General features: G+C 71.9%; 41 protein-coding genes and 2 pseudogenes (2 of these 43 cut by a window edge). 28 read left to right on the plus strand and 15 right to left on the minus strand.

Annotated features, from left to right (window positions below; genetic code table 11):
- The 5 genes in view from ACH495_RS27240 to ACH495_RS27260 are tightly spaced (each overlapping or abutting the next) and all read left to right on the plus strand, a layout consistent with a single transcriptional unit that may run on beyond the window.
- Positions 1-717, plus strand: partial view of a beta-ketoacyl synthase N-terminal-like domain-containing protein gene (locus tag ACH495_RS27240; protein WP_396860552.1) — the final stretch only. The gene continues 933 nt to the left of window position 1, outside the view; 717 of the gene's 1,650 nt are visible here — the last part of the coding sequence; the start codon falls outside the window, past its left edge; it ends in the stop codon at positions 715-717.
- Positions 714-4,208: an amino acid adenylation domain-containing protein gene (locus ACH495_RS27245; RefSeq protein ID WP_396860553.1), complete on the plus strand. Its 3,495-nt coding sequence runs from the start codon at positions 714-716 to the stop codon at positions 4,206-4,208. Before ACH495_RS27240 ends, ACH495_RS27245 begins: the two co-directional genes overlap by 4 nt.
- On the plus strand, positions 4,205-6,508 hold the full coding sequence (locus ACH495_RS27250; protein WP_396860554.1) for a lantibiotic dehydratase: 2,304 nt from the start codon (positions 4,205-4,207) through the stop codon (positions 6,506-6,508). The genes ACH495_RS27245 and ACH495_RS27250 overlap by 4 nt, the downstream gene beginning before the upstream one ends.
- On the plus strand, positions 6,505-10,863 hold the full coding sequence (locus ACH495_RS27255; RefSeq protein WP_396860555.1) for an SDR family NAD(P)-dependent oxidoreductase: 4,359 nt from the start codon (positions 6,505-6,507) through the stop codon (positions 10,861-10,863). Before ACH495_RS27250 ends, ACH495_RS27255 begins: the two co-directional genes overlap by 4 nt.
- A complete protein-coding gene (locus tag ACH495_RS27260) occupies positions 10,860-16,223 on the plus strand; it encodes an amino acid adenylation domain-containing protein (RefSeq protein WP_396860556.1) in 5,364 nt (1,787 codons plus the stop codon). The genes ACH495_RS27255 and ACH495_RS27260 overlap by 4 nt, the downstream gene beginning before the upstream one ends.
- Here ACH495_RS27260 and ACH495_RS27265 read toward each other — a convergent pair.
- The gene (locus tag ACH495_RS27265) at positions 16,191-18,506 is read right to left on the minus strand and encodes a lantibiotic dehydratase (protein ID WP_396860557.1); all 2,316 of its coding nucleotides are present in this window, start codon (positions 18,504-18,506) and stop codon (positions 16,191-16,193) included. The two genes, ACH495_RS27260 and ACH495_RS27265, sit on opposite strands and share 33 nt — an antisense overlap.
- 46 nt (positions 18,507-18,552) lie before the next feature.
- Here ACH495_RS27265 and ACH495_RS27270 point away from each other — a divergent pair, with 46 nt between their 5' ends.
- From ACH495_RS27270 to ACH495_RS27285, 4 genes are all read left to right on the plus strand, one after another.
- Positions 18,553-19,563 carry a 3-oxoacyl-[acyl-carrier-protein] synthase III C-terminal domain-containing protein gene (locus ACH495_RS27270; protein WP_396860558.1) on the plus strand — a complete coding sequence of 337 codons (1,011 nt, stop codon included), beginning with the start codon at positions 18,553-18,555 and terminating at the stop codon, positions 19,561-19,563.
- A gap of 73 nt (positions 19,564-19,636) precedes the next feature.
- Positions 19,637-19,870: an acyl carrier protein gene (locus ACH495_RS27275; RefSeq protein WP_396860559.1), complete on the plus strand. Its 234-nt coding sequence runs from the start codon at positions 19,637-19,639 to the stop codon at positions 19,868-19,870.
- Positions 19,867-20,772: a thiamine pyrophosphate-dependent dehydrogenase E1 component subunit alpha gene (locus ACH495_RS27280; protein WP_396860560.1), complete on the plus strand. Its 906-nt coding sequence runs from the start codon at positions 19,867-19,869 to the stop codon at positions 20,770-20,772. Before ACH495_RS27275 ends, ACH495_RS27280 begins: the two co-directional genes overlap by 4 nt.
- Positions 20,769-22,829: a 2-oxo acid dehydrogenase subunit E2 gene (locus tag ACH495_RS27285; protein WP_396860561.1), complete on the plus strand. Its 2,061-nt coding sequence runs from the start codon at positions 20,769-20,771 to the stop codon at positions 22,827-22,829. Before ACH495_RS27280 ends, ACH495_RS27285 begins: the two co-directional genes overlap by 4 nt.
- 234 nt (positions 22,830-23,063) lie before the next feature.
- Here the strand turns inward: ACH495_RS27285 and ACH495_RS27290 are convergent.
- Positions 23,064-23,238, minus strand: a pseudogene (locus ACH495_RS27290) (transposase); the annotation flags it as partial.
- Between the two features lie 249 nt (positions 23,239-23,487).
- Between ACH495_RS27290 and ACH495_RS27295 the strand changes: the two are divergent.
- Positions 23,488-24,018 (plus strand): hypothetical protein, encoded by a 531-nt coding sequence (locus ACH495_RS27295; protein WP_396860562.1) that lies wholly within the window; start codon positions 23,488-23,490, stop codon positions 24,016-24,018.
- A 49-nt stretch (positions 24,019-24,067) separates the two neighbouring features.
- Here ACH495_RS27295 and ACH495_RS27300 read toward each other — a convergent pair.
- Both ACH495_RS27300 and ACH495_RS27305 read right to left on the minus strand, forming a co-directional pair.
- Positions 24,068-24,793: pseudogene (locus ACH495_RS27300) on the minus strand (transposase family protein).
- A 386-nt stretch (positions 24,794-25,179) separates the two neighbouring features.
- Positions 25,180-25,812: an adenylate kinase family protein gene (locus ACH495_RS27305; RefSeq protein ID WP_396860563.1), complete on the minus strand. Its 633-nt coding sequence runs from the start codon at positions 25,810-25,812 to the stop codon at positions 25,180-25,182.
- Between the two features lie 970 nt (positions 25,813-26,782).
- Between ACH495_RS27305 and ACH495_RS27310 the strand changes: the two genes are divergently transcribed.
- The 3 genes from ACH495_RS27310 (at position 26,783) to ACH495_RS27320 (ending at position 31,749) form a co-directional block, all read left to right on the plus strand.
- On the plus strand, positions 26,783-28,573 hold the full coding sequence (locus tag ACH495_RS27310) for an HSP90 family protein (protein WP_396860564.1): 1,791 nt from the start codon (positions 26,783-26,785) through the stop codon (positions 28,571-28,573).
- Positions 28,570-30,621 (plus strand): hypothetical protein, encoded by a 2,052-nt coding sequence (locus ACH495_RS27315; RefSeq protein ID WP_396860565.1) that lies wholly within the window; start codon positions 28,570-28,572, stop codon positions 30,619-30,621. The genes ACH495_RS27310 and ACH495_RS27315 overlap by 4 nt, the downstream gene beginning before the upstream one ends.
- A 330-nt stretch (positions 30,622-30,951) precedes the next feature.
- Complete coding sequence (locus ACH495_RS27320; RefSeq protein WP_396860566.1) at positions 30,952-31,749, plus strand: DUF6928 family protein; 798 nt, start codon at positions 30,952-30,954, stop codon at positions 31,747-31,749.
- 623 nt (positions 31,750-32,372) lie between these two features.
- Here the strand turns inward: ACH495_RS27320 and ACH495_RS27325 are convergent.
- Positions 32,373-33,047 carry an endonuclease/exonuclease/phosphatase family protein gene (locus ACH495_RS27325; protein ID WP_396860567.1) on the minus strand — a complete coding sequence of 225 codons (675 nt, stop codon included), beginning with the start codon at positions 33,045-33,047 and terminating at the stop codon, positions 32,373-32,375.
- 309 nt (positions 33,048-33,356) lie between these two features.
- The gene (locus ACH495_RS27330) at positions 33,357-33,626 is read right to left on the minus strand and encodes a hypothetical protein (RefSeq protein WP_396860568.1); all 270 of its coding nucleotides are present in this window, start codon (positions 33,624-33,626) and stop codon (positions 33,357-33,359) included.
- Positions 33,627-33,759: 133 nt separating this feature from the next.
- On the opposite strand from ACH495_RS27330, the gene ACH495_RS27335 reads away from it, so the two are divergent.
- A complete protein-coding gene (locus ACH495_RS27335) occupies positions 33,760-34,059 on the plus strand; it encodes an aldehyde dehydrogenase family protein (protein WP_396860569.1) in 300 nt (99 codons plus the stop codon).
- On the plus strand, positions 34,046-35,506 hold the full coding sequence (locus ACH495_RS27340) for an NAD-dependent succinate-semialdehyde dehydrogenase (protein ID WP_396860570.1): 1,461 nt from the start codon (positions 34,046-34,048) through the stop codon (positions 35,504-35,506). Before ACH495_RS27335 ends, ACH495_RS27340 begins: the two co-directional genes overlap by 14 nt.
- A 339-nt stretch (positions 35,507-35,845) precedes the next feature.
- Here the strand turns inward: ACH495_RS27340 and ACH495_RS27345 are convergent, their stop codons facing one another.
- Complete coding sequence (locus ACH495_RS27345; RefSeq protein WP_396860571.1) at positions 35,846-36,184, minus strand: hypothetical protein; 339 nt, start codon at positions 36,182-36,184, stop codon at positions 35,846-35,848.
- Positions 36,185-36,670: 486 nt separating this feature from the next.
- Here ACH495_RS27345 and ACH495_RS27350 point away from each other — a divergent pair, with 486 nt between their 5' ends.
- The 8 genes from ACH495_RS27350 (at position 36,671) to ACH495_RS27385 (ending at position 44,994) form a co-directional block, all read left to right on the plus strand.
- Complete coding sequence (locus tag ACH495_RS27350) at positions 36,671-37,150, plus strand: hypothetical protein (protein ID WP_396860572.1); 480 nt, start codon at positions 36,671-36,673, stop codon at positions 37,148-37,150.
- Positions 37,151-37,394: 244 nt separating this feature from the next.
- Positions 37,395-38,351 carry an amino acid ABC transporter permease gene (locus ACH495_RS27355; RefSeq protein ID WP_396860573.1) on the plus strand — a complete coding sequence of 319 codons (957 nt, stop codon included), beginning with the start codon at positions 37,395-37,397 and terminating at the stop codon, positions 38,349-38,351.
- A complete protein-coding gene (locus ACH495_RS27360; protein WP_396860574.1) occupies positions 38,351-39,133 on the plus strand; it encodes an amino acid ABC transporter ATP-binding protein in 783 nt (260 codons plus the stop codon). The genes ACH495_RS27355 and ACH495_RS27360 overlap by 1 nt, the downstream gene beginning before the upstream one ends.
- Before the next feature lie 19 nt (positions 39,134-39,152).
- Entirely contained in the window at positions 39,153-40,385 is a 1,233-nt protein-coding gene (locus ACH495_RS27365) for an amidohydrolase family protein (protein WP_396860575.1), read from the plus strand.
- A gap of 22 nt (positions 40,386-40,407) precedes the next feature.
- On the plus strand, positions 40,408-41,358 hold the full coding sequence (locus ACH495_RS27370; RefSeq protein WP_396860576.1) for an ABC transporter substrate-binding protein: 951 nt from the start codon (positions 40,408-40,410) through the stop codon (positions 41,356-41,358).
- Entirely contained in the window at positions 41,355-42,269 is a 915-nt protein-coding gene (locus tag ACH495_RS27375) for a polysaccharide deacetylase (protein ID WP_396860577.1), read from the plus strand. Before ACH495_RS27370 ends, ACH495_RS27375 begins: the two co-directional genes overlap by 4 nt.
- Positions 42,266-44,332 (plus strand): prolyl oligopeptidase family serine peptidase, encoded by a 2,067-nt coding sequence (locus tag ACH495_RS27380; RefSeq protein WP_396860578.1) that lies wholly within the window; start codon positions 42,266-42,268, stop codon positions 44,330-44,332. Before ACH495_RS27375 ends, ACH495_RS27380 begins: the two co-directional genes overlap by 4 nt.
- Complete coding sequence (locus ACH495_RS27385) at positions 44,329-44,994, plus strand: TetR/AcrR family transcriptional regulator (protein WP_396860579.1); 666 nt, start codon at positions 44,329-44,331, stop codon at positions 44,992-44,994. Before ACH495_RS27380 ends, ACH495_RS27385 begins: the two co-directional genes overlap by 4 nt.
- A gap of 70 nt (positions 44,995-45,064) precedes the next feature.
- Here ACH495_RS27385 and ACH495_RS27390 read toward each other — a convergent pair whose 3' ends face one another.
- Complete coding sequence (locus ACH495_RS27390) at positions 45,065-45,214, minus strand: hypothetical protein (protein WP_396860629.1); 150 nt, start codon at positions 45,212-45,214, stop codon at positions 45,065-45,067.
- Between the two features lie 207 nt (positions 45,215-45,421).
- Between ACH495_RS27390 and ACH495_RS27395 the strand changes: the two genes are divergently transcribed.
- Positions 45,422-45,646 carry a hypothetical protein gene (locus ACH495_RS27395; protein ID WP_396860580.1) on the plus strand — a complete coding sequence of 75 codons (225 nt, stop codon included), beginning with the start codon at positions 45,422-45,424 and terminating at the stop codon, positions 45,644-45,646.
- Between the two features lie 525 nt (positions 45,647-46,171).
- On the opposite strand, the gene ACH495_RS27400 is transcribed toward ACH495_RS27395, so the two are convergent.
- The 3 genes from ACH495_RS27400 to ACH495_RS27410 all read right to left on the minus strand — a co-directional run bounded on the left by ACH495_RS27400 (position 46,172) and on the right by ACH495_RS27410 (position 49,308).
- The gene (locus ACH495_RS27400; RefSeq protein ID WP_396860581.1) at positions 46,172-47,122 is read right to left on the minus strand and encodes a CU044_5270 family protein; all 951 of its coding nucleotides are present in this window, start codon (positions 47,120-47,122) and stop codon (positions 46,172-46,174) included.
- A complete protein-coding gene (locus tag ACH495_RS27405) occupies positions 47,119-47,724 on the minus strand; it encodes an RNA polymerase sigma factor (RefSeq protein ID WP_396860582.1) in 606 nt (201 codons plus the stop codon). The genes ACH495_RS27400 and ACH495_RS27405 overlap by 4 nt, the downstream gene beginning before the upstream one ends.
- Before the next feature lie 729 nt (positions 47,725-48,453).
- Complete coding sequence (locus tag ACH495_RS27410; RefSeq protein WP_396860583.1) at positions 48,454-49,308, minus strand: META domain-containing protein; 855 nt, start codon at positions 49,306-49,308, stop codon at positions 48,454-48,456.
- 244 nt (positions 49,309-49,552) lie between these two features.
- On the opposite strand from ACH495_RS27410, the gene ACH495_RS27415 reads away from it, so the two are divergent.
- Positions 49,553-49,831: a septum formation family protein gene (locus ACH495_RS27415; RefSeq protein WP_396860584.1), complete on the plus strand. Its 279-nt coding sequence runs from the start codon at positions 49,553-49,555 to the stop codon at positions 49,829-49,831.
- A 294-nt stretch (positions 49,832-50,125) separates the two neighbouring features.
- Here the strand turns inward: ACH495_RS27415 and ACH495_RS27420 are convergent, their stop codons facing one another.
- From ACH495_RS27420 to ACH495_RS27430, 3 genes are all read right to left on the minus strand, one after another.
- Entirely contained in the window at positions 50,126-50,944 is an 819-nt protein-coding gene (locus ACH495_RS27420; protein ID WP_396860585.1) for a CPCC family cysteine-rich protein, read from the minus strand.
- A gap of 203 nt (positions 50,945-51,147) precedes the next feature.
- Positions 51,148-51,804: a HEAT repeat domain-containing protein gene (locus ACH495_RS27425; protein WP_396860586.1), complete on the minus strand. Its 657-nt coding sequence runs from the start codon at positions 51,802-51,804 to the stop codon at positions 51,148-51,150.
- 18 nt (positions 51,805-51,822) lie between these two features.
- A complete protein-coding gene (locus ACH495_RS27430) occupies positions 51,823-52,335 on the minus strand; it encodes a HEAT repeat domain-containing protein (protein ID WP_396860587.1) in 513 nt (170 codons plus the stop codon).
- A 375-nt stretch (positions 52,336-52,710) separates the two neighbouring features.
- Between ACH495_RS27430 and ACH495_RS27435 the strand changes: the two genes are divergently transcribed.
- Positions 52,711-55,380: a tetratricopeptide repeat protein gene (locus ACH495_RS27435; RefSeq protein WP_396860588.1), complete on the plus strand. Its 2,670-nt coding sequence runs from the start codon at positions 52,711-52,713 to the stop codon at positions 55,378-55,380.
- Positions 55,381-55,387: 7 nt separating this feature from the next.
- Here ACH495_RS27435 and ACH495_RS27440 read toward each other — a convergent pair whose 3' ends face one another.
- The gene (locus ACH495_RS27440) at positions 55,388-56,050 is read right to left on the minus strand and encodes a DNA-binding response regulator (RefSeq protein ID WP_396860589.1); all 663 of its coding nucleotides are present in this window, start codon (positions 56,048-56,050) and stop codon (positions 55,388-55,390) included.
- Positions 56,051-56,229: 179 nt separating this feature from the next.
- Between ACH495_RS27440 and ACH495_RS27445 the strand changes: the two genes are divergently transcribed.
- Both ACH495_RS27445 and ACH495_RS27450 read left to right on the plus strand, forming a co-directional pair.
- Entirely contained in the window at positions 56,230-56,478 is a 249-nt protein-coding gene (locus tag ACH495_RS27445; protein WP_396860590.1) for a hypothetical protein, read from the plus strand.
- 1,184 nt (positions 56,479-57,662) lie between these two features.
- Positions 57,663-57,671, plus strand: the 5' portion of a protein-coding gene (locus tag ACH495_RS27450; protein ID WP_396860591.1) for a hypothetical protein. 189 nt of this gene lie beyond the right edge of the window; the window shows 9 of its 198 coding nt (coding positions 1-9); its start codon is at positions 57,663-57,665; its stop codon lies off the right edge, out of view.

Raw genomic sequence — 57,671 nt, forward strand, 5'->3', positions numbered from 1 at the left:
ACCGGCACGCCGGTCGGTGACGCGATCGAGGTCGAGGCGCTGGTCCGGGCCCGGCGGGGCAGTCGGGCCCCGCTGCTGCTCGGCTCGGTGAAGGGCAACGTCGGCAACCTGGACGCCGCCGCCGGCGTGATCTCGCTGATCAAGACCGTGTACGCGGTCCGGACCGGGCAGGTGCCGGGCACGGCGCACTTCACCGGCGCGCACCGCGACGTCGACCTGGCCGCCGCGGGCGTCGAGGTCACCGCGCGGACCCGCCCGTGGGACGGGCCGCGGCGGGCCGGGGTCAGCTCGTTCGGCCTCGGCGGCACCAACGCGCACGTGCTGGTGGAGCAGGCCCCCGCCACGGGCGACCGGGACGGGGCCTGCCCCGACCGGGTGGTGCTCGGCCTGTCGGCGGGCAGCCCGACCGCGTTGCGGCAGCTGGCCGGGCGACTGGCCGCGCGGCTGGCCGAGGGCGACCTCGCGGTCGCGGACGTGGCGCACACGCTGGCGGTGGGCCGGCGGCGGCTGGCCCACCGGGGCGCGGTCGGCTGCGCCGACGTGCCGGAGGCGGTCGCGCAGCTCACCGCGTTCGCCCGGGGCGGGCCGGTGACCGACGACGCCGCGACCCGGTCCTGGCGCGACGGTGGCGACCTGCCGGTGGCGCGGGGACGGCGGGTGCCGCTGCCCGGCTATCCGTTCCAGCGGACCCGGCACTGGATCGAGGCGGCGCGATGATCGGTCCCCACCTGCGGTATCCCGAGGTGTGCCTGCCCGACCTGGTCGCCGGACACGCCGCCCGGCGACCCGACGCGCCGGCCGTGACGCAGGGCGGCCGGACGCTGAGCTACGCCGACCTGGTCGGCCGCGCCGCCGCCCTCGCCGCGTCGCTGCGCGCGGACGGCATCGCCCCGGACGACCTGGTGGGCGTCTGCGTGGACCGCCGCCCGGAGCTGGTGGTGGCGCTGCTGGGCGTGCAGGCGGCCGGCGCCGGCTACGTTCCGCTCGACCCGGCGCTGCCGGCGCCGCGACTGCGCGAGCTGGCCGCCGAGGCCCGCCTGCGCGTCGTGGTGGGCACGCCGGCCGTCGCGCCCGGCGTCTTCGCCGACCACGCCGTGCGGGACGTACCCGCCGCGACCGCGCCCTGGCACCCGACGCCCGCCACGCTGGCCACCACCGCGTACGTGATGTTCACGTCGGGATCGACCGGGCGGCCCAAGGGCGCGGTGATCGAGCACCGGGCGCTGACCGAGGCGGTCACCGGCATCGCGGAGTTCTCCGGCTTCGGCCCCTCGACCCGCTGCCTGGCCTTCGCCTCGATCGGGTTCGACGCGTCGGTGGCCGACCTGCTCGCCCCGCTCGCCGCCGGTGGCACCGTCGTGCTGGCCGGTGACGCCGAGCGGGCCGACCCGACCCGGCTCTACCGCGTCTGCGCCGAGCAGGACGTCGACGTGGTGGTGCTGCCGCCGCCGGTCCTGCCGCTGCTGGACCCGGCCCGGCTGCCCGGCGTACGGCTGGTGATGACCGGCGGGGAGGCGACCGGCCCGGAGCAGGTCGGCCGCTGGACCGAGGGCGGCCGGCGGTTCGTCAGCGTCTACGGCCCGACCGAGGCGACAGTGCTGGTGACCTGGTTCGAGGGCAGCGGCGGGTGGACCCGGCCCATCCCGATCGGCCGGCCCGCGGCCAACCACCGCATCCACCTCGTCGACGACCGGTTCCGCGAGGTCGGTCCCGGCGAGATCGGTGAGGTGCTGGCCGGCGGGCCCGGTCTCGGCCGGGGCTACCTGTTCGACGCCGCGCGCACCGCCGAGCGGTTCGTCCCGGACCCGTTCACCGACCGGCCCGGGCAGCGCCTCTATCGCACCGGCGACCTGGCCCGGTGGTTGCCGGACGGGAACCTGGAGTTCCTCGGCCGGGCCGACCGGCAGGTCAAGATCCGCGGGCAGCGCATCGAGTTGGGCGAGGTGGAGGCGGTGCTGCGCCGTCATCCCGACGTCGACCTGGCCAGCGTCCAGGCACGCGGCGGCCCCGGTGGCCAGGAACTCGTCGCGTACGTGGCGACCGGCCTGGACGTGGCCGAGCTGCGCGCCCACTGCGCGCGGCTGCTGCCGGCGGCGGCCGTACCGGCGCTGATGCACACCATGCCCGCGCTGCCGGTCACCATCAACGGCAAGATCGACGTCGACCGGCTGGCCGCGCTCACCGCCGCCGCGCCGGAGCCGGAACCGACCGGCGAGGCGCCGGCGACCGACACCGAACGCCTCGTCGCGCGGGCGTGGTCGGCGCTGCTGGACGCGCCGGCCGTCGACCGCGACGCCGACTTCTTCCACCACGGTGGACACTCGATCGCCGCGATGCGGCTCGTCGCCGACCTGCGGGAGCGGCTGGGCCGGGACGTCGCAGTCGAGGACGTGCTGCTCGGGCGGACGCTGCGCGGCATCGCCGCCCGCGTCGACGCCGCCGCCGGGACCGGCCCGACCGCCGCCGTCCGGGGCCGGCCGCCGGCCCTGTCCCCGGCGCAGCGCCGGCTGTGGTTCCTCGACCGCTACTTCCCGGCCGCCGCGTCCGCCTACAACGTCGCCTTCGCCGAACGGCTCACCGGCGCACTCGACGTCGCGGCCCTCGCCACCGCGCTCACCGCCGTCGCGGACCGCCAGCAGATCCTGCGCTGGCGCATCCCCGACACCGACGGGGTGCCGTACGCCGTGGTCGACCCGCCCGCGCCGGTGCCGCTGCCGGTCCGCGACCTGCCGCCGGGCACGGACCTCGCCACGCACCTCGCGGCCGGCGCGGCGCGGCCGTTCGCGCTGGCCACCGACGCGCTGTGGCGGGCCGAGCTGATCCGGACCGGCGTCGACGAACACGTGCTGGCCGTCTACGCCCACCACGCCGTGTTCGACGGCTGGTCCCAGTCGCTGTTCCACGCCGACCTGGCCACCGCCTACCGCGCCGCGCTCGGGCAGGGGCCGCCGCTGCCGCCGCTGGCCGCCACCTACGGCGACTACGTCGCGTGGCGCGAGGAGCGCTCCCGGCGCCGCGGCGCGTCCGACCTGGACTGGTGGCTGGCGCACCTGAACGGCGTGCCAGTGGTGGTGGAGCTGCCCGGGGGACGGCAGCGGCCGGCCGAGCAGACGTACGCCAGCGCGACGGTCGGCACCCGGCTGGACCGGTCCGCCACCACCGCCCTGACCGACCTCGCCGCCGGGCTCGGCGCGACCCCGGCCGCCACCGTGCTGGCCGCGTTCGCGCTGGTCCTGGCCCGCCGCACCGGCCTGCCCGACCTGCTCGTGGGCACCCCCACGGTGGACCGGCGCGCGGCCGACTTCGCGCCGATGGTCGGGTTCTTCATCGAGATCGCGCCGCTGCGGCTGCGCCCGCTCCCCGGGGCCGGCTTCGCCGCGCACGTCCGCGCCGCCTGGGCCGAGCTGCTCGCCGCGCTCGCGCACCCGGAGGCGCCGGTGGAACGCGTCGTCGGCGGTTTCGGCCTGGGCGGCCTGCTGGACCGCAGCCCGCTGGTGCAGGTGCTGTTCAACATGTACACGTTCGACGAGCCGAAACTGGACCTGGCCGGCCTGACCAGCGAGCCGGTGCCGGTGGCCGCGCCCGGGTCCCCGTTCGACCTCACCCTGTACGGCGTGACCCGGGACGGGCAGCTCCGGGTGGAGATCGTGTTCAACCCCGACGTCTACGGCGGCGACCTGATGGCGGCCGTGCTGGGCGAGGTCGAGCGGGTGCTGCGCGCGGGGGCCGCCGATCCCGAGCGACCGGTGTCCGAGCTGCCCGCCTGGACGGCGATCCCCGCCGGGAGCCCGGGCGAGGTGCCCCGGGCCGCGCCGGTCACCCGCGTCGCGAGCCGGCCGGGGGCGACCGCCGCCCGCCCCGCCACCGCCACCGAACGGCGGATCGCCTCGGTCTGGTGCGACGTGCTCGGCGTGCCCGAGGTGGCCGCGACGGACAGCTTCTTCGACGTCGGCGGCGGCTCGCTGGCCGTCGCCGTGGTGCAGCGGCAGCTCAACCGGCTGCTCGGCACCGACCTGCGGGTGGTGGACCTGTTCCACCACCCGACCGTCCGCGCGCTCGCCGCGCACCTGGACAGCGGGCGCGCGACAGCGGGGGACAGCGCCGAGGACGCGGCGGTGGAACGGGCCGCCCGCCGGGGCGCGGTGCGCCGCCAGCGGGTGCTGCGCCGGGCCGTCGACGAGCCGGCCGGGGCGGGTGACCCGGAATGACGCACCTGGTGCCCCTCGGCGACACCGGCTGGTCGGTCTGGCGGGACGTGCTGCTGCGCAGCGCCGGGTTCCCCGCCGACGGCCTGGACCGCTTCGCCGCGCCGGACTGCGCCGCCGCCGCCGACCGGCACCTCGCCGGCCAGGTGGACGACGCCGCGTTCCCGGCCGCGTACGCCGACGCCACCCGGGCGGCGTCGGCGGCGGTGTGCGGGATCGCCGCCGACCCGCTGTTCCGCGAGGCCGTCACGTGGCAGAACCCGGACGTGCTGGTGGCGCTGGACGGGCTGGTCCGCGACGGCCCGGACGGGCCACGCAACGTCCGCCGCCGGGGCCGGGAGAACGTCGTCGCCGGTTACTGGCAGCGCTACGTCGCCAAGTGCGAGACCATCGGCTTCTTCGGGCCGGTGTGCTGGGGCACCGTGGCGCCGGGTCCGGCTGCCGTCACCGCCCGGCCCGGCCCCGGCCTGCTCCGCCGGCGCGTCGTCCACCTGGAACACTGGGCGCTGTCCGCGTACGCCGACGGGCTGACGGCGGACCCGCTGCTGCGGTCGTGGCTGGCCCCGACGCTGGCGCCGCACGCCCACCTGGACGGGCGGGTCGTGCACCGGCCCGCCCAGCGCCCCACCCCGGTGTCGCTGACCGAGTCGATCGCGTTGGCCCGCTGCGACGGACGCCGACCCGCCCGGGAGATCGTCGACGACCTGGTCCGCGACGAACAGGCCGGCGTGCGCCGGCCCGAGGAGGGCTTCCTGCTCCTCACCCACCTGGCCGAGCGAGGGCTGCTGCGCTGGGACTTCGACCTGCCGCCGGGCTTCGCCGCGGAGACGGTCCTGCGCGAGCGGATCGACGCCGTCGGCGACCCGGCGGCCCGGGAGCCGGCCCGGGCCGGGCTGGACCGGCTCGCCGCCGCCCGCGACCGCGTCGCCGACGCCGCCGGTGACCCCGCCGCGCTGGCCGCCGCGCTGGCCGCCCTGGACACCGAGTTCACCGGACTGACCGGCCGGCCGCCGCGCCGCCGGGCCGGGCAGAACTACGCCGGGCGGGCGCTGTGCCACGAGGAGACCGTCCGCGACGTCGAGTTCACCGTCGGCCGTGACCTGCTCGACGCCCTCGCCCCGGCGTTGGACCTGCCGTTGCGGGCCGCGCGCTGGCTCACCGCCGAGCTGGCCACGGCGTACGGCGACGCGCTGCGCGACCTCCACGACGACCTGAGCGGCGACGGGCCGGTCCGGCTCGGGGACCTGTGGTTCGTCGCCCAGGGCCCGCTGTTCGGTCCCGGTGACCGGCCCGCCGACCGGGTCGCGCGCGAGTTCGCCGCCCGCTGGGAACGGGTGCTCCGGCTCGCCGACCTGCCCGCCGACACCGCGCGGCTGACTGTCGACGCGGCCGAGCTGGCGCCCCGGGTCGCCGCGCAGTTCCCGGCCACCCGACCCGGCTGGAGCGCGGGCCGGATCCACAGCCCGGACCTCCAGCTCGTCGCGGAGTCGCCCGACGCCGAGTTCGTCGCGGTGCTCGGCGAGCTGCACGCCGCGTACGCGACGTTCAACGCCGAGCTGTTCACCCACTGCCATCCCGACCTGGCGCGGCTGCGCCGGGCGTACGCGGCGGACCTGGGCCCGGCGCGGCTGCGTCCGGTCTACCCGGTCGACTTCCCCCGGGTCGGCGGCCGGCTGTCGGCGTCCCTGTCCGGGCCGGACGACCACCGGCTCGCGTTCGCCGACGCCCCCGGCGCGGGCCGGGACCGGCTGGTGCCGGCCAACGCCGCGCTGATCTCCGAGGTGGACGGCGTGCTGGTGGCGACCGGACCCGACGGCACCCGCTGGCCGCTGGTCGAGGTGTTCTCCGACCTGATCGCGGTGCACGCCGGCGACGCGTTCAAACTCATCACCGAACGCCCGCACAGCCCCCGGGTCACCGTGGACCGGCTGGTGCTGGCCCGGGAGACGTGGCGCACCACAGTCGGGGCGACCGACCTGACCGACGCCGTCGACCCGGCGCGCCGTTACCTCGCGGTACGCCGGTGGCGGGCCGCGCTGGGCCTGCCGGAGCGGGTCTTCGTCCGGGTGGCCACCGAGCTGAAACCCGAGTACGTCGACCTGACCAGCCCGCTCTACGCCAACCGGCTCTGCCTGATGCTGCGGGCGGCCCGGCGGGCGGGCGGCGCGGACGTGCCGGTGACGGTGACCGAGTTGCTGCCCACGCCGGCGCAGGCGTGGCTGCCCGACGGCCGGGGCCGCCATTACGTCAGCGAGCTGCGCCTGCACATCCGCGATGCCGCCGAGCCGGAGGTCATGTCGTGACGAACGAGACAGTGGAGCCGATCGCGATCGTCGGCCTCAGCCTGCGCGTGCCGGGCGCGTCCTCGGCGGAGCGGTTCTGGCGCAACCTGGTCGACGGCACCGAGTCGTTCACCCGGTTCAGCCGCGCGGAACTGCTGGCCCGCGGCGTCGCCGCCGACGAAGTCGACGATCCGGCGTACGTGCCGGTGGCCGCCGTGCTCGACCAGGTCGACCAGTTCGACGCCGGCCTGTTCGGGATGAGCCCGCGCGACGCGGAGCTGGCCGACCCGCAGCAGCGGCTGTTCCTGGAACACGCGCACGCCGCGCTGACCGACGCCGGCTGCGACCCGGCCCGCTACGACGGCGAGATCGGCGTGTACGCGGGCGGCAACGCCGACCTCTACCAGTGGCTCAACGTGCGGCGGAACCCGCGCGCGCTGGCCGACGCCGGTGAGCTGCGGGTGTCGTTGGGCAACAAGCCGGACTACCTGGCCAGCACCGTGTCGTTCCGGCTCGGTCTGCGGGGCCCGGCGATGACCGTGCAGACCGCCTGTTCGTCGTCGCTGGTCGCGGTGCACCTGGCCAGCGAGGCGCTGCGCAACGGCGAGTGCGACACGGCGCTCGCGGGCGGCGTGTGCGTGGAGCTGCCGCACGCCGTCGGGTACGTCGCGGACGAGGGCTACACCTCCGCCGACGGGCACTGCCGCCCGTTCGACGCGCGCGCCGACGGCACCGTCTACGGCAGCGGCGTCGGTGTCGTCGTGCTCAAGCGGCTGTCCGACGCGCGGGCCGACGGGGACGACATCCGGGCGCTGATCATCGGCAACGCGGTCAACAACGACGGCGCGACAAAGGCCGGCTTCACCGCGCCCAGCGTCACCGGCCAGGTGGAGGTCGTCGTGCAGGCCCTCGCGGTGGCCGGCGTCGCCCCGCGTTCGGTCAGCTACGTGGAGGCGCACGGCACCGGCACGGTCCTGGGCGACTCGATCGAGATCGCGGCGTTGAGCGCGGCGTACGGGCGGCGCACGGCCGAGCGGGGCTGGTGCGGGGTCGGCTCGACAAAGGCCAACATCGGTCACCTCAGCGCGGCCGGCGGCGTGGTCGGCCTGATCAAGACCGTGTTGTCGATGCGGCACCGGCTGATCCCGCCCAGCATCAACCACGACCGGCCGCACCCGGAGATCGACTTCGAGGCGAGCCCGTTCTACGTGGTGTCGACGCTGACCAAGTGGGAGCCGGCGGAGCAGCGCCCGCTGCGGGCCGGAGTCAGCTCGCTGGGCCTCGGCGGCACCAACGCGCACCTGGTGCTCCAGGAGGCCCCACCGCTCGCCCCCACCGAACCGGACGACGGCGGCGGGGAGCTGCTCCAGGTGTCCGCTGCGACCCCGGCCGCGCTGGCGGCGGCGTGCGCCGGGCTGGCCGCCCACCTCACCGACCGGCCGGAGCTGGAGCTGCGCGACGTGGCGTACACGCTGCGGGAGGGACGGCCGGCCTACCGGCACCGGGCCGCAGTGGTCGCGGTGGACCGGGCCCGGGCGGCGGCTGCCCTGACCGATCCGCGACGCCGGGCGGACGGGGACGCGGCGCACCCGCCCCGGGTGGGTCTGCTCTTCTCCGGCCAGAGCTCGGCGCACCCGGGCATGGGCGCGCAGCTGGCCGCGACCGAGCCGGTCTTCGCCGCCGCCGTCGAGGAGTGCGCCCGGGTCCTCGGCCGGGACCCGCACGAGCTGCTCGTCGGCGCGGGACCCGGGGCCGACGAGCGACTGGCCGAGCCGGAGGTGCTGCAACCCGCGCTGTTCACGGTCGGGTACGCCCTGGCGACGCTGTGGCGGCACTGGGGCGTCACGCCCGCCGCGATGCTCGGCCACTCCATCGGCGAGCTGGTGGCGGCCACCGTCGCCGGGGTCTTCGACCTGCCCGACGCGGTGCGCCTCGCCGCCGCCCGGGGCCGGCTGGTCCGGGCCGCGCCGGAGGGCCGGATGCTCGCCGTGCAGCGCGGCGCCGACGAGATCACGCCGCTGCTGCCGGCCGGGGTCGCGGTGGCGATCAGCAACGGGCCGCAGACCTGCGTGCTGGCCGGTGCGCCGGAGCCGGTCACCGCGTTCGCCGACACGCTGCGCGGGCTCGGCATCGGCTGCACGCCGCTGCGCACGCCGTACGCGATGCACGTGCCGCTGCTGGAGCCGGTGCGCGACGAGTTCGCGGCGCTGGTGGCGGCGGTGCCGCGCCGGGCGCCGACGGCGCCGGTGTGGTCGGCGGCGACCGCCGCGCCGTTCACCGACGCGCAGCTCACCGACCCGGCGTACTGGGCGGAGCAACTGTGCCGGCCGGTGCGCTTCGGGGCCACGGTGGCGGCCCTCGCGGCGACCGGCCCGCCCGACGGGTGGCTGCTGCTGGAGTGCGGCCCCGGCCGCCAGCTCGCCGGGCTGGCCCGGCTCAGCCTGCCGCCGGGGGCCCGCGCGCCGCTGCGCACGCTGCCCGCGCCGGGGGAGCGGCTGACCGACCGGCAGACCGCCCACGAGGCGGCCGGCCGATTGTGGACCGCCGGGGTGCCGGTCCACCTGCCCACGCCCGGCCGGCCGCGTCGGGTGTCCCTGCCCGGCTACCCGTACCAGCGGACCCGGCACTGGATCGACCCGGCGCCGGTGGCCGTGGCGCCCGCCGCGCCGGCCGCCGACCGCCGCCACGACGACGGCGTCGTCGAGGTTCCCCTCTGGCGCGAGCTGCCCGCCGCGACGCCCGCCGAGGCGCCGGCCGCGCTGCTGCTGTTCGCCTCGGGCCGGCGGGGCACGGCACTGGCGGAGCGGCTGCGGGAACGCGGCGTCGACGTCACGGTGGTCCGCCCCGGGCCGGCCTTCGCGGTCCGCCCGGACGGCTACCACGTGCGGCCGACAAGCGTCGCCGACCACCGTCGGCTGCTCGACGAGTGCGCCGACGACGAGCGCGCCGGCCGGATCGTGCACGCCTGGCCGCTCGACGGGGACCCGGCCGGCTCCGACGTGGCGGCCGTGTCGGCGGCCCAGGACCACGGCTACCTCGCGCTGCTGACGCTGCTGGAGGCGCTGCCGGACACCGACGTGGAGCTGGACGTGGTGACCGCCGGGGTGGCCGACGTGACCGGCGCCGACCTGCTGCGCCCGGAACACGCGACGGTCGCCGGGGTGGTGCGTTCGGCGCCGCTGGAACGCCCGCGCCTGCGTGGTCACTGGATCGACGCCGACCCGGGCGAACCCGCCGTCGACCCGCTGGCCGACGAGCTGCTCGGCGTCGACCGGGCCGAGGCGGTCGCGCTGCGGCTCGGTGGGCGTCGCTGGATCCGCGAGTTCGCGGCGGTGCCGGCCGGCGGTCGGGCCGGTTCCGGGCCGGTCGTCCGGGACGGCGGGCGGTATCTGATCACGGGCGGCTCGGGCCAGGTCGGCGGCGCGTTCGCCGCCGAGCTGGCCCGGCCCGGCGCGCGGCTGGTGCTGGTGAGCCGCGCCACCGCGCCGCCGGCCGCCCGGATCGAGGCGCTGGAGCGGGCGGGCGCCCGGGTGCGGCACCTCACCGCCGACGTGGCCGACCCGGACGCGATGCGGGCGGTCCGCGACGAGGTGCTGCGCGACCTCGGCGGTCTCGACGGCATCATCCACGCCGCGCGGCGACCGGACACCGGCCTGGCCGCCGGGTCACGGCTGGCGGAGGCCACCGCGGAACTGCGGCCGAAGCTCACCGGCACGCTGGTGCTGCGCGAGGTCTTCGGTGACCTGCCCTTGGACTTCGTGGCGCTCAGCGCCTCGGTGACCGCGCTCGCCGGTGGCCTGGGCCGGGTCGACGACACGGCGGCCAACGCGTTCCTCGACGCGTACGCCCGCGCCCCGCACGGCTGGCCGACCCGGGTGGTGGCGCTGGCCTGGGGCGCGTGGCGGGAGGACGGCGTGCCCGACCACGACGGGCTGCCGGCCGCGGCGGCGACGGCGGCGGCGTGGCGGGTCCTCGCCGGGGGCCGCGCCGGCTCGGTCGCGATCGGCGCGTACACCGTGGCCGCGGTCGCCGGCCACGAGCGGCGGCTCGCCTCGGCCACCGCCGCGACCACCGTGACCGCCGTCGACGGCGACCTGACCGCCACCGTCGCCGGAATCTTCCGCGACGTCCTGGGCGTCGCCGAGGTCGGCCCCTACGACGACTTCTTCCGGCTCGGCGGCACCTCGTTGGTGGCGGCGCACCTGGTGCTGCGCATCCGCCAGGCCGTCGGCGCCCGGCTGTCCATGCGGGTGCTGTTCGACGCGCCGACGGTCGCCGCGATGGCCGCCCGGATCGAGGCGCTGCGCGCCACCCCGCCGGCCACGGCGGCGGAGACACCGATCCCGCGCCTGCGCCGGCCGGGGCGGCCGGCGTGACCGAGTCGCCGCCGGACCTCACAGCGGTCGACGGCGTCTACCGCGCCGCCGCCTCGTACGCCCAGGAGCGGGTCTGGTTCACCGCCCAGCTCAGCCCGGGGCAGCCGCTGTTCACGATGACCGACGCGGTCACCCTGCCGGCCGGGGCGGGCCCGGAGCAGGCGCTCGCCGCGCTGCGGACGGTCACCGAACGGCACGAGGCGCTGCGCACCACGCTGTGCCTGGTGGACGGCGAACTCCGGCAGGACATCCACCCGACAGCGCCGGTGGAGCTGCCGGTGACCGACCTGTCCGGACTGCCGCCGCCGGAGCGGGAGCGTGCCCGCGTCGGGATCGTCGCCGAGTACGCCCGCCTCGACCTGCCGATGGACGGCCTGCCGCTGTGGCGGGCGCGGCTGCTGCGGCTCGACGCGGACACCTGGTGGCTGCTCTTCGCCGGCCACCACGTGATCCTCGACGGCACGTCGCTGCTCAACCTGCGCGCGGAGCTGACCGAACTGTGCGCCGCCGCGGTGGCGGGCCGGGCGCCGGACCTGCCCGACCTGCCCGTCCAGTACGCCGACTACGCGGCCTGGGAACGCGACCGCCTCGACGGCCCCCGCCGGGGCGAGCTGCGCGACTACTGGCGGGAGACGCTGGCCGGCCTGCCCGCCGTGCACGGGCTGACCACCGACCGCCCGCGCCCGCCGACGCGCGCGTTCCACGGCGCCGACGTGCGCCGCGCCCTGCCCGACGGCGTGCCGGAGGCGTTGCCCGAGCTGTCCCGGCAGACCGCCGCCACCCCGTTCATGGTGCAACTCGCCGCGTTCGTCGCGTTGCTGCACCGGCTGTCCGGCAGCGACGACGTCGTGGTCGGCATGCCGGTGGCCGGCCGGGACCGCGCCGAGCTGGAACCGCTGCTCGGCATGTTCATGAACATGCTGGTGCTGCGCGTCGACGTCTCCGGTGATCCGCCGTTCCGGACGCTGGTCCGCCGGGTCCGCCGGGTGGTGCTCGACGCGTGGGACCACCAGGACATGCCGTTCCAGAAGCTGGTCGAGGACCTGGCGGTGCGCCGCGACCCCGGTCTGCCGCCGCTCTACCAGGTGACGTTCCACCACCTGCCGACCGGGCGCGGCGCGGCGTTCGGCGGCGCGATGGACGACCTGTCGCTGGAGATCGCCGGCGACGAGCTGCGGCTGGAGTACGACACCGCGCTGTTCGAGCCGGCCGCCATGGCCGCGTTCGCGGACCGCTACCTGCTGCTGCTCGCCGCCGCCGTCGCGTCGCCGCAGACCCGGGTGGGCGCGCTGCCGGTCATGTCGGACGCCGAACGGGACCTCGTGGTGACCGGCTGGAACGACACCGCCGCCCCGGTGCGCCGGAGCACCCTGGCCGAGTTGTTCGACGCCCAGGTCCGGCGCACACCGGACGCGGTGGCGCTGGTCGACGGCGACACCCGGCTGACCTACGCCGAGTTGTCCGCCGCCGCCGACCGGGTGGCCCGGCGGCTGACCGCCCACGGGGTGGGGCCCGAGTCGGTCGTCGCCGTCCACGAGCCCCGCTCCAGCCGGCTCGTCGCCGGGCTGCTCGGCGTCCACCGGGCCGGCGCGGCGTACCTGCCGCTGGACCCGGACCATCCGCCGGAGCGGCTGGCGTTCATGCTGACCGACGCCGGCGCCGAGGTGCTGCTCGCCGACGAGGTGCCGACCGGCCTCACCGTTCCGGGCGTGGTGCTGCCGCTGACCGGTCCGGACCGGCCGGGAGCCGTCCCGGGCGCGGTGCTGCCGTTGACCGGTCCGGACCGGCCGGGACCGGTGACCGGCCGGGTCGCCGCCGGGCCGGACAACGCGGCCTACGTGATCTACACCTCCGGATCCACCGGGCGACCGAAGGGCGTGGTCAACGCGCACGCCGGCGTGGTCAACCGGCTCGACTGGATGCAGGACGCCTTCGCGTTGGGGCCGGACGACGCGGTGCTGCACAAGACGCCGATCGGGTTCGACGTGTCGGTGTGGGAGGTGTTCTGGCCGCTCGTGGTGGGCGCGCGGCTGGTGCTGGCCGCGCCGGGCGGGCACCGCGACCCGGCGTACCTGCGGGAGCTGATCGCCCGCGAGCGGATCACCACCGTCCACTTCGTGCCGTCGATGCTGGACGCGTTCCTGGCCACCGCCGACGACGCCGACCTGGCCCGGTGCGGCTCGCTGCGGCGGATCGTGTGCAGCGGCGAGGAACTGCCGCTCGACCTCGCCCGCCGGGCCGTGGCCGCGCTCCCGGCGGCGTCGCTGCACAACCTCTACGGGCCCACCGAGGCGGCGATCGACGTGACCGCCTGGGCGGCCACCCCCGCCGCGCTGGCCGCTGTCACCCGGGTGCCGATCGGCGGGCCGATCCGCAACGTGCGCGCCCACGTGCTCGACCGGGCCATGCGGCCGGTGCCGGTCGGGGTGGCCGGGCAGCTCCACCTCGGCGGGGTGCAGGTGGCCCGGGGCTACCTGCGCCGGCCCGGGCTCACCGCCGACGCGTTCCGCCCCGACCCGTTCGGCGCGGCCGGCGGGCGGCTCTACGCCACCGGCGACCGGGCCCGCTGGCGGGCCGACGGCACCCTGGAGTACCTCGGTCGCCTCGACGACCAGGTGAAGCTGCGGGGGCTGCGGATCGAACCGGGGGAGATCGCCGCCGTGCTGCGCGAGCAGCCGGGCGTCGGCGCCGCCGCCGTCGCGGTCCGCGGCGCCACCCCCGCCGGTCAGCGCCTGGTCGCGTACGTGACGCCGGCGGCGGGCGCCGGGGCGGTGGACCCGGCGGCGCTGCGGGAGGCGCTGCGGCGGCGGCTGCCGGACTACATGGTGCCGTCGGCGTGCGTGCCGCTGGACGCGCTGCCCCTGTCCGCCAACGGGAAACTGGACACCGCCGCGCTGCCCGACCCGGTGCCCGACGGCGGCGGCGCCGCGGCGCACCGCCCACCGGTCACCCCTGTCGAACGGGCCGTCGCCGCCGCCTGGCAGGACGCGCTCGGGGTCGCCGACGTCGGCCTCGACGACGACTTCTTCGCCCTCGGCGGGCACTCGCTGCTGGCGATCCGGATGCTGGCCACGCTGCGCGCGGCGTACGGGCCGGTCGACGTCGGCGTGATGGACCTGTTCCAGCACCCCACCGTGGCGGGGCTGGCCGCGCTGATCGACGGTCCGGCCGAGGACCGCCGGCGTCCGCTGCTCTACGAGCTGACCCGGCCGGTGCCGGCGGCACAACGGGTGCGGTCCTACGTCTGCGTGCCCTACGGCGGCGGGCTGGCCAGCATCTACCAGCCGCTCGCGGACGAGCTGCCGCCCGGGCACACGCTCTACTCCCTGGCCGTCCCCGGGCACGACGTCGGCGTCGACGACACCGAGCTGCCCTTCGACGAGCTGGTCGAGCGGTGCGTGGCCGAGATCGAGGACCGGGTGGACGGCCCGCTGGTCCTCTACGGTCACTGCGTCGGCGGCGCGCTGCTGACCGGCATCGCCCGGCGGCTGCACGAGCGGGGCCGGCCGATCGAGGCGATCTACGCCGGTGGCGTGTTCCCCACCGCCCGGCCGGACAACATGCTCGGCCGGCTGGTCGACTGGGTCGACGCGCGGGGCGCGGACCGGCGCTACGAGACGTTCCTGCGGTCGATCGGCGCCGAGCTGGCCGACCTGGACCCGGCACAGGTCGACCGGTTCGTCCACCACGTGCGGCGCGAGGCGGCCGAGGCGCAGGAGCGGTTCACCGCCTGGCTGGACGCCGAGCCGGTCCGGGTCCCCGCGCCGGTGATCTCCGTCGTGGGCACCCACGACGTGCTCACCGAGTACTACGAGGAGCGCTACCGCGAGTGGGGCTTCCTCGGGCAGTCCACCGCGCTGGTGGTCCTCGACCAGGCCGGGCACTACTTCGTCAAGCAGCGGGCCCGGGCGCTCGCCGAGGTGCTCACCCACCCGGGCCTGTCCGCGCCGGCCACCGCGCCCGCTCCGGTCGCCGGTGACGGCTGGGAACTCGCCGCGACCAGCGCCGACCCGGCCGCCGTCGAGGCCGGGGTGCAACCCGGCGTACGCCGGTTCCTGGCGCTCACCGCGAGCCAGCTCATCTCGGCCACCGGCTCGGCGCTGACCCAGTGGGCGGTGCCGGTCTGGGTCTACCTGAGCACCGGGTCGATGCTGTGGTTCGGCCTGTCCGGGGTGATCGCCTACCTGCCGGCGCTGCTGGCGCTGCCGGTCGCCGGCACCGTCGCGGACCGGTTCGACAGGCGTCGGGTGCTGATCGCCGCCTGCGCGGTCGCGGTGACGGCGGAGGCGCTGCTGGCCACGCTGCTGTGGACCGACAGGCTGGGGCTGGCCGCCGTCTACACGCTGGTCTGCGTGCTCGGCGCGGCGTCGGTGTTCCAACGCATCACCTACCTGGCCGCGATCCCGCAGGTCGTGCCGAAGCGCTACCTGGGCCACGCCAACGGCATCGCCCAGCTCGCCGTGGGGCTCAGCTCGCTGGCGGTGCCGCTGCTGGCGGCGGGCCTGCTCGCGGCCGTCGGCCTGACCGGTGTGCTGCTGATCGACATCGTGAGCTACACGGTCGCCATCGGCGTGCTCGCGGTGGTGCGCTTTCCCCGGCTGCTCGGCCGCCGCCGCAAGGAGCCGTTCCTGGCCGAACTGGTCGGCGGGGCGCGGATGGCGTGGGCGGAGCCGGGCTTCCGGGCCATGCTCGGCTTCTTCTCGCTCTACAACCTCTGCCTGGCCAGCCTGCTGCTGGTGCCGCCGATGGTGCTGGCGTTCGGCACCATGGGCCAGGTCGGCACCGTGGCGTTCGCCGAGGCGCTGGGCGCCGTCCTGGGCGGGCTGGCGGTCGCGGTCTGGGGTGGACCGACCCGACGCCGGATGCCCGCGCTGATCGCCATCGCGTTCGGGGTCGCGATCAGCCTGGTGCTCAGCGGCGTACGCCCGAACCTGCCGCTGATCGCGCTCGGCAGCTTCGGCGTGGGCCTCGGTCTGGGCCTGCACAACGGCATCTACCTGTCGCTCATCCAGGTGAAGGTGCCGCAGCGGTTCCACGGCCGGGTGCTGGCGATCATCCAGACGCTGACCTGGGCGACGTTGCCGCTGGGCTTCGCCGTGCTGGTGCCGCTCAGCGGTGCCGTGCTCGAACCGATGTTCGCCCCGGGCGGCGCCCTGGCCGGCAGCGTCGGTGCGCTGATCGGGACCGGCCCCGGTCGGGGGCTCGGGTTCGCGTTCGTGGTGTCGGGCCTGGCGCTGGCCGTGGTGGCGGCGGGCGCGTACGGCATGCGCCGACTGCGCCACTTCGACACCGAGACCCCGGACGCCCCGGCGGACGCGACGCGGTGGCTACCGCGCGGGCGCCGGGTCGACGATCTGTAGCCGCAGCTCCGAGGCGTACGCCCGGCCGGCCGCGTCGGTCAGCCAGGCGTCGCCGGGGCCGGGCAGCAGCTCGGTGACGGTCAGCCCGACCCGTTCCCCGCCCCGCTCGTGCGCGCCGCGCAGCAGCGTGCACAGCAGCCGGGTGTAGACGCCGCTGGTCAGGTCCACGAAGGTGGGCTTGAGTTCGGTGTCGACCCGGACGAAGACCTGCTCGGGCAGGCCGAGCGCGCGCCGCCAGCGCCGCACCGCGAGGTAGCGCGCCCGCTCGCCCTTCACCGTGTGCAGCCCGGTCGCGCCGACCGTGGTGCGCCACGTCTCCCGCACCAGCACCAGATCGTCGACGGTGACCCGGGGCGTGTGCCCGGCGTTCCCGGCCAGCTTCCACGTGTCGAACACCTGGTGGTCGACGAGCGGCGCGAACACCTCCAGCAGCGGCCACTGCCGCCCGTCCCCGGCGTACGCCCGCAGGCCGCCGTCGGCATCGGGTCGCACCGTGAGGTCGGTGATCGGCACGAGGCGGTCCGGGTCGGCGCCGGGGGCGCCGGTGAAGCCGAGCTGCGCGTCGGCGGGCCCGTGCAGCCACTCCGCGATGCGGGCGGTGTGCCGGGGCCAGTCCACCGGGGCCAGCAGCCGCACCCGGCCCTCGGGCAGGTCGGCGCGCATGGCGTCGCGCAGCCGCTGCGGATCCGGGTGACCGTGGGCGAAGAAGTGCGTGTCGAACGCGGCCAGGGCCACGTGCAGCTCGCCGAGCACGACGGTGACGTCGCCGCGCCGCAGCGCCGCCTCGTCCGGGGCGCACAGGTGCACGTCCGGGCTGTGGATCCGGGCGGCGGCCCAGCCGGGCGCGGTGGCGGGGAACGCGGCGGCGACCCGCGCGGTCAGCTCGGCGGCGTCGAAGCGCAACTCGCGGGCGTCCGGGTCGGCGTCGGCCAGCCCGAGCACGGTCGCCCAGCGGGCCAGGAAGTCGGCGGTGACGGCGGCGCTGGGCGGGTCCGCCCCGAACACCACCGCCTGGGCGTGGAACCACAGGTCGGCCAGGGGCACGTCCGGGCTCGCCGCGTCGGCCGACAGGTCGCGGTGGAGGGCGGCCAGCGCGTCGGCGTACGCGTCGCCGATCGCCGCCGTCAGCCACCGCGCCGACAGCAGCAGCGGCTCCAGCGGGGCGAGCCGGCGCAGCAGCGCGTCGCCGAAGCGGATGTCGAGGTCGCGTACGGTCTCCAGGTGGCACAGGGTGCGCCCGGCGTACACCTCGCCCGGTTGGTGCCGCGCGGGCCGGCCGGTCAGCTCGACGAACCGGCGCTCCAGCGTGGACATCGCCGCGGCCAGGGCGTCGGGGTCGTCGGCGGCGGCCACCGCGTCGCGCAGCGCGCCGACCTCGGCCAGCTCGCCGAGCAGCCGCGCGCGGAGCGCGTCGTCGCCGATCGCGGCGAGCTGGTCGCGCAGCGCGTCCTCGGCGGTGAGGTCGACCGGCAGGTCGAAGCCGATCCGCAGCACGCCGCTCCCGGCGAGCGCGTCGAGTTGCGCGTGCACGTCGGCGGCGCGACGGAAACCGCTGGCCGGGTCCGCGAGCAGCCCGGCGACGAGGTCCCCGACACGCGGTCGCCGCCCGGCCAGCGCCAGCAGCGCGGCCGTCCCCGCCGGCAGCGCCTGCGGCGCGCGGTGCGGGTGCCGCAGCACCCGGTCCCGCAGCGTCAGCTCCGGCGACAGGCGCACCGGCAGCCAGTCGCGGACGCCCGCCGCGCGGGCGAACGCCGCGCCGAGCGCGTCCAGCCCCCACCGTTCCAGGAAGACCCGGCGGTCCCGGGTCAGGGCCGGACCCGGCCGTACGGTGGCGACCGGACCCGGGCCGCCCAGCTCGGTCCAGCAGATCGGGCCGAAGAAGCCGACCGTGTCGTTCTTGAGGCAGTAGCGCTGCCAGTACTTCGCCACCACCTCCTCCCGGTGGCGCCGGCGCAGGTTGCGCGGGGCGTGCGGGCCGTCCCGCCGGATCGCGTCGACGGCCACCAGCACCGCCGGGTTCTGCCAGGTGAGCGCCGTGCGGAACGCGTCGTCCCCGGCGACGTCGTGGACCGCCCGGCCCAGCTCGGCGGCGGCGGCGTCGAACGCGGCGTCGAAGGCGGCCTCGTCGCAGGCCCCGGCGAGGTGGGCGTCGGCGACGGCGGCGAGCGCGGGCGCGGCGAACCGGCGCATCCCGGCGGCCGGGAAGCCGGCCGAGCGCAGCAGCGCGGAACGCCAGACGTGCCACGGGGTTCCGGGCAGGGGCGTGAGATGCTCTCGGGGCACCCGGCAATGGTAGGCATCGACGGGATCCACGGCGGGACGGGCGAACATGAGCTTCGGGCTGGTGTCCTTCGGGGAGGCGCTCGGCGATCCGGCGCCGGTGGCGGACGTGGTGGGGGAGTACACCGACGACGTGCGCCGGGTCCTCGGCTACGGCTACCGGCAGGTGCACCGCGCCGCGCCGGAGGTCGGCGTGACCGACCTCGCCGAACGGGCCGCCCGCCGGGCGCTCGACGCCGCCGCGCTGGCCGCCGCCGAGGTGGACCTGCTGGTGCTGGCCGTCACCGACGTCACCGAACACCTCTACTGGGACGCCGCCGCCGACCTGGCGCACCGCCTCGGCCTGGTGGACGCCGAGGCGGTGCTGCTCACCCAGGCGTGCACCACCGGGGTGCTCAGCCTCGACACCGTCGCGGGCCGGTTCGCCACCCACCCGGGGTACGCCACCGCGCTGGTGGTGGCCGCGAACCGGACCTGTGAGGCGTACTGGAACCGGATGGACACCCAGCCGATGGTGTTCTCCGACGGCGCGGTCGCCACGGTGGCCCGGCGCGGGCACCCGCGGCTGCGCTGGCTGGCCACCGAGGCCGTGACCGACGGTCGCTACGCCGGGTTCCACCGGCTCGACAGCGGCGGCGCGGCGACGCCCTTCGGGACCGGCGGCGAACCGCCCGCCGCCCTCGACGGGTGGCACGTGATGGAGTTCTTCGACTACGACGCCGAGCAGTTCGCGCAGTTCGCCCGCGAACTCGACGAACGGGCCGTACGGGTCACCGAGCGGGCCTGCGCCCGGGCCGGCGTCGCGGTCGCCGACCTGGCGCGGCTGATCCTGGTCGGCGACAACGAGCGGGCCATGACGTCGCTGGCCGAGGCGCACGGCGTGCCGCTGGCCCGGACCAACCGCGAGCTGGCCGCCGAGCACGGGCACCTCGGGGCCGCGGACCAGCTCTTCGGGCTGAGCCGCCTGCTGGCCGCCGGGGAGCTCGACGCGGGTGACCGGGTCGCGTTGATCTCGCTGGGCCGGGGCATGCACTGGGCCTGTACCATCATCGCGGTATAGGCATCGATTATCCGGTCGGTGTGCCAGCGCGCCGCCGCTGCCGCCGGAGGACCCGTTCCGGAAGGGACACGGCATGTCCAGTCGGCTGGTGCGGCTCGTCGCCGACGTGCTGGAGCTGCCGGTCGACGAGGTCGACGCGCAGACCGGGCCGGCCACCACGGCCGCCTGGGTGAGCCTGCGCCACCTCCAGATCGTCGCGGCGGTCGAGGACGCCTACCAGGTCACCATCACCCCGCGGGAGATCCGGGCCGTGCGGTCGGTGGCGGATCTGCGCGCGCTGCTGGCGCGCCGGGGCGTCGAGGAATGACGGCCGCCGCGCCGTCCCCGCTCGGCGACGCCGACCTCGACGCCGGGCTGCTCATCCGCCGCTTCGAGGAGGAACTGCTCCGCCTGTACGCCGACGGCCACCTCGCCGGCACCACCCACACCTGCCTGGGCCAGGAACACATCCCGGTCGCGCTGGCCCCGTTGCTGACCGGGGACTTCGTGTTCAGCAACCACCGGGGGCACGGGCACTACCTCGCCCACCGCGCCGACCCGCACGGCCTGCTGGCGGAACTGCTCGGCCGGGACGGCGGGGTGTGCCACGGGCACGGCGGCAGCCAGCACCTGCGCCGCGACGGGTTCCTGTCCACCGGGGTGCAGGGGGAGAGCCTGCCCGCCGCGGTCGGTGTCGGGCTGCACCTCAACCGCACCGGGCAGGACCGGATCGTGGCGGCCTACGTCGGCGACGGCACCTGGGGCGAGGGCGCGGTCTACGAGGCGCTCAACATGGCGCAGCTCTGGCGGGTGCCGCTGCTGGTGGTGGTGGAGCACAACCGGATCGCCCAGTCCACCCCGACCACCGCGCAGTTGGCCGGCACCATCGCCGGCCGGGTGGCCGGGTTCGGGATCACCGTCAGCGAGTCGGACTCGCTCGACCTCAACGAGGTGCGGGCCGGCGCCGCGCCGCACGTCGCGCGGGTCCGCGCCACCCGGCAACCGCACGTGCTGGTGCAGCACACGGTCCGGCTCGGCCCGCACAGCAAGGGCGACGACTCCCGCCACGCCGACGAGCTGCGCGAGCTGCGGCGGCTCGACTGGCTGGAGCGCTACGCCACCGCGTACCCGGAGCAGTTCTCGGCAGCGGACGCGCGGGCCCGGCGGCGGGTCGCGGACGTCTCGGCCGAGGTGCTGTCCCGGCCATTGGTGAGCGGCGGCGTGGCGTGACCCGCGCCGAGCGGGTGAGCGAGAACCTCAACCGCGCCCTGCACGAGCTGTTCGCCGCCGACGACCGGGTCTGGCTGCTGGGTGAGGACGTCGCCGACCCGTACGGCGGCGCGTTCAAGGTCACCCGGGGACTGTCCACCGCCTATCCGGACCGGGTGCTGTCGACGCCACTGAGCGAGAACGGCATCACCGGCGTCGCGGGTGGTCTGGCGCTCTGCGGTGACACCGTGATCGTCGAGATCATGTTCGGCGACTTCGCCGGTCTCGCGTTCGACCCGATCCTCAACCTCCTCACCAAGTCCGTCAGCATGTACGGCGAGCGCACCCCGATGCGGGTGGTGATCCGCTGCCCGGTGGGCGGCGGGCGGGGCTACGGCGCGACGCACAGCCAGAGCGTGCAGAAGCACTTCATCGGCATCCCGCACCTCGCGCTCTTCGAACTGTCGCCCCTGCACGACGCGGCCGACGTGCTCGCCGCCGCGCTGCGCCGGGGCGAACCGGCCATGCTGTTCGAGGACAAGATCCTCTACACCCGCCGCCGGTACGTCGACGGCCGCGTCGACGACCGCTTCGCCGTCGAGATGCGGGGCGCGGACCGCAACTGGGCCCGCGTGCACGACCCGGCCGCCGACACCGCGCCGACGCTGGTCATCGCGCCCGGCGGGGTCGCCGACCGGGCCATCGCCGCCGCGCGGGACGCCGCCGGGCGGGGCCGCGCCGTCGAGGTGCTGGTGCCGGCCCGGCTCTACCCGGTCGACGTGGACGGGCTGCGCGGCGTGCTCGACGGCGCGGCCGGGGTGATCGTCGCCGAGGAGAGCACGGCCGGCGGCACCTGGGGCGGCGAGGTCGCCGCCCGGCTGCACGCCGAGGCGTGGCCGCTGCTGCGCCGGCCGGTCGAGCTGGTCAGCTCCGCCGACCGGGTCATCCCGTCCGCCCCGCACCTGGAACGCGCGGTCCTGCTCGGCGCGGACACCATCCTGGAGCGGATCATGCGGGTTCCGGCCGGCGGGCCCGCCGCGCCGCGGGCGGCCGGCGTCGACCCGCCGCCGGCCGGGTCGCGTCCGGCGGGGACCGCCGAGCCGGGTGTCCCGGTGCGGGTGCCCACGCTCAATCCGACCGACGAGAGCTACCTGCTGCTGGAGTGGCTGGCGCCGGCCGGCGCCACCGTCGGCGTCGGGGAGCCGATCGCGACGGTGGAGACCGCCAAGGCGATCGAGGAGCTGGCCGCGACGCACGCCGGCGTGCTGCGGCATGACGTGGCCGCCGGGGCGGACTGCGTCCCGGGCGCCGTCATCGGCCGCGTCCTGCCCGTCGGGGCCGCGCCCGCCCCGACCGCGCCGCCCCCGGACCCGCCGTCGGGCCCGGCCGCCGCGGCCCGGCCGCCGGTGGCGTCGCCGGTCGACCGGCCGTTGTCACCGGCGCAACGCCGCGTCGCCGAGGTGGTGGCGACCTCGCACCGGGAGATCCCGGCCGCGTTCACCGTGGTGCGCGTCGACGTGACGGCCGCCCTCGGGTACGCCCGCCGGACCGCCGAGGAGACCGGCGCCGACGTCGGCCTCACCGAGCTCGTCATCGCCGCCGTGGCCGCGCTGCACGACCGGTTCCCCGACCTGTACGCCACGCTCACCGGCGACGGCCGGGTGCGCGACGCGGCGCAGCCGGCGATCGGGCTGACCGTGGACGTCGGCACCGGGCTGTTCCTGCCGGTGATCCGCGACGCCGCGAAGCTGGACCTGGGCGACCTCGCCGACACCGTGGTCGCGCTGCGCATGAGGGCGCTGCGCAACCGGCTCGGCGAGGACGACATGGCCGACATGAACTTCCTGGTCGCGCTCAACGACACCCCCGGCGTGACCCACGCCCGGCCGATCATCCCGCCCGGTGTCACCTGCGCGCTGTCGGTGCCCGACGTGCACCGCGAGGTCGTGCTCGACGCCGATGGCGGGATTCGCGAGCGGACCACCGCCGACCTCGGCCTGGCCTACGACCACCGGCTGGTCAACGGGGCGCGGGCCGGCGCGTACCTCGCCGCGCTCGCCGCCGTCCTGCACCGGTGACCGGCGGGCCCGGACACATCGTCGACAGGCGATCTGAACTGCGTCGCGTCGGCGTGGCGCCGTTGCATGGCTTCGTCAACCGGCCCTCAGGGATGTCCGGCGGTAGCGCTTCGTGCCACGTCATGGCCCACGCCACAGGCGCCGACCATGACAGAGTCCCGGCGACTACAGACCGAAGACAGCCGCCTTAGACGGGGCTCTGGCACGCATTCTGTCATTGATCATGATCCTGGCTCATGGCCGGGCGAGGAGCCGTTCGCGGAGGAGGTCGAGGTTCGCTCGGCCATACATCTGTCGTTTGATCGTCTTGATGCGGTTTGACGTGGCCCTCGACCGGGCCTGAGCTCCAGGGCTGGGTGAGGCCGGCGACGACGGTGTCGCGGTCGCTGGCCAGGCCGGCGGCGAAGCCGCGGATTTCGGGGTATCCGGCGTGGCGGGCGCGGTTGATCCAGGCGTCGAGGTGCTGTCCGGTGCCCTGGTGGCGGACCAGCGCGGCGAACCCGCGGGCGAGGCCGGCGACGGTATCGAGGTCCGGTGACGTGGCGGGCCGGGCAGCGCCCCGCGCCCCAGGAGGGCGGGGTCGGCGGCATACGGGATGGCGGATGAGCCGATCTTGCGCTGTAGCAGTAGCCACCGGCCGGCCTGGAAGGATGTGAGCGTGATAGGTGCGAGTACTGCGGTTGACAGGCTGGCGGCGTTGGTTGGCTGGAGCGGCAGGTCTCCGTACGACCCGGACTGGTCGTCGTTGCAGGTTGCCTTCGGTCACCAGTTCCCGACGGACTTTCGGCAGTACGTGGAGCGGTTCCCTCCGGGCGCGTTCGACTTCGTGCAGGTGTTCCACCCATGCGAGAGGGAATACCGAGAGGATGCGGCTTACTACGTCGACGTACTTCTATGGCGAACCGATCCGGCCAACGGTATCGAGGATTACTACAGGTTCGGCAACAAGCCGGGCGAACTGTTCGCTTGGGGGACGGTCAATGGCGAGCTTGAGCTTTGCTGGGAATTGACCAGCAAGCCCGCCGACACGTGGACGTGCGTGGTGGCCGACATTCGCGGCCGGACCGGAGAACGCTATCCAGGCGGCATGTTGGACCTACTGCTGGATGCTCTGGGTGGCACCGGAAGGGTCAGCTCGCTGGACTACCTCCGTGAGGTCCTGCCAACCACCTTCGAGCCGTACTCCTAAGGGACGTCCTGTAGCTGGTTAAAGTCGTTGCCTCGCACCGGGCCGGTGATCAGGCTGCGAGGATGATGTTGTGGGGGTTGGCGCTGCCGGAAGCGGCATCGGCCAATGTGTGGGCGGCGCGGCGGTGGTCGCGCAAGATCTTGAAGCACTTCATCCTGGCTGGGGCGTGTTCGACCCTGCTCGAACGGGTGCGGTGTTCGACGTGGGGGGCCTCTTTCCAGGCGGGCAGGTTGTTGCCGTCGGTGAGGTGGCGGTACGGGATGATTACCTCGGGGTTGCCGCGGTAGCTGCCGTCGGCCATCACGGGCCGCCCGTCCAGTTTCTGGTCGATGCCTGAGGTGCGGTAGGCGATGGTGTCGTTGCGGTTGCCGGGCGGCGGATCGCCGACGGCGATGACCAGACGGGTGCTCGCGTCGATGGCGACCTACAGGTTCGTCGAGTACCGGTAGTTCTTGCTCCGGGCCGCCAGCCGGTGGGCGCGGTTAGGGGCCAGCGTTCCGTCGACGATCGCGATCTGCTCAACCGGCCGTTTGCGCACTGGCGCCAGGGCCAGCAGCGGCGCGAGGCTGTCGATCACCCGGTGCGCCGCGGAGTGCGACACCCGAACAGCGGACCGATCTGGCGCATCGTCAGGTTCGCCCGCCAGTACGCGGCGACCAGCAACACCCGATCCGCAGGTCGAGGGCCACTGGCGACCGGGCCGGCGGCCGGCGATGCTGTCACCGCCACGTTGGGCGACCAGCCGTACCAGTGTGCGGAACTGGGCGGGCTGCACCCTGGCAAGAAGACGACGGGCATTGTCAAAGGTGGCGGTGTCAGTAGATCACTGGAGAGTGGATAGTGTGGGCCCTCTGCCAGCCTTCGGCACGGTACGCCCGGAATGGATAGCATGCTGAAGCCTCATGTCGAGCCCCGGTGAATATCGGCTGAGTGGGTAATCGGTCGCGGGCCGGTGCAGCTGGCCGCCGTGGAGGGCAGCAGGCCGTCTCCGCTTCGAGATCTGCGCGGCGTGGTTGGGCGAGTTGCCATCACGGAGACGCACACCGACCCGGTAGTGGCTTCGGCCACCGTCGGCTCCTCGACCGAGGTCGTGACCACAGTCGACCGCCCTGATGCCGTCGTGCCCGGACGGTTACATCGAGCGTGGTTGAACAGCGCTGGTCATGCGAGTGCTTGGTCGGTGATCTCGGCCGGGGTAAGGGTGGCGTCGATGGAGGTCAGTTTGCCCAACGCGCGGTAGTGGTTGAGTGTGACTTCGGCGGCGGGTCGATAGGACTGCAGGCCTGCGGCGATCCGGCTGGGATGGTCGTCGAAGCGTTGGAACAGTTCGCCCCCGCAGCGCTCGCAGACTTCAGGGAGTGTGGGGGCGGTGAACTCGGTCTGCCAGGGTCTGCCGCAGTCGCGGCATGTGCGGCGGCCGGCCAGGCGGCGTAGGACCTCGGTGTCGGGTAGGACGAGGTCGATTGCCCGGTCGAGGGGTGTGACGAGGTCGGATAACAGGGCGTCGAGCGCCCCCGCGGTGACGACGTGGTTGGGGAAGCCGTCGAGGACAAAGCCGCCGGCAACGTCAGGTTGGGTGAGGCGGCCGCGGATCATGGCCAGAACGACTCGGACGGGCACGAGTTCACCGACGTCCATGTGTAGCCGGGCCTGAAGCGCCAGCGGGGTGTCCGCCCGAATCTCGGCCTGGACGATGTCCGCCAGAATGATGGAGGGAACGCCGAGACGCGCGGCGATGGCGTCGGCGACGCTCTCACGGCCGGAGCCAGGTGGTCCGAGGACAGCCGTGCGCACCCGCGCAGCCTATCGGTGCGGCAGCGGATAGCCACGGGTGTCAGACGGTCCGTACCGGCGCGCTACCTGCGGGACAAGAGGTGCCCGCTGATCAGTTGCCGCCGGTCCCGGAGCCCGAGATCAGGGGAGCAGGACTGCACCCACCACGAGCTGCACATTCTCGTTTCCGCAGGTCAGAGCTTGTGCGGCGTCCTGCTTCACACGGAGTGCTCCGCCGTTCCAAGCGGCAACCGATAGCTTTCTATGTTACCTGGCGAAGCTGCATGCGCAGGTCACGGCGGTAAGGGGCTGCCAGATAGCCAGGCCTTGCAGGTGGGAGCAGATTGGGCGCACGTCGGCGAAGAGGTCACCACGCCCGAAGTGCTTACCGGCTCTGCGCGCGGCTGAGGGCGCTGAGCTGCGGTGATGCGGACGAGCGGTTCGTCGTTACCTCCCAGAGAACACCGAAGGGATCAGGTTGCGTCCACGGGGAAGTTGATGTGCGTCCTACCGCGCTGTTCGACCACCACGGTTGCCATGTGCGGCAGTTCGTCGGCCCACCCGGCATTGCTCTCGTCCTGGTCCTGGCAGCAGGTCCAGGTCCGAAGGCCGAGGCGCCAAATCGCCTCACGATCGGTGCGAGTTCCTCGTCGATGTCAGCGCTCAGGTTACCGACGCTGAGGTGGCGAGTCGGGTGCAGGTTGTCGGCGGTCACGGGGCGATGGTGCGGACCGACGACGACGCCGAGACCATGGGGGAAGGGGACGGCGGTCCGCACGCTCGACGCGCGGAGTCGCTGGCCTTGTCGTGATGGTGTCGCATCCCCCTCCTGCGCGGGGCCGAGCGGTGTGGATTGAGTTGCCGACACCCGCACTTCACAGGCCCTGTCGATCGCCGTGACGGGCTGTGCGATGACCCTCGGAATGGGTACACCACACGGACACGCAGCCGGCTAAGGTGCTCCGGACCGGATCACGGGGAGAGGGCGGTTGTGAGCTACACCTTTCACGTCGACCTGCGAGGCATCGTCGACCTGCTCAGTCATCACTTGTACGCCAGCCCGCGCGTGTATGTCCGTGAGCTGATGCAGAACGCCGTCGATGCCATCACGGCCCGGCGGGCGGGGGACCCGAGCGCGCCGGGCGAGATCCGGATTCGTCCGCCGGAGTCGACGGGGGACGGCACCCTGCGTTTGGAGGACTCGGGCATCGGTCTGACCGAGGCGCAGGTGCATGAGCTGCTGGCTACCATCGGTCGCAGCTCCAAGCGCGACGAGCTGGGTTTCGCCCGGCACGAGTTCCTCGGGCAGTTCGGCATCGGTCTGCTCTCCTGTTTCCTGGTGGCCGATGAGATCCGGGTGAGCACTCGCGCCGCCGGCTCCCCGACCGTGGAGTGGACCGGCTACGCCGACGGGCGCTACGAACTGCGCGTAGCTGCGGCGGGACGGGAGCGCGCCGAGCAGGGCACCACGGTCACCCTGGTGCCGCGTCGAGGTGACGAGCACTGGCTGCGCCGGGACGCGGTCATCGAGATTGCCTCCCTGTACGGGTCCATGCTGCCCATCCCGGTGCGCGTCGACGACAAGCTGATCACCACCGGACTCGCGCCGTGGGAAACCGACGTGGCGGAACCGGCGAAGGCCCGTAGGGCCCGCCTGAGCGCGTACGCCCAGGAGGTGTTCGGTTTCACGCCCTTCGACGTGATCGACCTCGCGCTGCCGACGGCGGGCCTGCGCGGGGTGGCGTTTGTGCTGCCCATGCCGGCCAACCCGGCGGCTCGGGTGGCCCACCGGGTCTACCTCAAGCAGATGCTCCTCTCCGAGGACATCGAGCGACTGCTGCCCGATTGGGCGTTCTTCGTCCGCTGCGTGATCGACACGGGCGAGCTGCGCCCGACGGCGAGCCGGGAAGCGCTCTACGAGGACGCTCTGCTCGACCAGGTCCGCGAGTCGCTGGGAGACTGCCTGCGTGGCTGGCTCACCCGGCTGGGACGCAGCGACCCCCGACGCCTGCAGGACTTTCTTCGGGTGCACCACCTCGGCGTCAAGGCGCTCGCCGTGCACGACGACGAGATGCTGCGTCTGGTCGACCAGTGGTGGCCGTTCGAGACGAATATGGGCCCGCTGACGCTGGCCGAGTTCCGCGAGCGGTACGGGTTGGTGCGGTACACGCCGTCGGTGGACGAGTTCCGCCAGCTCGCCGGGGTGGCCGCCGCCCAAGGCATCGCCGTGGTCAACGCCGGCTACGTCTACGACGCGCAGCTCATGGGCCGGCTGCCCGACCTTGACCCGGCGGTCGATACCGAGGTGCTCACCGCGAGCGACCTGGCGACCCGGCTGGAGCCGCTCGACCCCGACGCTGACCTGGCGGTGCGCCCGTTCCGGACAGTGGCGCAACCCACCCTCGACCAACTCGGAGTGGAGGTGCTGGTCCGCGCCTTCGAACCGGCCAGCTTACCGGCGTTGCACCTCCTCGACGGCGACACGGCACTGGCGATTGACCTGCGCCAAGGGCAGGAACAGGCCGACGATCTCTGGTCGTCGATCCTGGGCACCTTCACCCCGGGCCGCGACGTCCGGCCGCAGCTGGTGTTCAACCACCGCAACCCACTGGTGCGGCAGGCGATCGCGGCCAGCGACGAGGAGCTGACCAAGCTTGCGGTCGAAGGCCTGTACGTGCAGGCGCTGCTGCTGGGCCATCAACCGCTACGGCCGGCCGACACCGCTGCGCTGAACCAGTCGTTCCTCGGCCTGCTCGCCCGGGCCATGGGAGGGCCACGATGACCACCTCGATGCAGGAGCTGCGTGACCGCCTCGCCCAGGCGTACGCGCTGCCGCGCGGTCCAGCCCGATTCGCCGCGCTGGACGCGGTCTTCCGGCACGCCGACGCGGCCGGCGAAGTCCCCTTCGCCTTCTCCGCCCGGATGAACGCGATCAGCGACTTCCACCACGGCGGCGACCCCGCCCGCGCGTTCCTCGCCTTCTCTTGGTGCCTGTCGGTCTTCGACAAGCAACCGGAGGTGGTGGGCGGGCACCACGCCCGAAGCCTGCTGTGGGACTTCAAGTGGATCGTCTGGGCGCTGCCCCAGTTTCCCGACATCCCGTTGGACCGCACAATGGCGGTGCTCGACGACATGCAGCGCCGGTACCAGTTGGCCGGGCACAGCCTGCACGCGGTGCACCAGCACCGCTGGCTGGTGGCGCACCACGTCGGGGACATGGAGGCCGCACAGGAGTCGTACGACCGGATGCTGACCGCCAAGCGGGACGCTATGTCGGACTGCTCGGCGTGCGTCCCGTCGGGTCAGGTCCGGCACCTCACCTCCCTCGGTAGATTCGACGAGGCCATCGCCGTCGGGGAGCCGTTCAAGCGCGGCGGCTGCTCCGAGCAGCCCCAATGGATGCTCAGCGAGCTGCTCGCGCCATACCTCAGCACCGGCAGGTTCGACGAGGCTGTCGAGGCCAACCGGGACGGCTACCGCCGCATCCGGGACGACCGCCACCACCTCGACAACCTCGCCCAGCACGTGCTGTTCTGCGGGCTGACCGGCAACGAGGCGCGCGGACTGGAGCTGGTGGAACGGCACCTGAGCTGGCTGGAGCGGCCCTCGTCGCCGTACGCCGCAATGGAGTTCTCCGCCTCCGCCGCGCTGGTGCTCGGCCGGCTCCGCGCGTCCGGGCGTGGCGACCTGGTGCTGTCCCGCCGCTCTGACGACGGCACCCGCCGCTGGGAGGCGACGGTGGCCGAGGTCCACGACGAGTTGACCGGGCAGGCCCGGGCGATCGCCGCCCGGTTCGACGTTCGCAACGGCAACCGGCACCAGAGCGGCCGCATCGAGGCGCGAATGGCCGCGACACCGGTGTCCGAGCGAGTGCCGCTCACCGTCCTCGCAGGACGCACCGCCGACCCCGCCCGGATGGCCGACCCGGCGCTGGCCGCCCTCGTTGAGCGGGTCGCCGCGCTCACCGCGGCGGGCGATCCGGCCGGCGCCGCGCGGGCCCGGCTCGACGTGGCACACACCCTGCGCAACTCCGGCCGGTGGGAGGACGCCATCGAGGCCGCCGAGGAGGCGGTCCGCAGCCTCGACCGGGCCGGTCTACACGACGACGCGGTCCGCTGCCGCTACCTGCTCTGGGAGCTCTACCGCCGGACGTACCACCACCGGGACGCCGCGCGCGCGGTGCTGGAAGAGCTGAGCCAGGTGGAGAACCTGCCCGAGGAGGTGCCGCCGCTGGAAGTAATCCTCGAGGACGCCGCCGCGTCGCTGCACGGCGCCGACGCGCTGACCCACCTGATCACCGCTGCCGACCGACACCGCGCCAACGGCACTTCCGACGCCGAACTGCGGGTGCTGCGCAAGGCGCTCGCACTGCTCGCCCGCCGGCCGCCAGGCGACCTGGCTTGGACCGTCTTAGGCCGCGTCGATGCCCTCGGCGCGGCCGAGGAGCACCCGTCGGCGGAGCAGGCGGGTGCGGTCCAGGTCGCAGGCGCCCGCCTGCTGGCCACCGCCGGCCGGCTCGACGAGGCGCTCACCCGGCTCGACGCGGCCGTCACCTGGTTCGACACCGACGAGCTGACCGACGAGCGCCGGGCGGCCCGGCTACACCGGGCGCGGCTGCGGCTGCGAACCGACGACCCGGCCCTCGCCGAGGCGGAGGCGCGGGAGGTGCTGACGGAGGACCCCGATGAGCACGGCTGGACGGCCGCCCTGGTCTTGGCCCGGGCACTACGGGCGCAGGGCCGCACCGAGGAGGCCGCCGAGGTGCTGGCCGAGCACGACATGGACGAGAACGATCTCGACGACGAGGACTTCGACGAGAACGAGGACTGACCTTCCGCCGGAGTGGTCCGGACACCTAGCCTGAAGACCGAAGACTGACGTGGACATCGCCGGTCTACGCACGCGCGGCGGCAACAAGGTCCGCTAGGCGCTCTGGGTCGGCCTGGGACGGGCCTGAGCAGGCCGGGACCGTGATCGAACGCGGTCGGCTGGAGTACGTTCCCCACGCCCGTTTTCGCCCCGTGGCCGAGCAACTTGTGGGCCCCCGTTGGGTGATCGACGCGAGTGAGGGTGCGGCCGTGGTGAGTTCACCTCGCCGGCCTGGTCGGGCTGCGGTGTGGGACCCTCGTGGGTGCACTCGCGGGAGACTGAGGAGATGGCATGGGCGCGAAGACGGCGCTGTTGGCCTTCGTGGACGGCGACTTGCGGCTGGCGCTACTGGGTGCGAGGCCGTCCGCCCGGGCGGAGGCTGAAGCCCTGGTGCGGCAGTTCCTGCCCGGGTATGACGTGACGTTGAGGGGCGACAGCACTCTCGAGGCGACGTACCCGCCCGATGACATCACCTGCGCCACTGTGCTGCCGGGAGCCGTACTTCTGTGTGACCGCAGGCTGGTCCTGGACCGCCCCTCCGAACTGCCTGCGCATCTCCTCCGAGCGGGTGCGGGCAGGCGGATCATCATGCACGGCATGCACTCGGTCGTCGACTGGCTCTGCTTCGCGGTGTGGGACGACGGGCAGCTGGTCCGCTCCTTGAGCCTGTCACCAGACGCCGGCATCGTGGAGAACATCGGCGAGCCGTTCGATTTCGAGCGAGCGTACTGGGACGGCGAGCATCCGTTCGAACCGGTTCCGGGATGGTCCGACCAAGATCCTTACCCGCTGCCATTCCACCCGTTGGAGTTGGGTGAGCAAGCCCTGCGCGACTTGTTCGGCTTCGTCATCGAAGGGCGCCCGGAGCCGGACGACATTGACGCGGACACCGTTCACATGCACGAGTTCCTCGTGGTCGACCCGTCGGGGAAGGAACAGGCCGCACGCGAGGCGGCCTACGAGCGGGCGACGCGTGACATGGGGCCGCCTAGGATGTTCCGGCCGGGCCCGGACGGAACAATGGAGGAGATCAGCTGGGATGAGTTCCTGGCAGGCTCTGCGTCGGATGATTCGAACTCTTCACGTTGATCTTCACGCATGCGACTGTCGTCGAGGGTGCTGTTGGGCTGGAGGCTCAGGCGACTGCTCGACGAGGAGGCCTGCTCGCCGACGGCTACAGCTCGCCGGTGGCGGCTACCAGAACGACCGGCCCGTGGGTGTCCCACACGCCGACGCCGAGGCAGAGGCAAGGAAGTATGCGCAGGTCGCGGTGGTAAGGGGCCGCTGGATGACCTGGCCTTGCAAGTGGGAGCAGATTGGGTGCAGCCTGGCGAAGTGGTCAGCGTGCCGAAGTGCTCACCGGGCCGGGACCGAGCAGAGGGCTTTGAACTGCGGTGATGCGGTAGAGCGGCCCGGCGTGACCCCCCAGAGAAGAGCGAAGAGGCCAGCCTTCGCTACTCCCCGCCTGGCCGGGGCCGGCTGTCGTCATGGAAGCCGCTGGCGCCGGTCAAGACGGCCTTGTTGCATCGACGCATGGCTCTGGAGTGGGCCGTTCTGCTGTCGGTGTGGATTCCGGCACCTGAGACTCGAATCCCACCAGCGAACCTCAGACCAAAGCAGACGTCCCCGTCCGTCGGTCCTTCGAGTAGGACCGTGGTGTTGGCGTCCGGCCCGTCGTTGAGGTTGCCGCACAGAACCGTCGGCACGCCCGGCTACTCGTTTATCGCTGCCCCGGTGAGCACCTCGTTGAGGTGCACGCGCAGCGCGAGGGCCTCGGTGGTGCGCCGCAGCAGCGCGTAGCCGGCTCCACGTGCGCGTTCGTCTTCGTTGAGGAGGTAGCGCCGCGCGCCCGGGTAGGTCAGCAGCTTGCTCTTCAGGTGGGCGGTCAGCAGCCGTAACGCGGCGCCGTCGCAGTCGACGTGGACCTGAAGCGCTCCCCGACCCAGATGGGTGAGGGTGTCGCCGTTGACGTCGGGGACCGCCGGCAGGCCGGCCGGTGGCAGCGCGACGATCTGCGCTTCCTCGGTTAAAGGATGCCGGGCGACGACGGCCACGCGGATACCGCGGCTGTCGGTACGGGTGGACACGAGGGCCTGCCAGGGCTCCCCGAGGGCGGCTCGCAGGTCCTCGGTGGCCTGCGCGTCGCCAATCTCTTGCAGCGCGACGACGTCGGTGCCGGTGCCGGCGATCAGCGCGGCGAGGTAGGTGATCTTCGCGGCGTAGGTGTCTGTCGCAGCCGTGTCGGTATCGTCGGGGCGGAAGAGGTTCTCCACGTTCCATGTCATGACGCTCAGGTCGTTGGCCACCGTCGCCCCCGGGATCCAGGTGTGCTGCCAGCCTGAGAGGCGCACGTTGATGCCCCACTTGCCGCCGACCAGGTCGAGCATCACGCACGATGCAAGCCTCGACCTGCGCGGCCCCATCGGGTACGCAGAGGTTCCGCTGTGACCGCTCGCATCACGGTGCGCGGCGGGCACCCCAACACGCAGGCCCACCTCGCCGGAATTAACCGCGTCCCGTCCGCACTTGCGCGTGACCAGCTCTGGGCAGTCTGGCGACCTGGACGCCACCTGCCGACAGCACGGGATCGACACCGACTCGATCGTGTGTGCCGCACTCGACCTCGTGACCTGGTACGGCCACAACTGACACGAGTGGCGCGGGGAAAGGTGCACGGGCCCCATCCGGTTCCGGTTTCATCCCACGCTGAGCGAGCACTGCCCGAAGCCGTGCACTTGGCGTTCGGGCCCGATCGCCTGGAGCGATCGAGTCTCTTCGCTACCTTCCGTCGCCACGCCAAGATCGTAGAGGTGCTCCGGGAGGAACAATTCGGGCTTGCCGCAGCGGTCGAGCATGCCCGATGCGGCGTCGGCCCGCTCACCCTCGTCAACGCGTCCCACCTCGTCGTTCTCGCCCGCATCGGCATCTGACCGGCCGCGACCAGGCCGCTCCGGCAGGGTGAGCAACCCTCACCCGCAGCTATTGACATTCGCTCACGTTGTGTAACAGTAGGTCCCGTGGAGGGAGTTTCGTGGCCATCTTCGAACTGTCGGATCTCACGCTGAATCTCTCCGTGGAAGGCGGCCAGCTCGGGCTCCGTTGACGGCGGTCATCCGGGTCGACGGTGACGCCGACATTGTGTCGACCGCAGTCATGAACCGGTTCGGGCTGTCGTCGGCGGTCTTCAGTAGGCACTACCCACGGGCTATCCGGCTCGCCGAACGTCTGAACAACGGGCAGATGGTGCGGAATGACACCAGAAACTACTGGGAGTTGCACATGCCGTTCGATGGCTGGCCGGGGTCGGACAGCGGATCGGGTCGGCTCAGGGTGCGTGAGGCGCTCCTGGGCATGACGGAAGTCCAGTCGATCTGCGGGAGGTCCAATGAGCGCTCGTGACGTCCTCGGGCCGGACCAGAAGGGCCTCTTCATCGGCGGCAGCTGGCGCGAGGCGGAGGGCGGCGAGACGTTCGCCGTCCACGACCCGGCCGACGGCTCGGTGCTTGCGCGCGTCGCGGACGCAACGGTCGACGACGCGATGGATGCGCTCGACGCAGCCGTCGCCGCGCAGGCCGGCTGGGCGCGTACGGCGCCCCGCCATCGCAGTGAGATCCTGCGCCGAGCGTTCGAGCTGGTCAACGCGCGCGCCGACGACCTGGCCGAACTGATGAGCCTCGAGATGGGCAAGACCGTCGCGGAGGCAAAGGGCGAGGTGGCGTACGGCAACGAGTTCTTCCGGTGGTTCTCCGAGGAGGCCGTCCGGATCCACGGCCGGTGGATGCAGAACCCCGCCGGCGCCTCCCGGCTGCTGACCGTCAAGAAACCCGTGGGTCCGTGCCTCTTCGTCACGCCCTGGAACTTCCCGCTCGCCATGGGCACGCGCAAGATCGGTCCGGCCGTCGCGGCCGGCTGCACCATGGTCGTCAAGCCGGCCGAGCTCACCCCGCTGGCCATGCTGGCGCTGGCGGGCATCCTCGCCGAGGCTGGCCTGCCCGACGGCGTCCTCAACGTGATTCCGACGACCCACGCAGCCGACATCTCGAAGGCCCTCATGGCCGACGATCGGCTCCGGAAGGTGTCCTTCACCGGATCCACCGCGGTGGGCCGCCAGTTGGTGAAGCAGTCCGCGGACCAGTTGCCGCGGGTCAGCATGGAACTCGGCGGCAACGCCCCGTTCATCCTCTTCGAGGACGCCGACGTCGATGCTGCCGTCGACGGCGCGATGGTCGCGAAGATGCGCAACATGGGCGAGGCTTGCACCGCAGCCAACCGCTTCCTCGTGCACGCCGATGTGGCGCAGGAGTTCGCCGAGAAGCTCGCCACCCGGATGGGAAAACTCGTCGTCGGCCGTGGGCAGGACGCCGGCGTCGATGTCGGCCCGCTCATCGAGGAGAAAGCCGTCCGGTCGGTCCACCAGCTCGTCACGGACGCCGTCCACGACGGTGCCCGCGTGCTCACCGGCGGCACCGCTCCGGACGGGTCGGGCTTCTTCTACCGCCCCACCGTGCTGATCGACGTGCACCCGGAGTCGGAGATCAACAGCCGGGAGATCTTCGGTCCAGTCGCTCCGATCGTCACCTTCACCAGCGAGGAGGAGGCCGTCGCCCGGGCCAACGCGACCGAGTACGGCCTGGCCGCCTACGTCTACACCCGCGACCTGTCCCGCGCGATCCGGATGGCGGAGTCGCTGGAGTGCGGCATGGTCGGCATCAACAGCGGCCTCATCTCCAACGCCGCCGCGCCCTTCGGTGGGGTGAAGGCCTCGGGATTCGGCCGCGAGGGTGGCTTCGAGGGGATCGAGGAGTACCTCGAAACGACGTACGTCGCCCTCCCCGCTGGCTGGTAGGCGCCGCGGCGGATTCCAGATTCGGGAAGGACTGCGTAGCCGTGCCTGGAACGGTGTTCGCAGAAGTGCCTCACGATCCCGGATCGCCGGCGACCCCGCTGCTCCCGGCCTTGTCGAGAGAGAACCCTCGCGAAGGCTCCACCATGCCCTCGCCCTCGCCGCCGCGGTACTGACCGCGCTGACGGTGGCCATCGTGGTCCCCGCCGCAGCGCAGGCCGCCCCGCCGTTCGACCCGGCGAACGGAAAGTAGGTTCCGCCGGACGTCCTCGGTCGTCGACCGCCCGTTGCGGGTGGTCTCCTCGTGCCAGTTGGGGCCTTGCAGGAACACTGGCTGACCGTCTAGACCAGCCCGAGCAGCACCGGCACCGTGCCGGACGCGGCGCTACAGGCCAGATCCGCGAGCAGCAGCCGCCTGCCGAACGGCGGGCGTGCCCGCCTGCGCCACCAGGACCAGCCGTAGCAAGCGGCCGCCACCAGCACCGTGGCCAGTAGGAAGCAGACGAGTGGCAGCCTGATGCCGAAGCCGCGACTGACCTGCCAGGCGGCGTCGAGCCGGCCGACGACCGTCCAGCCGGGCCGTCGCTGAGAGCGTACGCCGCGAGGGACGCGAGGCGCGTGCACCAGCACGTACAGCACGTTGTAACGGACCACGGCCGCCTCGAAGCCCGACCCGAGCATCCCAATCGGGACGTACCCGAGAAGGGCGTCGCCGTAGGCGTACGTGTACCGCTCGGGGTAGAACGTGTTCGAGTGCCAGAGGTCGGCCGGGTCGGTGCGGAGGGCGTGCTTCGACCAGGTGCTCCGACCAGGTGACCCGCCACGCCTGCAACGTGGGGCCGCCGAGGTCGCCGGGAATCGTGCTCGTCGGGCGTCGCAACGCCGGCCGGGTGAGCGCCGCCGCCAGCAGGATGCTGGCCACGGGCAACCAGGATCCATTCCAGCCGGAATTGGCGCCATCGTTCCCAGCGCCCGGTGGCGGGCCGGCGGGGATCTGTTTACGGCTTGCGCTTCCGGCGGGGTGTCTGGCGCCGGCGGACCGAACAGCCATGGAATACATGCTCGGCGATTCCAGGAATTGTCGATCGGTTGCCCGAAGGGTGGGTCGGGGAGGGGTTGGAGTGCCGGTCATGTAGTGCCACGCTGCGGGACGGACCTGCCGCTGAGGTGCGGCTTGATCTGAGTCGCGAGTCGCCCGACGTGCCGATCAGGTCGCGCTGTTCGACGTATCCTCAGACAAAAGGCACTGACATCTTTCTACGCCCGTTGCGTGCCGCCGACCTGGAGCCCCTGCTCGAACCAACCATCGCCACCTTCGACCCGTTCTACGAGGACTCGTTTCAGTCGATCGTGGGTGATGCGGTCATGGTCGACCAGCACGGCACCTGGCGTGCTGACTACCGCGAGATGTGGCTCGGACGGCACAACCCGCGGAATCACCGGCACGTCGTTGTCGCCGAGGACGGCAGAGGTGCTGCTCGGCTTCGCCGCCTGGTGGGCCGCGCCCCGACCGGCGCAACGGCGAGCTTGAGATCATCGCCGTGGCAGCAGACCGACGGCGGCACCGTGTCGGCACGGCGCTGCGCGCGCGCCTTCGACGCGATGAGGCGGCCGGCGCCGACGTCGCGTCGCTCGCCACCGGGGTGACCCGTTCCGCGAGGCGGCCCGGGCGTTCTACCAGGAGCTGGGCATGACTGCGCTGCCCCTGGTCCGCCTCTACCTGGCGCTCTGACGCCCGGCGCACCGGCTGGCCGCCCAGCGTGGTCAGCCGGTCCGCAGCATTACGGAGAGTAGTTGTTTGCGCTCTTGCGCTTTACCTATCTTTCGATAGGCTGCGGTGCACTCGCCACCCACGTAACGCATCCGAGGTGGTCGGCCCGAGAGGGCGGAGATGAACGAGACACCCACGCGGGACGGCACGTCCCGCTCCGAGCAACAGGCCCGTTCGTCGGCTCGACCGGCCCTGACCGTACGTCCGCTGCGGCATCCCTGGCGGTGGGTCTGCGCGCTGGTGGTGCTGACCATCGCCGCCGCGATGCTGTCCTCACTGCTGCGGAACCCGAATGTCAACTGGCCGGTGGTGCGCGACTACCTGTTCGCCCCGGTGACGCTCGACGGCGTCGTGGTGACGCTCTACCTGACCGCCCTGGCCATGGTCATCGGCATCGTCGGGGGCACCGCGGTAGCGATCATGAGATTGTCGACGAACCCGGTCCTGTCCGGGCTCGCACGCGCCTTCATCTGGTTCTTCCGCGGCACCCCGGTGCTGGTACAGATCATTTTCTGGGGCTACCTCGGCGCGCTGTACCCGACGCTCCAACTGGGGATCCCGTTCACCGACGTGGTCTTCCTGGAGGGCCGCACCAGCGACATCATCACCCCGTTCCTGGCCGCGACGCTGGCGCTCGGCCTCAACGAGGTCGCGTACGCCGCCGAGATCGTGCGCGGCGGCATCAGCTCGGTGGAGCGCGGCCAGACCGAGGCGGCGCTGTCTCTGGCAATGACCCCCGCGGCGACGATGCGTCGGGTCGTGCTACCCCAGGCGATGCGGGTGATCATCCCGCCGATGGGCAACGAGGTCATCACGATGCTCAAGACCACCGCCCTGGTCTCGGTCATCGCCGGCCAGGACCTGATGACGAACCTGCAGCGCATCTACTCCCAGAACTACCAGGTCATCCCGCTGCTCGTGGTGGCCGCACTCTGGTACCTCGCGCTGACCACGTTGCTGTCCCTCCCGCAGGCCTGGCTGGAACGCCGGTTCGGCCGCGGCCACCTGGCCGCACCCCCGTCCATGTGGTCCCGGCTGCTCGGCCTGCGCGCCCGGCGTACCGCGAAGGAGGCGTGATGAGCGTGGGACCGACCCCACCGGACGTCGTCGTGCGAGCCGTCGACGTGCGCAAGAGCTTCGGCCGGCTGGAGGTGCTGCGCGGCATCGATCTCCAGGTGCCTCGCGGCGACGTGGTGTGCCTGTTGGGCCCCAGCGGTTCGGGCAAGTCCACCTTCCTGCGCTGCGTCAACCACCTGGAGAAGATCGACTCCGGCAGCCTGGAGGTGGCGGGCGAGTACATCGGCTACCGCCGCGTCGGCGACCACCTCCAGGAACTTCCGCAGCGGAAGATCGCCCGCCAGCGCACCTCGGTGGGCATGGTCTTTCAGCAGTTCAACCTCTTTCCGCACATGAAGGTGCTGGACAACGTGGTCGAGGCGCCGATCCGGGTGCGTCGTGAGTCGCGGGCCAAGGCCCGCGCGCACGGTCTGGAGCTGCTCGAACGGGTCGGCCTGGCGGACAAGGCCCAGGCGTTTCCCCGGCAGCTCTCCGGTGGCCAGCAGCAGCGGGTGGCGATCGCCCGGGCACTGGCGATGCGCCCGCAACTGATGCTCTTCGACGAACCCACGAGCGCCCTGGACCCGGAGCTGGTCGGTGACGTGCTCGACGTGATGAAGCAGCTCGCCGCCGACGGCATGACGATGATCGTGGTCACCCACGAGATCAACTTCGCCCGCGAGGTCGCCGACACCGTGACCTTCATGGACGACGGCGTGGTAGTGGAGTCCGGGCCGCCGGCCCAGGTGATCGACCACCCGACCAACGCCCGTACCCGGTCGTTCCTCTCCAAAGTCCTCTGACCCCGCCGGGAGACCGCACATGCCGCAGCCCACGATCCTGACCAACGTTTCCCTGTTCGACGGCGTCCGCGCCGAACTCGCCGAGGGGGTCACCGTCGTCGTCGCCGACGGCCTGATCCAGGAGGTCCACACCGACGGCGCGGGCACCTCGACCGGCGGCGACCGGATCGACGGCGGCGGGGGGACGTTGCTGCCCGGACTGATCGACGCCCACGTGCACATCGGCGCCGTCGACGTCTACTTCGAGACCCAGGCCGACCGGTACAGCCCCAGCCTGATGGCGTTCAAGATGGCGCACCGGCTGCGTCACGTGCTCGACCTGGGCTACACCACCGTGCGGGACTGCGGCGGCACCGACTGGGGCTTCAAGCAGGCCGTCGAGCAGCGGATGATCCCCGGACCGCGGATCGTCATCAGCAACCGGATGCTCAGCCAGACCGGTGGGCACGGCGACATGCGCTCGCGGGCCCAGACCGAGGAACCGTGCCGCGGCGGCCACTACGGCATGGTGTTCTCCATCGCCGACGGGGTGAGCGAGGTCCGGCGCGCCGTACGCGAACAGGTCCGGATGGGCGCGGACTTCGTCAAGGTGATGGCCAGCGGCGGCGCCGCCTCACCGACCGACAAGCTCGACCGGCCGCAGTACTCCGAGGAGGAACTGCGGATCATCGTCGAGGAGGCGGAGATGGCCGGCGTCCCGGTCGCCGCGCACGCCCTCCCGTCGATCGCCATCACCCGCGCCGTGCGCGCCGGCGCGCGCACCATCGAGCACGGCAACTTCCTCGACGACGAGGCCGCCGGCCTGATGGCGGCGCACGACACCTTCCTGGTGCCCACGGTCGCCACCTACGTGATGGCCAGCCGGCACCCCGAACGCTACGACTACCCCCCGGAAATCACCGAGAAGGTCGACAGCGCCGCCGACGCGGCCCTGCACTCGCTGGAGGTGGCCGCCCGGCACGGGGTACGGATGGGCTCCGGCAGCGACCTGCTCGGAGAGGAGATCGCCTGGCTCAACCACGAGTTGGAGCTCAAGGCGGAGATCCTCGGCGCCGCAGCGACCCTGCGCAGCGCCACCTCGGTCAACGCCGAGCTGATCGGCCGCGACGATCTCGGCGTCGTCGCCCCGGGCCGCCGCGCCGACCTGCTGATCGTCAACGGGGATCCGCTGGCCGACATCTCCGTCCTCGGCGCCCCGGGCGCCGTGCGACTGGTGATGAAGGACGGCGAACCGCACCGCAACACTCTCTGATCCTCTCCGTCAAGGAGCAGCCATGCGTCCCACCCTCCGCCTCCTGACCACCGTCGTCGCCGGCAGCATGCTGGCCACCCTCGCCCTGACCGGCTGCGGGTCCGACTCCACCGACGCGTCGGCGCCCGCCGACGCCGCCGTCACGATCAACGGCCTGACGGTACGTACCGACGCCGAGGCCGCGAAGACACTCCCGGATCAGTACAAGAAGTCGATCCGCATCGTCACCTCCGCGCCCTACCCGCCGTTCGAGTACTTCGACGCCGAGCAGAAGCTCATCGGCCTGGACATCGACCTGGGTAACGCGATCGCCGCGACGCTGGGCACCAGAGCCGAGTGGACCTCGGTCGACTACAACGCCGTCATCCCCGCGCTCCAGGCCGGCAAGCACGACATGGTGCTGGCCAGCATCGGCGACACCCCCGAGCGGGAGAAGGTGCTCGACTTCGTCAACTACTCCAAGCAGGGCCAGATCCTGCTGGTCGCCAAGGGCAACCCGGAGAAGATCAACGACATCCGGGACATGTGCGGCCGGACGCTCTCGGTCGAGGGCGGCAACGTCAACGACGGCTACTTCAAGGACCTGGACACGTACTGCGCCGGGCAGAACAAGCCGAAGATGACCGTCAAGGAACTGCCCAAGACCTCCGACGCGCTGCTGGCGCTCAAGAGCGGGCAGGCCGCCGCGGTCTACCTCGGCGTCGCCACCGCCGCCGACCTGAAGACCAAGGCCGAGGGCGCGGCGTACGACATCGTGACGCCCGCCGACCGGCCGTTCGGATACCTGCCCCGCTGGGTCGGCGCCGGCATCCCGAAGAACGCGCCCGAACTGCGCGACGCGGTGGCCGCCGCGCTGAAGAAGCTGCTCGCCGACGGCACCATCAAGGCCCTGTACGCCAAGTACGGTCAGGAGCGGATCCTGGTGGACACGATCGAGATCAACAAGATCGTCGACGAGCCGCTGTTCTCGTGACCGACGACAGCGGCACCCCCGCCCAGGGGACACCACCGTGGCGGTGGCCCCTGGGCGGGGTCGCCGCCGAGGTCGACCGGGTCCGAGCCGGCCGCCGCGCCGCACCGTGGCCGGGCCACGCGCGGGTGGCGGTGGCCCTGTCGTTCGACGTGGACCACGAGACGCCGTGGCTGCGCGAGGGCCAGCTCTGGCCCGGGCTCCTCTCGGCCGGCGAGTACGGCTCCCGGCGCGGCCTGCCCCGCATCCTCGACCTGCTCGACCGGCTCGCCGTGCCGGCCACCTTCTTCGTCCCCGCGGTCGCCGCGGCACTGCACCCCGGGGACGTACGCGCCATCGTCGCCGCCGGCCACGAGATCGCCGCGCACGGCTGGATCCACGAGCGTCCGGAACTGCTCGACCGGGACGAGGAGGCGCACCTGCTGGCCCGCTCCCTCGACGAGCTGGAGCGACTGAGCGGAACCCGCCCGGTCGGGCAGCGCACCCCCTCGCTCGGCACCTCCCGTCACACCCTGCACCTCGCGCGCGACGCCGGACTGCGTTACGACTCCTCGCTGATGGCCGACGACGACCCGTACGAACTCCTGCTCGACGGCGTACCGTCCGGGCTGGCCGAGATACCGGTGGACTGGTCCCGCGACGACGCCGCGTTCCTGGTCATGGACCGGCACGCCGCGCTGCGGCCGGTGCCCGACCCGGGCGCGCTCGGGGTGGCGTGGCGGCGCGAGTACGAGGCGGCCCGAGCCGAGCACGGCCTGTTCCAGCTCACCCTGCACCCGGACCTGATCGGCCGGCGCGGGCCGCTCGCGGTGCTGGCCGCGTTGCTCGACCACATCCGGCAGGACGACGCGGTGTGGTTCGCCACCCACCGGGACCTGGCCGCACACACCCTCACCGCCGGAGGCCCCCGATGACCACCACCCCGGACGACCTCGGCTGGCTGCGCGATCCCGGCCGCGGGCCGGCGCTGCGCGACTTCCTGCGCCGCGAGCGGACCTTCCACGACGACCAGGCCCGGCGGTACGCCGGCCGCCAGGAGGCGCTGACCCGCCGCGCCCACGAGCTGCTCCCGGCGACGGCCGCCACGCCGACGTGGTCCGCCGGGGACGCGACCTTCCACTGGCACTGGCCGGACCGCGCCGAACACCCTCGGCTGGTCCGCGCCGGGACCGGCCGCCCGCCCGGTGCGGCCCCCGACGAGCAGGTCGTGCTCGACGTGGCCGAGTTGTCCGACACCGGGTTCGTCCGGCTCGGCGACGCGGCCGTCGACCCCACCGGCGAACTGCTCGCCTACACCCTCGACACCACCGGCGGCGAGGCCTACCAGCTCCGGGTCCGCGAGCTGGACACCGGCCGGGAGCGGACACTGTCCGACCGGGTCTACTACGGACTGCTCTGGAGCCCGGACGGACAACGGCTACTGTCGATCACGCACGACGCGGCCGACCGCCCGTACCAGCTCTGGTGTCACCGGCCCCGGCACGGCGGCGACCCGCCGGTGCTGCTGCACCAGGAGGACGACGAGCGTTTCCACCTCGACCTGCGCACCAGCGGTGACGGCCGGTACGCCGTCCTACGCGCCGCCGCCCGGCTGACCGCCGAGGAGTGGCTGCTCGACCTGACCACCGCCGGCGGCGAGACGCGCAGCGCCGGCGGGCGCACCGAGGGGCACGACTACTTCGTCGAACCGCTGCTGCTGCACGGGCAGCCGCACCTCGTGGTCGGTGCCGAGACCGGCGACGACGGGTACACGGTCGCCCTGCACCGAGGGCACCGGGCGGACACCGATCCGATCCGGATCCTGCTGCCGCCCGCGCCCACCCGGCGCCCGCGCACCCTGACCGGCCACGACGGCCTGGTGGTCGGCACCGGTCGGCAGGGCGGCCAGCCGGCGTTGTGGGTGCTCGACCCCGAGCGCGTCGAGCCGGTCACCGAGCACGTCGCCGAGCCGGGCACCACCTTCGCCGTCGGCCCGTACGACAGCCCGACCGGCACCGTGTGCCTCGCCGTCCAGGGCCTACGGGAGGCGCCCCGGTTCGACACCCTGGATCTGCGCACCGGCGCGGTCACCGTCCGGCTCGCCGCCGCGCCGGCCGCCGCGGCGGCCCCGACGCTCGTCGAGCAGCTCACCGTCACCGCCCGCGACGGTACGCGGGTGCCGGTCACCGTGCTACGCCGTCAGGACGTGCCGCTGGACGGCACCGCCCCGTGCCTGCTGTACGGCTACGGCGCGTGGGAGACCGTCATCGAACCCACGTTCGAGCCCGCCCGCCTGGCGCTGGTCGAGGCCGGCGTGGTCTACGCCCACGCGCACGTGCGCGGCGGCGGTGAACTCGGGCGGGCCTGGTGGCGTGCCGGCCGGATGGCGGACAAGCACCGCACGTTCGACGACTTCGTGGACGTCGCCCGGCACCTGGGCGCCGGCCTGGTCGACCCCGACCGGATCGTCGCCCGGGGACTGTCCGCCGGCGGCCTGCTCACGGGCGCCGCCTACAGCCTGGCGCCGGACCTGTTCGCCGGCGTCATCGCCGAGGCGCCCTTCGTCGATCCGGTCACCACCATGTCCGACCCGACCGCACCCCTGGTCGTGGTGGAGCGCGACGAGTGGGGCGACCCGCGCCGGGAGCGGGACCTGCGGTGGATGCTGTCCTGGTCCCCGTACGACAATCCGCCGCCACCCGGCGTGCGGCCCCGGTTGCTGATCACCTCTGCGCTCAACGATCCGCGCGTGTCGGTCTGGGAACCGGCACGCTGGGTCGCGCGGCTCCGCGCCGACGAGATCGACCCAACTGCCGTGCTGTTCCGCGTCGACCTGACCGCCCGCGGGCACTGGGCGCCGCCCGGCCGAGGCGAAACGGCCGCCTTCCATGCCGCACTCCTCGCCTGGGCGGCTGACACGATGGACCTGCCGATCCCCGGCGGCACGGCCACCGGCCACCGGTTGACGTCGCACGGGCAGGAAGGACTTCGACAGTGACCACGTCCAAGCAGGCGGCACCCCGACCCACGCGGGGCGCCGCGACCCGGAAGAAGATCCTGGTGGAGGCATCCCGGCAGTTCGCCGTCCGCGGCTACTACGGCACCGCCACGCGAGACATCGCCGAGGCGGTGGGCGTACGCCAGCCGTCGCTGTTCTTCCACTTCCCCAACAAACAGGCGATCGTGGAGGAGTTGCTGCGATACAGCCTGGAGCGGCCCACCGAGGTCGCCCGGCAGGTGCTCGCACTGCCGCAACCGGCGGCGATGCGCATCTACCGGTACGTGTGGTTCGACACCCATCACCTGCTCGCCTCGCCCTACGACCTGACCGGCGTGCACCGGGACGAGCTGATGGACGCGCCCGACTTCCACGAGTGGCGGGAGAAGGCCCACAAGCTGCGCCGGGACATCCAGGAACTGGTCCGGGCGGGGCACGTTGACGGCTCGCTGCGGCCGGTCGACCCGGTACTGGCCCAGGAACTCATCTCCGGCATGAACCTGAACACGATCCGGATGGCCCACGCCGGTCGACCGACGCCGCGGGTGGACGTGCCCACGTTCGTCGCCGAGTTCACGCTGCGCGCCGTCCTCGCCGACGTGACCACACTGCCGGAGGTAGCGGTCGGTGCGATGGCCCTGCCGCTGGATCCCGCGTCCTGAGAGGGGCGCACGTCGGTGAGACAGGCACTGCGCCGGGTAGGGGTCAACGACTCACGCGGTCAGGAGGTGATCATTCGGACGGAAGAACGACGCTGTCGCGGGCCCAGAGGTGGCTGCCGTCGGGCCAGACGACCGCTGGCTCGCCGTCGGCGTGCAGCCGCCCGTCGTCGGTAACCCGCAGAGCGGACGGGTGCTGCGTCATCACGGCCACCGTTGACAGCGGCCATCACGGCCCAGCATCCAACGCGACATCCCGGCAGCCCTGCCACGTGGGACCGGGCGCCGTGCCGAGCACGCGTGGTAGGTGTCGACGGCTGCGAGCAGTAGCCAGTCGGGGTAGTAGTTCCAGGCGGGGTCGAAGAACCAGTCCGCGGGGGTCGAGGCAGTAGCGGGCCACGGCATGTCCGGTACGCATTCGATATTGGACATGTCTCGGGTGGTGGCCGAGGTTGAGGAACCCGAATACGGGACGATCCAGCCGGTCAACGAGGCGGAGGCGCTTGAGCACGTGGGCACCACCAAGCTGACCCGGTCGCACGTCGAGGCGCTCAACGCGCTCGCCCGGCGAAGCTGGTTCGGCCGTTGTGCGGTCTTGCACGTCACTGAGGGCAAGCCCGGTGAGATCTACTTCTGGGGTTCCTCCGGCGACTAGGCCATGGTCAAGAAGCTGCATGAAGCGGGGGTGGCTCACGTCCGTGGCAATGCACGCAGCGAGCTTGCGCTGGTCGACGCCGTTGTGGATTCCATTCGAGGCTGGCTCGATCGCTGCAGGCGAGCTCCTCGCCAACGAACCGAACACCGGCTTGCCCACTATGGAAGCGGTCAACCACTGGAGGCCTGCCCGTGGTGCTCGATTCCCGGGCCACCAGCGACGTGGTGAAGCAGTAGGGAGGAGTGTTCGGTTGCATGAAAGTGTAGGTCGGGTTCGACAGCCCGCAGATGCTGCGGCTGCTGGGCTGTCTCGCCGAACTGTCGCGGCGCCCGTAGACCTCGCCCGCGGCTGGAACACACCAACGGCGCCAAGCCGGACGATCCCCTGGAATCGACCTGCTCCGCCCACCATCTACCGTTCGCGGGGTCGGGGCCCTGCGGCAACAGGCCCCGACCACTACCTCGAGAACCACGAAACGCTACTCAGAGACCTCAGCACCGTCCCCAACGTCCACGAGCAATGCAACTAGGGGGTCTTGCCGGATTCCCGGGTTGGAATCTGTCGTATGACCGCCGAGCTGGTGGTGCCAAGAAACGCGAACGAGATGGAGTCGAAAACCAGTGCTTCACTACCGCCAGCTGAGATGCCGATGCCTTGCCGCCCTGCACCGTCTTGAACATCGCGCGCCGCCTCAACCCCTTCGAGCTGCGCCAGAGCCTTGAAGATCGCGCTTCGCTGGTCAGGAAGCAGGTATGTTCCTTGCATGAGGAGGCTGCTCGCCCGTTCGAACGCCAGCGCCTCCTGACCTTCGAACGGCCTACCAGCGGACGGGCCTGGGCTAGGTGCGCCAGTCGGAACCTTTCCCCTGAGCCAGGCCAACACAGCGGAGGGGTCGGTGGGAAAGTCCGCCGGTAGAACACCCCGCGTGCACTCCGAGAAGCTGCTGCCGTTCGTGACCGAAGCCCGCCCCTGCTTCTGCTGGCATGCAGGCAGCGGTATCCAAGGTCCCCACCCGGCGTTACCGTCCTTGGGTCGTTGCCGCTGTTGGCCGGCCTTCGCGGGGTCCACGGGAAGCCAGACCTGTGTCAGAGTTGGTGCATCACGGATGATCTCGAAAGAGCCGTCGGGCTGTTGGACCTGCGCCGGGTAGCTGCTGACCGTCTCGGTGAAGATGTAGGCATCTTGCTGGGGTTGCGAGATGGTGGTTTCTTGGCTGACTGCGGCGGCGTTGTCGAGGACAGTGGCGGCCCGAGGGGTAGCCCCTGATTCACTTGGATCGTAAAGATTAAGCCAACTTCCCGCCACCACTGCAGTGATGCCCAACGCGGCAAGCGCCGCCACCCCGGCTTGCCAGGGCCGAAGTGGTCGCCTGCGCGGTACGTCGCGGAAAGCATTGGTGGGCAAGGCGGCAAATGACTCATCCTCGTCGGGGTCAAGGCCCTCCCCGAGTCGCTTGACCAAATCCAAGTCTTTCACATCTTCTCCAAGGCGATGTCGTCGGGTAGATATTTACGGATCTTCTGACGGGCGCGATTTAACCGCGATCGGACCGTGCCAAGGGGTATCTCAAGCGCTCGCGCGATCTCTTCGTACGTCAGGTCAGCCCACGCGACCATGAGCAGCACGTCCCGCTCGCGACGTGTGAGCCGCATCAGCGCTTCGATCAGCGGCCTACGCCAGATCTGAGCCGAGGCGGCATCAGCTACCCGATCGGCATGACACTCTTCACGCTGGTCGTCAGCAGACCGCAGAAGAACGCGATACCTGGCCTGCTCGATGCGGTGATGACGGGCGATCTCCCTGATCGCGATTGCGAAGAACCAAGGCCGAGCATCCTGGCGGCTGAGGTCATACGTCCGTCTAGCTCGAAACGCCTTCATGAACGTCTCAGCCACGACGTCCTCGGCGGCTTCCCGTCCCAGCCGCCGGTACGCGTAGATGTGCAGCACCTTGGCATGCCGCTCGTACAGCAGGCCGAACCGCGCAGGTTCCGTTAGCGAGTCCCTGACGACCTCAGCGTCAGTGCTTTCCTCCACCGCAGACCGGGCACGCTGGACGCAGCCATCCGTGTTGATCACCTTCAGCCGCCTCCTAAAGATCCCTGCTTGACGTTCCTTCTATGCGCGAGCCGGCAGATGAGTTCGCCCGTTCGATGCTCGCTCGACCGGTGCGTGCCTCTTGGGAGGTCTTCTCCTACATCGAAGGCCTCTACAACCCTCGCCGCCGGCACAGCCGTCTGGGTAACGTCAGCCCCGACGCCTACGAAAGGCTTCATCAACAGTCCCTGACACACATCGAGGTGCCCGACCCATAGGGGCCACTTCAGTCCTCAGCTGTCGGCTGACGCGGCGCTTGGCGTCCTGAGCCGCTGCGGCGACCCGAGACGGACACTGCCGCAGCAGCCTGCACTGAGCTTCGGTCAGCGGTGAACCGCAGATCGCAGGTCGGCCAGCAGTTCTGAGAGCCGTGACTCTTCGAAGATGCCGTCGATTTCGGGGAGCCAGGGTTCGGCGTCTGTTCTTGTTTTCGCAGGTCAGAATCGGCGCAGCGTCCTGCTTCAACACGGAGTGCTCCACGATTTAGTTCAGAGATCGACAGGACTCTATGTCTTGTGGTAGGGGGGTATGCGCAGGTCAAGGCGGCAAGGAGCCGTTGAGCGGCGTTGCCTTGCAAGTGGGCGCAGGTTGGCGAGGTGGTCACCGAGCCCGATGTGCTCACCGGACCCGGCTCGAGCAGACGGCTTCAACCTGCGGTGATGCGGGCGCGCGCCAGCCGATGGTGGGCAGCCGCAGTCGACGGGACGGCGTTTAGTTCGCGGGAAGCAACCGACCTGTCTCCGTGCCCTGGGCGTCGAGGAGCACCAGGATCTGACCGTCGAAACCTGCTCGTCGGGCCGTCACGAGCCATCCTCCGACCGACACACTGTCGGCGCAAAACACCAGGGTGGTTCCTCTTTCGGTCGTGAGTAGTGTGCCGCTGGCAGCGGTGATCCACCGACCGCTTTCGTCGTTGCAGCCGTCGGATCCGCGCCATTCACCATCGGCCGTGAACCTGACGTATGCGGCCTTGTGTCCCGTCAGGGGTACCCAGCGACCCGCCAGGCGGTGTCGGTCCACCGGAACTAGCTTCGTCGGTAGGGCGACCGCTGGTGTCAGGGCCCGGCGGGCGTCGTCGGTGATCACCGGCGGTTCCAGTAGGTCGTCGGCCTTGTCGGGCTCGGGGGTCGGTGTCGCCCCGGGGATCAGTCGGGCGACCGGTTGCGCTCGTGCGTCCAGGAGCACGGGTCGTCCTGCGCCGTCGAACTGGTAGGCGGTGACGCGGCGCAGCCATTCGGGGGTTTCTTGACTGGCCTTCGCGCAGCCGGGGATGCCTTCGACCGCGGTGGTGGTAGCCGTGAAGATGTCCGCGAGGAAGGTGCCGTCGCTGCTGGCCCGCCAGGATCCGCCCAGAGTGCCGCAGCGGCTGCCGATCAGGTCCAGATCACGGTCCGCGAGGCGCAGGATCGTGCCCGCGCCGGGGTCGGCAACGTCGGCGATCGTCCAGGAACCGATCAGTGACGCCGGCGCCATCGGCGCCACAGGCCCGTTAGTTCCCGAGATCGGCTGCGGATCCGCGCGCTCCGGGTGGCTCTGCCTGCTGCATCCGGCGAGCAGCACACCCATCACGACCAGCGTCGCGAGGCAAACCCGTCGTACCACCTCGGCTCCTCCGGTCGGGCTCTGGCCAGGCTCCGGGGCTCATGTAGCGAGCTACCGAACCTCCTGCTCCTATTTAACGGCCGGGAGGGACGTCGGGTGCGCCCAGAGTTCGCAAAAGCCCGAATGCGACGCGAAGGCGACCGCGTTGTCGGTGGCGACTGGCGGGGCGCTCGCCTGACGGTGCAGGTAGCGCCTCCGTCTCCGGGCGGTGGCAGGGGGCAGTCGCTGGTTCCGGTGCGACATCTTTGAGCTCGACACGGCCGACGGCGGCTCCGCGCAGCGGCATCCGGACGACCACCCGGCGCAGCACGCCGGCAGCCTGCAGGACGCGCTGAGGGGCCCGTCACCGCTGGCCTTCGGGTGCCTGAATGAGGACCGCTTCGGCGCCTTCGAGCAGACCGGCTGCGTCCGGCCGCACCCGTTTGAGTACGTCGGGTCGTGGTCGGCGCCCGGCACCTCGTACGAGACGGGCCCCCGGCGCGATTAGGTGGGCTGGCGGGATTCGGTTGCCGCCTCGGCCCTGGGTCGGGGCGGCAGGTCCGCGCGGAGAGTCGTCTACTCGTAGATGGCGGAAGGGCGGTAGTCCGGGCTGAGACTCAAGTCCCACCGGATACCTGCTGACCAGGGCACTTTGCTCGATGACCTCTTCGGCGGCACCGAAGGCGTCAGCGCTGGCGCTCCCGCGGAAGTGGGAGGGCGGCGTCCGCACATGTCGAAGAGCGGCTACCCACCGCGTCTCAATCAGTTTCTTGAGTGGATGAAGCATTGCGCGAGTCCGCTGTCACGAGCGGTCCCCGCCTCGAGCGGGCGGCCACCGCACGACGATCAGCCCGGTGATGTAGTAACCGTCTTCGTCGACGCGAGTGGCAACGTCGAGTTCGACTGTCGTCGCCGTGGTGCGTAACCGGTGGACTTCCCAGTGGCGGTATCGCAGGTCACGTAGCCAGGCTTGCTTGACCTCTCCCGCGACACGCATCGGTGACGCCGCCGGCTCGGCGATACAGACGGCCGTGATCTGCTGGGCAGGGTCGGGGCCTGTGGTCACGGTCACTTCCCGGATCGAGGGGCACCCGAGCAGGTAGTGGTCGAAATCGATCGACATGCCCGAGAGATTGTCCGGATCGGCCGGGGTTGCCACAGATGCAACTGCGCGGACTGCCTTGGCGAAGCCGGTTGGATCGGCGTCGTCCACTGGTGGCTCGGGGAAACCGATGGCCTGCATGTCCTCCCACCAAGTCCGGCCCGTGCGGCGGCGCCACCAATACAGGACGGTCCGATCATCCGGCCAAGCCGCCAGGGCGCCACCGCGTGGCTCGAAGCGGTCCCCTTGAAGGTCGATCGTCCGCCAGTGCGGTTCTCTGCCGTAGTCGGCCGGGTCGGCTCGGTTCTCGACGAGGTCGTCCTCGTCGCAGGCGCCGTACGTGCCAAAGTTGCGTTGCGCGTCAACCAATGAGGATTTGTTCGCGCCGCCTGCCCGGTAGGGCCAACGTAGCTGGTAAACATCGTCCTCCCAGCGGCACACAGGGCAGATTTCGTGTGAGCCCGGCGGATCCCCCAACGTGCGGTAGCCGCAACAAACACACGGGTAGGGGAGGTCCATGCGATCAGTGTGCCCGACAGCCGTGCCGCACCAGTGGCAGCCGTAGACCTTCGGTGTGCAGGGCGACCACAGCGACGCTGCGGGCGTCGACCGGGTCGGTCATGGGGCTCTGACTTGTGGCGAACACTCGGGCCCGGTCGGACAACCTCGCGGGAACGTCCACAACGGTCTAGCCAGCGGACCGCTGACGGTGGGCTGCCGGGTCAGCGAGCGGTGGGGTTGGTCAGTCGGTCCAGTTCGGTTGCGGCAAGTCGGCGCAGGGTCTGATCAGGGTCGCGGGTATACCGGCGGAGAATGTCCGGTGCGGCGTCAGGCGCGACATGTCGTGCCACGACTGCAACCCGCTGACGGACCATTGGATCCGGATCTTCCACCAATTCGACCAAGATATGCCCCCCGTGCCACGCAGCCTCGCCACCGGCGCGGGCGAGTCCGCTAAGGGTCGCCGCCCGTACTGCGGCCTCGCCGTCTCCTGCCAGCATCGTGAGTTGCGGCGCCACGCGGGGATCCGAGTCGGCCACCTTCGCGAGCGCCTTTGAGGCTTGGACGCGTAGCTTCGGGTCCTGGTCGGCAGCCAGCTCCAGTAGCGTATCGACCGCCGCCGGCCCTCCAACCGAGCCGAGTGCCTCCGCAGCGTTCTCGCGGACATGCCGGTCGGGGTCGTGGAGGAGACGTTGCAGAGCCCCGGCCGCCTCGTGACTGCCGAGTCGCCCGAGTGCGTAGGCGACCATGGACCGTACCCGCGGAGTCGGGTCGGCGGCGAGAGCAACGAGCGGTTCGACCGCGTCAACCCGGCCGGTGTAGCCAAGCCTGCTCGCGGCCGATACCCGTACCTGCTCGTTCAGGTCATGCAACGCCATAACGAGTGCGCCGAATGCCTAGTCGTCGCCGGCTGGGTCAGGGATCGACCCGACCGCCATGGATCTGATCTCCGGGTCGGCGTCGGTCACGGCCGCGGCCAGCAGGTCGACATCCTGTGCTTCGACCACGAACCCGAGCGCCCACAACCCCACACGGCGAAGCTCCGGCGTATCACCTGCGGCGAAATCACGCGCGACACGCCGGCCGGTCGCCCGATCCGCGTGCAGCAGCTCGATGATCTCGGCCTGCAAGCTGTCCTGGTCGTCCCCGAGATCGCGCGCCGAGGCGCGTAGCAGCACCGGCAGCGCCGCCACACCTTCGATGCCAGCCAAGACACCGGCAATCAGGTCCCGGCCGTAGAAGTTCCCCTCGTCGAGGAACCGGTCCAGTACCTGCTGCAACCGGGGTACTAAGGCAGTGTCCCCGGACGCCGTCAGGGCCGTGACGGTTGGCGCGATGTCGTCGTAATCGTCCTCAAGCTCCACGGCATGCCGGACCACAGCCTCCAACGCCCCACGGCTGTCGATCATCCGGTCACTATGCCACGCGACCGCCCCGCGGTGGAACACCGCATCCGCGGCCAACCCGACACGCCGTTGACGACCCTCGTAGGTCAAAGGAGGAGGACTCACGATCTACGCCAGGAGGGGTCACTGCTGGATCGTTAGGGCAACACGTCCGGGCTTCTGCGGCTCCGACGCAGCTGCAGGTCAAGCGGACCAACGGGCCGGGGTGGCAGCACAGGGATGGCGGGGATTCCCGTGGATACCGCTGTCTGCGCAGGGCCACGGGCGTGGACCGCGGAGTACCGCCGTGTGGTAGTGGCTAGTCAAGAGATCTGTCGCAAACCCTACTGCCGTCGATGTCTTACTCAGCTGACGCCGCCTTGCCGCGATGATGACGAGGTGAGCCGTCGGCGCTGGTTTCGCCTCATGCGTTGGACGGCCCCGCTGTGCGTGCTTACCGCGTTGACGCTCGTCGGCACGTGGCTGGACTGGTGGAGCGCCCTGGTCGGGCACCGCGTAGCGGCCTGGAACTGGGTCGAGCGGGTCAGCTGGTTCGTCGCGATCGGATCGGGAGTCGCCACGGCCGTGGCGGCGTTCGCGGCAAGACGGCGGGATCAGGATCCGCCGGGAGCAAGCAACGTCTCGATGATCGCGGACACGGTCGTCATCATTGCGGGCGAAGCGTACGCGATGCCCAGGGTCGTCGGCGGGGTCGCGGCATCGATCCCGGCACGGCGGGCATCGAGCGGCGGTGGTGCCGACCCGATCAACCAGGTGAACGAACGCGACCGTTTGGCGGCGGCGCTGAGGACCGACAGGTCGAGTGTCATCCTGGTGCACGGTCGGGCCGGCGGGGGAAAGACGACGCTGGTGCGGTGGGTGTTACGCGAGACCGGGCTGGCACGGGAGCTACGCGAGCATGACCTCGGTGCGGGGCCGCCGCTCGACGTCAGGGCCCTCTTGGACGACATTGCGCTCGGCACAGCAGTCGGGAAACGACGACGGCCGGGCGAAGACCTGCTGAGCCGGCTGGAAGCGGCGATGCAGGCACCGGACGACGAGCCGGTGACCATCCTGGTCCAGAACGCCCAGCGTCTGGTCGATCCGGACCGGTACTCCGTCACCAGCCTAGAGCTGAACGAAGCGTTCGAAATCCTCTCCGGTGGGCTGCGTCGGGTCAAGGTGATCCTGGAGCTGCGTGACCTTCCGGTCGCATCGACCGCTGCCGGCTGGTTCAAGGACGCTCCACGCATTGGAATCGACGGCCTTCCGCCGCAGGATTTCGGCACGTATGTAGAGCAGCTAGATGCCGCCGACCGGCTGGGTCTCTCCAGCCTGGCCCGCACTAAACCCGACCTGCTCTACAACGTATTGCAGGGCGTTCCCCGGCGGGCACAACTCTTCCGCACCGTGCTTACGTTGGCAGGGCGGAGGCTTAACGCCCGCGAGCTAGCCGAGCTGCTGGCGCGGGAGGCGCCGTCGGCACGGGCCGGCCGGCTCTCTGAAGTGCTGGTCGAATGGCTCAGCGACGAGCAGCGGCTGGTCGTCATCGCGCTCGCGGCGTACCGCGTGCCGGTGACCGCCGAGCAAGTGAGCGGACTCCTCGCGAACGAGACGGCCGCAGGACGGGTGGCAGTGGTGCTCCCGGAACTCGTCGAGAGCACCGTCATCACCGCCGTCGGCCACCGATACCACCTGCTGTCGCCAGAGGTCCACGACGAACTTGCGCGGCGTCCTGACGGACCTGCGCGACTGTTGCCTGCTGCCGCCGACCTGCTGTCCCGGTGCCGGCGGCCAATCAAGAGCGTCAAGCGGGTAGAGGACTTGGACCTCCACTTCGCAGAGCTCGACATTCGGATCCGGGCCGAGCTGTGGCTATCGGCGTACTCCTTGATCAACGAGATGGAGAGAGCACTTTCGCGGTGGCAAGCCGGCCACCTGATGCTGGCGGCTCGCGAGGCACTGGCCGGCAACCTGGGCAAGCCCTTCCGCGAGCTGCAGAACGACAACGCTCTCGGCTGCATCTACCTGTCTCGGGGCCGAATCGACGATGCGCGGACCGCGTTCGAGTCCGCGGTGCAGCATGCGAGTCGTGCCAACTGGCGACACGGCCGGCGCAAGCTGTTCATCAATCTCGCCGCGGTGCACTGGGAGGCAGGTGACGCGGCCCAAGCTGGGGAGTACTACCTGGGCGCCCTCGGAATGGCGGAGGAGGAGTACGACGCGCTGGACCAAGCAGCCGCGTTGTCAGGTCTTGCAAAGTGCCTGCGTAGGCGCGGTGCATACCCGGAGGCGATACGCCGCGGCCACGCGGCATTGTCGCTGGCCCAAAACGGCGGGCACAGGTCTGCGGTCGACATCGCCATCAGTCTGGCGAGATGGCATTCGGAGCTGCGGGATGTGGATGAGGCCGACCGCCTATGGGGTATCGCGGACGAGGCGGCCCGTGAGCACCCGGAGGATCCCTCGCTGCGGGTACGGTGCCTCGACGCGCGGGCCGACCTGCTGCTCGACACCGGATATCTGGCTGAGGCCGCGAGAATCGCACATCAGGCTGTCACATGGGCCCGTGAACTGCAGGACCCGGTGACGGTTCTCCAGGCGCGAACAACCCTCGCCATGGTGTTCCTCAGGAACGGACATCCCGAGCAGGCGAGGCGTGAGATCCAGGGCGCCGATCGATACCGCCTGGCCAATCGATCCCTCGTTGTGTTGGCGCTGCAGGCGTTGACAGCGTTCGCGACCGACTCGGAGACGGAGGCTCGATCGCTCTTCCGGGATCTGCAACGGGAGGCGGTCAAGCGCCACACACGTGATGACCGCGACTTCGCCGCCTGGGACTTCGAAGGGCTAGCCATCGTCGGTCAGCGGGTGGGCTCTGGCAAACCGCTCGACTCAGCCGTAGAGGCATTTCGGCGGGCTCGCGACGTGACCCCGGTGCCGCCGCCGGTTCTCAGGGACCGCCTGAAGTTCATGCTGGAGCTGCTGCGAGTGAATGCCGCGCCAGGCGAGTTCGACGCGGTGCTCGCGACTGCGTCCGGTACCGAACCGAAGTTCGAACCCTCCTAGACGCAGCTCACCTGCGAGCCGGCGACCCTAGCCACCCGTTCGCCTGGGCAACCATCAACGCCTCCACGCGGCCCTGTACGCCCATCTCCCGGTAGAGCGCACGCAGCAGCCGAAACATTGCGCGCTCGGAGTATCCGACCTGCTCGGCCAACTGTGTGACGGTATGACCGGCCGCCAGCGCACGCAGCCAGGAGAGCTGTTCGGTGGACACGGCCTGGGATCGGCTGCCCGGCACTCCGCCACCGGCGGCGAAGGCGGCTAGCACAGCGGTGGGCAGAACGGACTGGCCGTCCAGCAGCGCCGCTGCCGCGCGCCGCATCGTCTCGGGCGAAGCGTTGCGCATAAGGACGGAGCGGGCTCCGGCGCGCACCGCGCGAACCCCCGCTGCGGCGGAGTCCTCGTCGAGCAGGACCACCACGGCGCACGTGGCTGGGTCGATCTCGTGCAACCGCTCCAGCACGTCCCAGTCGTCTTCGCTGCGCACCGTCAGGATCACGATGGCTTCCTGGGCCTGGAGGGCCCACGCCACGACGTCGGTCGGGGTCTGCACTGCTCGGCCGTCAGCGGCGAGGGCAGCCACAGCACCGTCGCGGAACAACGGCAGCGGGTCGACGACCGCGATCTGGACGGCTACCAGTGAGGTGTCCCTTCTCGTGTACGTCCTGCTCACATATAGCGGATCATCGCCAGCGTAGGCAGCCGCCGGGGGATGAAGGTGTGCATCGCCGGTGCCACACCGATGGCGCGGACGCGTCAGCCGTGCGTCGGTATCCCGCCACGATCAGTCATGGAGCCGCAGCGGTTGGCATCCGTACCGTCGAGCCACACGCCCTCTTCCTGGGAGGCCCCGTGGTCCATGACGATGACACGCGCAGTGCGCAAACTGTGTGGATCTCCGCAGACGATGAGCCCATCGAGGTGATCTCCCCCGATGACGAGGAGACCTTCGAGCTGATTCTTGATACCGCGCTGGACAACCCGCACTGGGATCGGCTGACGATCTTCGAGTACCTGGTCCGTGCCGGCAACGACATTCTTGAGGAAGAAGTCAACTACGTGCTCTGGGAACGCCAGTTAGACAACCTCCTTCTGCGGTAGCGGCGCCATGATGTCGGACCCCAGACGCCGAGCTGCCCGCGTTGACATCGCTGGTCGGATCTTCCATCAGGTAGGCACCACGCCGCCCTTCGCGCCTTGCCCGATTCGCGTACCCGCTGCGATCCGCGAGCTGACAGACGCCCTCCGGGAGCGGGGTTGGGAGCTGCTGGACGCGGGTGACGTGGAGGCAGCGATGCATCGCTGCTGATGGCCTGACACCGCACATACGGCAACCGCACCGGTGCCGGCCTGGGCGGCAGCAGACGTATCCGCCGATCATCCGGTGGCGGTATCGTGCCCAGACTGGGGGGAGCGGGATGGGAGCAGACGGGTGCACGGAACGGCGTTGAACAGCATTCAACGGCCCTGAACGGCATCCAACTGCACCCACCCCGACCTGCACGTTCTCGTTTCCGCAGGTCAGAGTCGGTGCAGCGTCCTGCTTCACACGGAGTGCTCAGCCGTTTTGTGCAGCAGTCGGCAGCAATCTATGTCGCCTGGCAGGGGATTATGCGCAGGTCACGGCGGTAAGGAGCCGCTCGATGGCCTGGCCTTGCCAGTGGGAGCAGATTGGGTGCAGCCTGGCGAAGCGGTCACCGCACCCGAAGCGCTCACCAACACCAAACAGTGACGACGGGTTTGACCTGCGGTGATGCGGTCGAGCGGTGCGGCGTGACCTCCCAGAGAAGGCCGAAGTGGTCAGGGTTCGCTGCTCCCCGCCTGGCTGGTGCCGGCTGTCGGCCTGCGGCCTGCCAACGCCGATCACGCGGGCCATGCCGCATCGACGCACGGCTCTAGGTGCCGTCGTGATGGCGACGGTATCGATCCCGCGAGTTGAGACCCGAATCCCACCGGCAAACCTCTGAGCAGGGCCTTCTACGCGGTGACCTTTTCGGCGTGCCTGAAGGAGTCAGCTTGTTAGCCACTTCGCGGGGCCGAGGGCCGGGCGGCCCGGTGGTGGCTGAGACGATCGAATGACCATGATGGGCCGCCGATCGACGTCGCCACCGACCGTGATGGGCGGCATCATAGACAGCTTGATCGGGTGCACGCTCATGCCGATGAGAGTTGATCCGCTGGCGGGGGATGGGGCTCCTGGGACGGGCTCCGAACCGGAAGCTTGCTCTCTACCCGGTCGCCTCAGGAGCCATTAGGCTGACTGTCCCGCACCCGGAAGGTGAACGATGCCCAAG

The organism is Micromonospora sp. NPDC018662 (assembly GCF_044391475.1).
Taxonomy (GTDB): domain Bacteria; phylum Actinomycetota; class Actinomycetes; order Mycobacteriales; family Micromonosporaceae; genus Micromonospora.

Bases quoted from the DNA above. Each gene is read 5' to 3' on its own strand.
- ACH495_RS27345 (WP_396860571.1), bottom strand. From the start codon at position 36,184: ATGCTCGGGTCGGGCTTCGAGGCGGCCGTGGTCCGTTACAACGTGCTG.
- ACH495_RS27360 (WP_396860574.1), top strand. From the start codon at position 38,351: ATGAGCGTGGGACCGACCCCACCGGACGTCGTCGTGCGAGCCGTCGAC.
- ACH495_RS27245 (WP_396860553.1), top strand. From the start codon at position 714: ATGATCGGTCCCCACCTGCGGTATCCCGAGGTGTGCCTGCCCGACCTG.
- ACH495_RS27325 (WP_396860567.1), bottom strand. From the start codon at position 33,047: ATGCTCGACCTGGTCGGCGGCAAGTGGGGCATCAACGTGCGCCTCTCA.
- ACH495_RS27365 (WP_396860575.1), top strand. From the start codon at position 39,153: ATGCCGCAGCCCACGATCCTGACCAACGTTTCCCTGTTCGACGGCGTC.
- ACH495_RS27395 (WP_396860580.1), top strand. From the start codon at position 45,422: ATGTCTCGGGTGGTGGCCGAGGTTGAGGAACCCGAATACGGGACGATC.
- ACH495_RS27420 (WP_396860585.1), bottom strand. From the start codon at position 50,944: ATGGACCTCCCCTACCCGTGTGTTTGTTGCGGCTACCGCACGTTGGGG.
- ACH495_RS27320 (WP_396860566.1), top strand. From the start codon at position 30,952: ATGGGCGCGAAGACGGCGCTGTTGGCCTTCGTGGACGGCGACTTGCGG.
- ACH495_RS27430 (WP_396860587.1), bottom strand. From the start codon at position 52,335: ATGATCGACAGCCGTGGGGCGTTGGAGGCTGTGGTCCGGCATGCCGTG.
- ACH495_RS27270 (WP_396860558.1), top strand. From the start codon at position 18,553: ATGAGCTTCGGGCTGGTGTCCTTCGGGGAGGCGCTCGGCGATCCGGCG.
- ACH495_RS27340 (WP_396860570.1), top strand. From the start codon at position 34,046: ATGAGCGCTCGTGACGTCCTCGGGCCGGACCAGAAGGGCCTCTTCATC.
- ACH495_RS27410 (WP_396860583.1), bottom strand. From the start codon at position 49,308: ATGGGTGTGCTGCTCGCCGGATGCAGCAGGCAGAGCCACCCGGAGCGC.
- ACH495_RS27315 (WP_396860565.1), top strand. From the start codon at position 28,570: ATGACCACCTCGATGCAGGAGCTGCGTGACCGCCTCGCCCAGGCGTAC.
- ACH495_RS27275 (WP_396860559.1), top strand. From the start codon at position 19,637: ATGTCCAGTCGGCTGGTGCGGCTCGTCGCCGACGTGCTGGAGCTGCCG.
- ACH495_RS27425 (WP_396860586.1), bottom strand. From the start codon at position 51,804: ATGGCGTTGCATGACCTGAACGAGCAGGTACGGGTATCGGCCGCGAGC.
- ACH495_RS27355 (WP_396860573.1), top strand. From the start codon at position 37,395: ATGAACGAGACACCCACGCGGGACGGCACGTCCCGCTCCGAGCAACAG.
- ACH495_RS27250 (WP_396860554.1), top strand. From the start codon at position 4,205: ATGACGCACCTGGTGCCCCTCGGCGACACCGGCTGGTCGGTCTGGCGG.
- ACH495_RS27370 (WP_396860576.1), top strand. From the start codon at position 40,408: ATGCGTCCCACCCTCCGCCTCCTGACCACCGTCGTCGCCGGCAGCATG.
- ACH495_RS27380 (WP_396860578.1), top strand. From the start codon at position 42,266: ATGACCACCACCCCGGACGACCTCGGCTGGCTGCGCGATCCCGGCCGC.
- ACH495_RS27280 (WP_396860560.1), top strand. From the start codon at position 19,867: ATGACGGCCGCCGCGCCGTCCCCGCTCGGCGACGCCGACCTCGACGCC.